The sequence below is a fragment of the Spirosoma sp. 48-14 genome, assembly GCF_001898575.1.
Classification (GTDB): Bacteria; Bacteroidota; Bacteroidia; order Cytophagales; family Spirosomataceae; genus Spirosoma.
In genome coordinates this window covers 1-57,671 of record NZ_MKUD01000043.1, presented here as the reverse complement: position 1 = coordinate 57,671, position 57,671 = coordinate 1, and the positions used below count along the sequence as shown (strand labels likewise).

44 protein-coding genes are annotated in these 57,671 nt (G+C 49.4%); 14 read left to right on the top strand and 30 right to left on the bottom strand.

All coding sequences use genetic code 11. The features are described 5' to 3' along the window. Nucleotides 1-59: 59 nt before the first annotated feature. From BGO59_RS21640 to BGO59_RS21530, 23 genes are all read right to left on the bottom strand, one after another. Complete coding sequence (locus BGO59_RS21640) at nucleotides 60-1,067, bottom strand: NAD-dependent epimerase/dehydratase family protein (protein WP_293686643.1); 1,008 nt, start codon at nucleotides 1,065-1,067, stop codon at nucleotides 60-62. A gap of 63 nt (nucleotides 1,068-1,130) precedes the next feature. Continuing rightward, nucleotides 1,131-1,706 (bottom strand): Crp/Fnr family transcriptional regulator, encoded by a 576-nt coding sequence (locus BGO59_RS21635; protein WP_293686641.1) that lies wholly within the window; start codon nucleotides 1,704-1,706, stop codon nucleotides 1,131-1,133. A 63-nt stretch (nucleotides 1,707-1,769) separates the two neighbouring features. Beyond that, the gene (locus tag BGO59_RS21630; RefSeq protein WP_293686639.1) at nucleotides 1,770-1,952 is read right to left on the bottom strand and encodes a hypothetical protein; all 183 of its coding nucleotides are present in this window, start codon (nucleotides 1,950-1,952) and stop codon (nucleotides 1,770-1,772) included. A gap of 581 nt (nucleotides 1,953-2,533) precedes the next feature. Next, a complete protein-coding gene (locus tag BGO59_RS21625) occupies nucleotides 2,534-3,106 on the bottom strand; it encodes a Crp/Fnr family transcriptional regulator (RefSeq protein ID WP_293686637.1) in 573 nt (190 codons plus the stop codon). Nucleotides 3,107-3,125: 19 nt separating this feature from the next. Further along, entirely contained in the window at nucleotides 3,126-3,350 is a 225-nt protein-coding gene (locus BGO59_RS21620) for a DUF2798 domain-containing protein (protein WP_080054388.1), read from the bottom strand. Between the two features lie 184 nt (nucleotides 3,351-3,534). Beyond that, nucleotides 3,535-4,902, bottom strand: a complete 1,368-nt coding sequence (locus BGO59_RS21615) for a Gfo/Idh/MocA family oxidoreductase (RefSeq protein WP_293686633.1) — start codon at nucleotides 4,900-4,902, stop codon at nucleotides 3,535-3,537. A 34-nt stretch (nucleotides 4,903-4,936) separates the two neighbouring features. Then, entirely contained in the window at nucleotides 4,937-5,299 is a 363-nt protein-coding gene (locus tag BGO59_RS21610; RefSeq protein WP_293686631.1) for a high-potential iron-sulfur protein, read from the bottom strand. A 138-nt stretch (nucleotides 5,300-5,437) separates the two neighbouring features. Further along, on the bottom strand, nucleotides 5,438-7,450 hold the full coding sequence (locus BGO59_RS21605; protein ID WP_293686629.1) for a PVC-type heme-binding CxxCH protein: 2,013 nt from the start codon (nucleotides 7,448-7,450) through the stop codon (nucleotides 5,438-5,440). Nucleotides 7,451-7,472: 22 nt separating this feature from the next. Then, nucleotides 7,473-8,810 carry a neutral/alkaline non-lysosomal ceramidase N-terminal domain-containing protein gene (locus tag BGO59_RS21600; RefSeq protein WP_293686627.1) on the bottom strand — a complete coding sequence of 446 codons (1,338 nt, stop codon included), beginning with the start codon at nucleotides 8,808-8,810 and terminating at the stop codon, nucleotides 7,473-7,475. Nucleotides 8,811-8,906: 96 nt separating this feature from the next. Beyond that, the gene (locus BGO59_RS21595; RefSeq protein ID WP_293686625.1) at nucleotides 8,907-9,917 is read right to left on the bottom strand and encodes a Gfo/Idh/MocA family oxidoreductase; all 1,011 of its coding nucleotides are present in this window, start codon (nucleotides 9,915-9,917) and stop codon (nucleotides 8,907-8,909) included. 88 nt (nucleotides 9,918-10,005) lie between these two features. After that, nucleotides 10,006-11,427, bottom strand: coding sequence for a Gfo/Idh/MocA family oxidoreductase (locus BGO59_RS21590; RefSeq protein WP_293686623.1), 1,422 nt, complete (start codon nucleotides 11,425-11,427; stop codon nucleotides 10,006-10,008). An 87-nt stretch (nucleotides 11,428-11,514) separates the two neighbouring features. Next, nucleotides 11,515-12,597 (bottom strand): hypothetical protein, encoded by a 1,083-nt coding sequence (locus BGO59_RS21585; protein ID WP_293686621.1) that lies wholly within the window; start codon nucleotides 12,595-12,597, stop codon nucleotides 11,515-11,517. Between the two features lie 5 nt (nucleotides 12,598-12,602). Then, nucleotides 12,603-14,669: a beta-N-acetylhexosaminidase gene (locus BGO59_RS21580; protein WP_293686619.1), complete on the bottom strand. Its 2,067-nt coding sequence runs from the start codon at nucleotides 14,667-14,669 to the stop codon at nucleotides 12,603-12,605. Between the two features lie 176 nt (nucleotides 14,670-14,845). After that, nucleotides 14,846-15,589: an SDR family NAD(P)-dependent oxidoreductase gene (locus BGO59_RS21575; RefSeq protein ID WP_293686617.1), complete on the bottom strand. Its 744-nt coding sequence runs from the start codon at nucleotides 15,587-15,589 to the stop codon at nucleotides 14,846-14,848. Between the two features lie 114 nt (nucleotides 15,590-15,703). After that, nucleotides 15,704-16,660: a dihydrodipicolinate synthase family protein gene (locus BGO59_RS21570; protein WP_293686615.1), complete on the bottom strand. Its 957-nt coding sequence runs from the start codon at nucleotides 16,658-16,660 to the stop codon at nucleotides 15,704-15,706. Further along, on the bottom strand, nucleotides 16,657-17,598 hold the full coding sequence (locus BGO59_RS21565; RefSeq protein WP_293686614.1) for a DMT family transporter: 942 nt from the start codon (nucleotides 17,596-17,598) through the stop codon (nucleotides 16,657-16,659). The genes BGO59_RS21570 and BGO59_RS21565 overlap by 4 nt, the downstream gene beginning before the upstream one ends. Continuing rightward, the gene (locus BGO59_RS21560; RefSeq protein ID WP_293686612.1) at nucleotides 17,595-18,728 is read right to left on the bottom strand and encodes a mandelate racemase/muconate lactonizing enzyme family protein; all 1,134 of its coding nucleotides are present in this window, start codon (nucleotides 18,726-18,728) and stop codon (nucleotides 17,595-17,597) included. The genes BGO59_RS21565 and BGO59_RS21560 overlap by 4 nt, the downstream gene beginning before the upstream one ends. Further along, the gene (locus BGO59_RS21555; protein ID WP_293686610.1) at nucleotides 18,725-19,687 is read right to left on the bottom strand and encodes a 3-hydroxyacyl-CoA dehydrogenase family protein; all 963 of its coding nucleotides are present in this window, start codon (nucleotides 19,685-19,687) and stop codon (nucleotides 18,725-18,727) included. The genes BGO59_RS21560 and BGO59_RS21555 overlap by 4 nt, the downstream gene beginning before the upstream one ends. After that, nucleotides 19,684-20,091 (bottom strand): Rid family hydrolase, encoded by a 408-nt coding sequence (locus BGO59_RS21550; protein ID WP_293686608.1) that lies wholly within the window; start codon nucleotides 20,089-20,091, stop codon nucleotides 19,684-19,686. Before BGO59_RS21550 ends, BGO59_RS21555 begins: the two co-directional genes overlap by 4 nt. Next, nucleotides 20,088-20,882: a creatininase family protein gene (locus BGO59_RS21545; protein ID WP_293686606.1), complete on the bottom strand. Its 795-nt coding sequence runs from the start codon at nucleotides 20,880-20,882 to the stop codon at nucleotides 20,088-20,090. Before BGO59_RS21545 ends, BGO59_RS21550 begins: the two co-directional genes overlap by 4 nt. 361 nt (nucleotides 20,883-21,243) lie before the next feature. Beyond that, nucleotides 21,244-22,830 (bottom strand): SusD/RagB family nutrient-binding outer membrane lipoprotein, encoded by a 1,587-nt coding sequence (locus BGO59_RS21540; protein WP_293686604.1) that lies wholly within the window; start codon nucleotides 22,828-22,830, stop codon nucleotides 21,244-21,246. An 11-nt stretch (nucleotides 22,831-22,841) separates the two neighbouring features. Then, nucleotides 22,842-26,039: a SusC/RagA family TonB-linked outer membrane protein gene (locus tag BGO59_RS21535; RefSeq protein ID WP_293686602.1), complete on the bottom strand. Its 3,198-nt coding sequence runs from the start codon at nucleotides 26,037-26,039 to the stop codon at nucleotides 22,842-22,844. A 582-nt stretch (nucleotides 26,040-26,621) separates the two neighbouring features. Further along, nucleotides 26,622-27,260, bottom strand: a complete 639-nt coding sequence (locus BGO59_RS21530; protein ID WP_293686600.1) for a GntR family transcriptional regulator — start codon at nucleotides 27,258-27,260, stop codon at nucleotides 26,622-26,624. A gap of 279 nt (nucleotides 27,261-27,539) precedes the next feature. Between BGO59_RS21530 and BGO59_RS21525 the strand changes: the two genes are divergently transcribed. From BGO59_RS21525 to BGO59_RS21510, 4 genes are all read left to right on the top strand, one after another. Then, the gene (locus BGO59_RS21525; protein WP_293686598.1) at nucleotides 27,540-27,695 is read left to right on the top strand and encodes a hypothetical protein; all 156 of its coding nucleotides are present in this window, start codon (nucleotides 27,540-27,542) and stop codon (nucleotides 27,693-27,695) included. Then, complete coding sequence (locus tag BGO59_RS21520) at nucleotides 27,686-27,952, top strand: cyclophilin-like fold protein (RefSeq protein WP_293686596.1); 267 nt, start codon at nucleotides 27,686-27,688, stop codon at nucleotides 27,950-27,952. Before BGO59_RS21525 ends, BGO59_RS21520 begins: the two co-directional genes overlap by 10 nt. A gap of 12 nt (nucleotides 27,953-27,964) precedes the next feature. Further along, a complete protein-coding gene (locus BGO59_RS21515; RefSeq protein ID WP_293686595.1) occupies nucleotides 27,965-28,360 on the top strand; it encodes a cupin domain-containing protein in 396 nt (131 codons plus the stop codon). Nucleotides 28,361-28,481: 121 nt separating this feature from the next. Beyond that, complete coding sequence (locus tag BGO59_RS21510; RefSeq protein ID WP_293686594.1) at nucleotides 28,482-29,231, top strand: SDR family NAD(P)-dependent oxidoreductase; 750 nt, start codon at nucleotides 28,482-28,484, stop codon at nucleotides 29,229-29,231. Nucleotides 29,232-29,528: 297 nt separating this feature from the next. On the opposite strand, the gene BGO59_RS21505 is transcribed toward BGO59_RS21510, so the two are convergent. Next, the gene (locus tag BGO59_RS21505; protein ID WP_293686593.1) at nucleotides 29,529-31,634 is read right to left on the bottom strand and encodes a tetratricopeptide repeat protein; all 2,106 of its coding nucleotides are present in this window, start codon (nucleotides 31,632-31,634) and stop codon (nucleotides 29,529-29,531) included. A gap of 204 nt (nucleotides 31,635-31,838) precedes the next feature. Between BGO59_RS21505 and BGO59_RS21500 the strand changes: the two genes are divergently transcribed. The 4 genes from BGO59_RS21500 to BGO59_RS21485 all read left to right on the top strand — a co-directional run bounded on the left by BGO59_RS21500 (nucleotide 31,839) and on the right by BGO59_RS21485 (nucleotide 37,531). After that, nucleotides 31,839-32,951 carry an alcohol dehydrogenase catalytic domain-containing protein gene (locus BGO59_RS21500; RefSeq protein WP_293686592.1) on the top strand — a complete coding sequence of 371 codons (1,113 nt, stop codon included), beginning with the start codon at nucleotides 31,839-31,841 and terminating at the stop codon, nucleotides 32,949-32,951. Further along, nucleotides 32,948-33,763 (top strand): alpha/beta hydrolase-fold protein, encoded by an 816-nt coding sequence (locus BGO59_RS21495; RefSeq protein ID WP_293686591.1) that lies wholly within the window; start codon nucleotides 32,948-32,950, stop codon nucleotides 33,761-33,763. Before BGO59_RS21500 ends, BGO59_RS21495 begins: the two co-directional genes overlap by 4 nt. Before the next feature lie 141 nt (nucleotides 33,764-33,904). Next, nucleotides 33,905-35,137 (top strand): DegT/DnrJ/EryC1/StrS aminotransferase family protein, encoded by a 1,233-nt coding sequence (locus BGO59_RS21490; protein ID WP_293686590.1) that lies wholly within the window; start codon nucleotides 33,905-33,907, stop codon nucleotides 35,135-35,137. 30 nt (nucleotides 35,138-35,167) lie between these two features. Next, complete coding sequence (locus tag BGO59_RS21485) at nucleotides 35,168-37,531, top strand: hypothetical protein (RefSeq protein ID WP_293686589.1); 2,364 nt, start codon at nucleotides 35,168-35,170, stop codon at nucleotides 37,529-37,531. A gap of 93 nt (nucleotides 37,532-37,624) precedes the next feature. Here BGO59_RS21485 and BGO59_RS21480 read toward each other — a convergent pair whose 3' ends face one another. The 3 genes from BGO59_RS21480 to BGO59_RS21470 form a co-directional block, all read right to left on the bottom strand. Beyond that, nucleotides 37,625-39,688 (bottom strand): caspase family protein, encoded by a 2,064-nt coding sequence (locus BGO59_RS21480; RefSeq protein ID WP_293686588.1) that lies wholly within the window; start codon nucleotides 39,686-39,688, stop codon nucleotides 37,625-37,627. Between the two features lie 108 nt (nucleotides 39,689-39,796). Beyond that, on the bottom strand, nucleotides 39,797-43,282 hold the full coding sequence (locus BGO59_RS21475; protein ID WP_293686587.1) for a tetratricopeptide repeat protein: 3,486 nt from the start codon (nucleotides 43,280-43,282) through the stop codon (nucleotides 39,797-39,799). Between the two features lie 90 nt (nucleotides 43,283-43,372). After that, complete coding sequence (locus BGO59_RS21470) at nucleotides 43,373-46,993, bottom strand: tetratricopeptide repeat protein (protein ID WP_293686586.1); 3,621 nt, start codon at nucleotides 46,991-46,993, stop codon at nucleotides 43,373-43,375. Between the two features lie 36 nt (nucleotides 46,994-47,029). Here BGO59_RS21470 and BGO59_RS21465 point away from each other — a divergent pair, with 36 nt between their 5' ends. Further along, nucleotides 47,030-49,846, top strand: coding sequence for a CHAT domain-containing protein (locus tag BGO59_RS21465; RefSeq protein WP_293686585.1), 2,817 nt, complete (start codon nucleotides 47,030-47,032; stop codon nucleotides 49,844-49,846). Here BGO59_RS21465 and BGO59_RS21460 read toward each other — a convergent pair. Further along, nucleotides 49,843-50,538 (bottom strand): hypothetical protein, encoded by a 696-nt coding sequence (locus tag BGO59_RS21460; protein ID WP_293686584.1) that lies wholly within the window; start codon nucleotides 50,536-50,538, stop codon nucleotides 49,843-49,845. The genes BGO59_RS21465 and BGO59_RS21460 overlap by 4 nt on opposite strands. 6 nt (nucleotides 50,539-50,544) lie before the next feature. Further along, nucleotides 50,545-51,147, bottom strand: coding sequence for a sigma-70 family RNA polymerase sigma factor (locus BGO59_RS21455; RefSeq protein ID WP_293686583.1), 603 nt, complete (start codon nucleotides 51,145-51,147; stop codon nucleotides 50,545-50,547). A gap of 133 nt (nucleotides 51,148-51,280) precedes the next feature. Here BGO59_RS21455 and BGO59_RS21450 point away from each other — a divergent pair, with 133 nt between their 5' ends. The 3 genes from BGO59_RS21450 (at nucleotide 51,281) to BGO59_RS21440 (ending at nucleotide 53,131) form a co-directional block, all read left to right on the top strand. Continuing rightward, nucleotides 51,281-51,475 carry a hypothetical protein gene (locus tag BGO59_RS21450; protein WP_080055509.1) on the top strand — a complete coding sequence of 65 codons (195 nt, stop codon included), beginning with the start codon at nucleotides 51,281-51,283 and terminating at the stop codon, nucleotides 51,473-51,475. Between the two features lie 79 nt (nucleotides 51,476-51,554). Beyond that, nucleotides 51,555-52,490: a hypothetical protein gene (locus BGO59_RS21445; RefSeq protein WP_293686582.1), complete on the top strand. Its 936-nt coding sequence runs from the start codon at nucleotides 51,555-51,557 to the stop codon at nucleotides 52,488-52,490. Further along, the gene (locus tag BGO59_RS21440; RefSeq protein WP_293686581.1) at nucleotides 52,487-53,131 is read left to right on the top strand and encodes a hypothetical protein; all 645 of its coding nucleotides are present in this window, start codon (nucleotides 52,487-52,489) and stop codon (nucleotides 53,129-53,131) included. The genes BGO59_RS21445 and BGO59_RS21440 overlap by 4 nt, the downstream gene beginning before the upstream one ends. Here the strand turns inward: BGO59_RS21440 and BGO59_RS21435 are convergent. Continuing rightward, nucleotides 53,124-54,698, bottom strand: coding sequence for a hypothetical protein (locus tag BGO59_RS21435; protein ID WP_293686580.1), 1,575 nt, complete (start codon nucleotides 54,696-54,698; stop codon nucleotides 53,124-53,126). The genes BGO59_RS21440 and BGO59_RS21435 overlap by 8 nt on opposite strands. Before the next feature lie 232 nt (nucleotides 54,699-54,930). Here BGO59_RS21435 and BGO59_RS21430 point away from each other — a divergent pair, with 232 nt between their 5' ends. Together BGO59_RS21430 and BGO59_RS21425 are read left to right on the top strand one after the other, a co-directional pair. After that, nucleotides 54,931-55,686 carry a hypothetical protein gene (locus BGO59_RS21430; RefSeq protein WP_080055505.1) on the top strand — a complete coding sequence of 252 codons (756 nt, stop codon included), beginning with the start codon at nucleotides 54,931-54,933 and terminating at the stop codon, nucleotides 55,684-55,686. A 5-nt stretch (nucleotides 55,687-55,691) separates the two neighbouring features. Continuing rightward, nucleotides 55,692-57,671: WD40 repeat domain-containing protein (locus tag BGO59_RS21425; protein ID WP_293686579.1), on the top strand; the 1,980-nt coding region annotated here is incomplete at its 3' end.

Sequence of the window (57,671 nt, the reverse complement as noted above, 5' to 3'; positions counted from 1 at the left end):
CAGCCTAGTTTGTAGTTGCTTCAAAAATGACTTATCGATGTTAGCCGTCCCCCGTTTCATTAGCTGAACCGATTACTATTTTTACGTAAATACAGCATAGCCTCTTTCACGGCTTGTGCCGGATTTTTTGGGTTGAACCCTAATTCTGTCCGTGCTTTTTTCGTATCAAAGTCTTGTTGCAGTCCTGAAAACATGGCGATGTCTTTGGTGGTTAGCAGGGGCGCTTTTCCGGTTAACTTGCTGCCCATTTCCATAAACCAGGCAACGGCAAAAAGTATGAGCTTGGGCACTGCCATAGGTAATTTAATCGCTAATTCGGGGTAAAGCTCCTGGGCAATTCTGGTCGTGTCTTTGATGGGCATACATGTTTCGTTGGCTAAAATATAGCGTTCGCCATTTCGGCCTTTCGTGGCCGCCAGATAACACCCTTCGGCGACGTCTTTTACGTCGATCCAATTCAGGGTGATTCCGGTTTCAACGGGAATCTGCTTTTTCAAAATCAGGTTAATGACGCTGTATGAGACATTTAACGGAGCAAAGGCTTCGCTGCCGATCATAGCCGATGGCAACACGGCAACCAGTTCAATGTTATGCTTTTGGGCTAATTCAAAGGCTAATTTCTCTCCGTCGTTTTTAGCGTTGAAATACATATCCCGGCGGTCGGTATTGTAGCCGTTGCTTTCTTTTATGGGAAGTTTGGTGAATTCCGTCGCTGCGATGGAACTTACATAGACAATTCGTCTTACGCCTGCTTCAACTGCGGCCTCTATAGTGTTTTTTATACCTTCGAGATTTACGTCATAGATTTCTTTTTTCGGGTCTTTGGCCCAAAGTTTAAACGCGGCTCCAACCGCATAAAATACGTCAACGCCCTGCAATGCATTTATCAGTGATTGCTTATCGGTGATGTCGGCCTGTACTACGTCGCAATTCAATCCGGCAAAGGGCTCTTTGTTTTTGATGGTACGAACCGAAGCCCGAACCCCTTTGTCAATCAGTAATCTCACTACGTTGTTGCCCAAATGCCCGTTAGCGCCTGTAACCAGGGCCAGATTTTTTTGTGTCATAGTTTTGCCAGTTAGTTACGACACAAAATTCAGGCTTGCTTAGGCAACCCTGCTTCACAAATGTTACCGAATCATCTCCTTTCGAATTCGGCTCAAACTTTTCGGATTCATCCCCAAAAACGAAGCGATGTATTGTAACGGAACACTGTGCACTATATGCGGGTAATTATCGATGAGTTTTTGGTATCGTTGTTCTGCCGGGAGCGTGGCTAATTCGTTTGAGCGATTTTCGTTATAAGCGAGCGACTGCTGAAAAATCAAAATGCTGAAATCCTTAAACGCGGTGCTTTGCTGTGTCAATACATCCAGGTTATTCCTGGTAATCCGAAGTAATTCGCACTCCGTAACGCACGCTACGTTTTCGTTGGATTTTACCTGATTGATGAAGTTGACATACGATGTGATAAAGCCGGGTGGGCAGTTGATGTGGGTTGTCACCTCATCGCCTTTGTCATTATAATGAAATAGTCGCACAAACCCAGACACAACAAAGTATACGTATTTCGGAATTTTCCCTTCTTCTTCAAGAATACACTTTTTCGGAAAAAGCACCGGCTCAAAATACTGCTCGCACAACGCTTGTTCTTTTTGGGAAAATGGTACGTTATGAGCAATGAGCTTTACTAGCTGTTCGTGCATATTCAAACCGATGTTATGTGTAGTGCATTTAATCAACCATGTTTTCAATTCGTCGAAACCTACTCATTTCCAGAATGGTTTCGTGCGAAGATTCCGTATTGATACAGCATACTCATTTTTGAGTTGCGTATGAATAGCCATACAAATGGCAGGATGCCCCAAGTTATAACTAATTGTGTTGTCAATGTTTACCGGAACCATCTGCTTTATGTTTTCCAGAACCGTTTCGGGAGGTACAGAATCCATAACATGACAGTCCAGTGGAAAACTATGGTCGATATCGGCAAACAGGTCATCGTTATGTTCTGCGTAGATAAAACTTCTGACGTTTTTGCGGATGGCAAGCCCTCTGTTTAGTTCATACAGGTGCGATAAAGATGTTATATCCCCAATCAGCAAATAGTTGTCAGCCGTGTTATCGACCAGATGCTTACCCCTGGGTTGATTAAAATAAACCGTTTTTCCTCGCTGAATCGCTTGAATCCAGTGGGCTCCCTTCCCATTTGAAAACGTACAGATCGCTAAGTCGGCAATTTAGTAAACCGGTTCATAATTCCAGAAGGAAGATTTGCGGTTTTCACAGGATCATGATATGGATTGCCTAAATAAAAATCGGCGGTAATGCCTGGTACGTAGTACATTCAGGCAAAATCACGGCTTTGGACCTTAATATGAAAGGTATGTTCAGCTATTTATCTTTCTTCAGAATAACACCGCTGTAGATGTAATCCAGGTTATTACGGTATCTCATACAATCAATGTTTTATGGGCTGCAAATCTGACAAAGCCGCTACCGAAAAACATTGATGCAGCTCAACGTGTTGATTTCATTTCACTTTAGCTTTCAGCCTGCTAAGGGTTTCCTGCGAGATATTCAGATACGAGGCCACTAGTTTATTGGAAAGACGTCGGACAATAACCGGATTTTCGGCTAGTAACAGCCGGTATTTTTTGGCAGCATCCTGGATCAGAAAAGACCTCAGTCGTTTGGTATTAGTCACATACGCGTTTTCCAGATAATAGCGGTAAAATTTCTCCCACTGCGGAATCGTATCCAACAGGTGATAAAAATCGTGGTGGCTGATGGAGAGCAGTTGGGTGGGTTCGGCGGCCTGTATAAATTCTTCGGAAGCGTCGCCCGTAATAAAGCTGACCAGTGCCGTGGCAAACTGGTTTTCAAAGGCAAAATAGCGAGTGGCTTCCTGACCTTTCTCGTCGATGAAGAATACCCGTAAACAACCCTTGCCAACGAAGTAGGTTCGCTGGCTGGTTTGTCCGTGGGTTACCACGATTTCGTTTTTGGTTAGAGTCAGTGGTCTGAAATAGGAAAGAATCGTATTCAGTTCCTCCTCACTGACCTTAATCTGACGGTTGATATACCGACTCAGTTGTTCGTGCATTCATTCAGCGTTAATTGATCTATGGTCTGGTGGCTACCCGCTCCGCCAGTCTGCGTGCGTTGGGAATGATGATGAAGGCAGCCGCATAGGCTACGGGCAGCATCACACTCCAGGCTTTAAGGAACTTCAGGAACCAGTCGGGCCCAAAGCCATAGTTCCGCATCAGGCCGACAAACGCCATGATCAGCGTCATCGGGATTACCACAAACAGGGTGTTAATGTACTTAAAATGTTTCTTTTTCATGTCGGGACTGTTTTGCATTCTTGACGCTGCAAAAGTGCATGGTCCAGACACCGAAAGCCTTGATGTAGATCAAGATTTCGTTCTAATTTATCGTATCTAAGCTGTTGTGAGACGTGGTGAAAAATAGTCGGGCCACCAGGTGGATAAAAAGTAATCACAGCTGTTACACAATCTATCGGCCACGCTACAGGGTTGGTTCCCAGCCCGTCTCGTAGTCCCGCTTCCAGAATTTCAGGGCGTTTTTATTAGTCAGAATATGACCGTTCGTTGGGTCAATAGCCAGCGCATCGCCGGAGCGTAAAGCAATGTTACCTAGCTGACAAAGGAGCGTGCTCTGATGACCACTTAAAATGCCTGACGTCAGGGGAGTACCTGTCCTGATCGCTTCGATGAAATTCTGGATGTGCGTTGCGTCTAATGCCTGCGACGGGTTCATTTTATTACGGGGGTCGATGGGTAGATCGTTCTTAATATCCTTGACTAGCTTATTGTCGAGGTCGAAGATTTTGTAGGCATTGCCACCTCCGTATTCCAGCGAGCCTTTTTCGCCGTAAAACGTAACGCCCACATCGCTGCCTTCTACCGTTCGCCCGTTGCAGCTTCGGCCTTCCCAGCTCATGGCTGTGTTGTTCGGGAAGGTCAGATTGATGACCTGCGTGTCGGGGGTTTGCCAGTCATCTTGATAGCGATACCGACCACCCAGCGACGTAACTTTATTGGGGTACTCGACATCCAGTCCCCAGCGCATCAGATCGAGCATGTGCGTACCGTTGTTGAGGGCTTCGCCGGTACCCCAATGCCAGAACCAGTGCCAGTTATAGTGAATAACGTTGTCTTTATAAGTACGTCGGGGAGCGGGTCCCTGCCATAAATCATAATTCAGCCAGCCAGGTACGGGCGCAGGTTTGCCTATACCGATGGTGGCCCGGTTGTTGGTGTACCAGCCTTTGGCAAAATAAGGTCGACCAATGGCCCCATTCTTTAACTCCTCCATAGCCTGTCTCACATTTGGCCAGGAGCGCCGTTGGTTACCCATCTGGACAATATTCTTGTACTTAGCCGCCACGGCTACCAGCAATTCGCCTTCATATGGGTTATGGCTACAGGGCTTTTCAAGATACACATGTTTGCCCGCTTTGGAGGCCAGAATAGCCGCTGGCGCATGCCAGTGGTCGGGTGCCGCAATGACAAGCGCGTCCATGTCTTTGTCGTCGAGGGCTTTCCGGAAGTCGGGCTGATTTTTTGGTTTCGTTTTCTGAATGCCTTCTACGGTCTTGATGCACGTTTCGGCTGCCCTTGAATCGACATCGCAGATGGTAACTACTTCGCAATTGGGTTGGAGGGCGTAGTTGCCAGCCAACGCCAATCCGCGACTGTTGACACCCATGACCCCCACGCGCACTTTTTCATTAGCGCCCAAAATTCGACCATAGCTTTTGGGGGTAAACTGCGGCAAAACGCCCCCAACCGACAACGCGGCTGTTCCGATAACCGTTTTTTTGACAAAGCTTCGTCGGGATTCCAGAGATAGGTCACTGATTTTGTTTTTCATGACTGGCGGATTTTAGGAGGAAGAAAGGATGTTTCTACTTGCCTTGAGGAGCCCAGTAGGTACAATAGCCGGTTGTATAAACGGGGCCCTTGAAGAGCATACACGAGCCACAGCTTTGTCCTTCTTTGGGGGGAAGCCACAAATTGCAGTTGCCGCATTTCGATTCTGGCCGGGGTGACTGAGCGACGTAGCCCAGCTTTTTTCGGGTTTGTAAATCGGTTTCGCTGACACCCGAAAAGTCCTCACAGGGATTGACTGATGCCTTTTTCTCTTCCTGACCGGACGTTGTTTTAGACTGACATCTACTCAGTACCAGCGCCAGCCCTAAAGCTGTTGATACCGAAAAAATGGATTTGCCAATAAATTGTCGTCGGGAGTAGCGTTGTTGTTTAGTCATTATATTCATTCGTTAGAATAATTACTGTTTAGGCTATACTCCGGCGTATCCTCCGTCTGTGTTCACACAGAACGCATTGACCGAGGCCGATTTACAGTCGTTCTGTGCGAACACAGACAGAAAATATCGATAGATGAATTACGGCAAATTCGTTTTTTTGCCTTCGGCCAAACCGTTCGTTACACTGGCTTTCCAATGGGGTTGCTTATCGAATAAGGTGGCTAACTCAGGGGCTTCGTTACCACGCTTTCGGGAGCCAATTACAAAGGCCAGGCCGTGCAGAAATGCGTTGGCTTCGGGTGTTTGGACCTTAAAGAAGAGGCCGTTTTGCACCAACTGTCTGGCCAATGCTACCGACGACCCCGCTTCTGAACTGAGAATGGCCATTCGGAACCAGGGGTCTTTGCCGTATTGCTCCAGCAGGCTTGCCAGCGCTGGGGTAACGTGTTGAGCCGGGAATTGACCCAGACTCAGGGCGGCCTGGAACGCTACCAGAACCGATGAATCGCGAGCTTTTTCGATAATCTGGGGTAAGGTAGCCGGGAACCGTTCCGCCAGCATTACGCCATAGGTTCGGATCTCGGGTTGGTGATCCTGCATCGCCTGCTTTACCGTTGCTATATCCAGTGCATTCAGGCCTTCCAGGGTAAAAAATGCGTGTAAGCGAGCCCGTGGATCGGTGTGGTTGGTGAGCATCTCCCGAAGGGCCGGAATAATCGATTTGTCCTGTTTTTCGAGCAGCAGGCGTTGCGCCTGCAAACGCCACCATTGGTTGGTATGCGCTAGTAAACCGACGAGTTGGGCACTGGTTTTATTCCTCAGTTTAGGCTGAACAATAGCTGCTTTGCTCCCTTTATCCGCAACTCGATAGATGCGCCCCAGCTGGCTGCCGTTCATAAAATCCATGTCTGCCTTGAGGTCTTCCGGGATGGCCGTGGGTGTTTCGATGTGCTGCCGATACATGTCGACCACATACAGCGCTCCGTCGGGGCCGACCGTGAAGTTGACTGGCCGGAACCAGGGATCGGTTGAAGCAAGAAATTCATGTGCTTTCTCCTGAGTAGCCCGTTGAGCGATGAATTGGGGGCCCGTGGCCGAGTGTTTCAGCCCATCCCGGTGGATGAGATTACCCGCAACTTCACCCGTAAAGATCGACCCATAATAGTCTTTCGGTAAGGCGTCGCCACCATAATAGGTACCTCCCGAGGCCCCCGTAAAGTGGTCATCGGCGTATTCGTGCCGATCGGTGAGGTGAGCCTCCTCAAACTGCTGGTTTCGCCGTTTCGTTCGTTCCTGCCGCCAGTAGGGGGCCGGGGTTTCCTGGAACATAATTGGGTCGTGGTCCGAAATATTGACCGTAGGTTCGAGGGCTGGAAGATGCTTATGTCGGTACAGGTAGCGGGCCGGAATGGGCGCCTGCTGAATGTGCAGGCTATTTTCCGTAAAGAACCGATTGCCCCAGTCGTCGATAGCCAGTCCAAATTGCCCCGAACTCGACTCGATTTCAAACTGCCCGCGATCCAGGCGAAACCGAAAATCTCCTCCTTTGACCGAAACGGGCGGTGCTTTAGGATTTCGGGTGAAGCGAATTTCGCCCTCCCGGCCCGTGTTGGATGCATAAATCCAGTTGTCGACACTGTACCGGAGGTTGGTAATCTGGGCTTCGGAGTTGTCGGCGAAGAAACCGGTGAACAGGATTTCCTTCACATCGGCCCGATGATCGCCTGTGGTGTCTTTAAGGAACAGGATGTTGGGGGCAGCCGTCACCAGCAAGCCCCCTTGCCAGGGCAAAATGCTGGTAGCTTCGGAGAGGTGATCGGCAAAGACCGTTGCGGAGTCGGGCTTCCCGTCGCTGTCCGTATCGATCAGCATTCGGATGGCTCCCCGTAGCGATCCATCGTCGGGTTTGACGGGGTAATCGGGCATTTCGACTACGAACATGTTGCCTTCTTCGTCAAACGCCATATCGACCGGGTCCAGCACGAGGGGCTCAGCGGCAAACACCGAAACCGCTAATCGATCATCGCTCAGGTGGAAGCTTTTGAGTGCCTCTTCAGGCCTAAGCGCTTCTTTGTAATGCGAACAGGAAACCAATAGACCTATAGCCAAACCAACGGCTGCAATACGAAATCGGTTGTTTATTAGATGCATAGTATAGTTGGTAGTCCGTGAATCAGTTCCGTTTAGGTAGTCCAATCTGATCGGCCAGACGGTTTATTTCCTGATAAATCAGGGTCGGAACCTCGGGTGCCCAGGTGGCTGGCAGGCCATAAACCATCTGCGATGAAGCGCCTTCATACCCCCCTTCCTGCAAAATGGTGGGAGAAGGTATGTAGCCCATGACATCGTTGGCATAGCCCATCACGAAAATGTCCTGCCCGAAGCGTTTTTTACAGTCAATGGCGTATTGGATAACGAGTTCGCCACCGAAACTCAGGATGGATTGATCACCTAACCGCCAGATTTGCAATGGGTAAGTGTAGTGGCTTAGGAAGGGTTTGCCGTGCTTTGTTTCGGCCAGCATACGCGTTGCCCAGCGCTTGAGGTAACCTTCGTTTTCCTGAATGGTCTTTGTCAATTCGGCTTCGGATGGGGGAGCCGAAAGTGGTAGGTCAATTTCCGAATAGGCTGTGCGAGCCTGAGCGGCAAGGCTGCGCATGGGCTCGTCGAGTACGCGATCAACGGCTGCGGCTAACTCCTGCCCATACTGACGAGCCAGGGGTACTGTACGGCGGGGTAATGGATTTTGATCGCCAGCCGCGCCCTGAAAGAACATCGCCGTTACGCCAGGATACGTTTTCTCCAGTTCCAGTTGGGCAAAGCCAGCGTAATCGCCCGACCATTGGTATACATCCAGTACCGTAGGGTGGCAGGCATAGCCGAACACAATGGTTTTTAGCTTTCCATTGGAATCGACAATCTTAATAACCGGAACAGCGTAATCGTTTGGGCCTTTCAGCTCCGTCTGTTCCAGAAGCGCACCTTCTTTGTTGTTGCGTCGATTCACCTGAAACCGGGTCACTCCATTTTGGGCGAATAACTCGACAGGTTCCAGTTTCTGTAGCGCCTGGCCAACCAACGTAATGATCTGCACTTCCAGCCAGCGGGAATAGCGATCAATTTTTCCCTGCTCCCTGGCCTCGAAGGGGTAAATATCCTGCAGGGCCTTGTCCACTACCGGCCCCGAATGAGTATGTGAACTACTGAGAATGATCTGCGCTTTGGTCAGACCAAACTGCCTGTTCAGCCGTTCGCGAATATGGTCCGACATGGATTTGGGAAAACCAAGTATATCGGTCGTCACCAGTACGACCCGATGCCCTGTTTCGTCTTCCAGCGCAAGTGCTTTGGCCCATAGATCATGAAGTTTTCCATCAGCCGCATGGGTGCGGGAGGCATAACCTGCCTGCCAGATGGCCTCTCTCGGGGTAATAACTCCTTTGGCTGTTCCAGCTTTCCAACCCTTCGCCAAAGCCGGGTTATGCATCCATATCACCAGCCACAGTAACATCGTCAATCTCAATCGATTTCTTGTTGCTGACTCAGGCGTTTGTTGGTGCGGTGTATGTAGGGGCCGAATGAGCGCCATGCGGTTGTCTGGTTGAGATTATTTCTTCGCTATAGCCATAATATGTTCGAGAGTGACGGCAGACCCACCGCGACGTTTACTTTCATCGGCCGCTTCCATAAACGCGAAAATCTCGATGGTTTCCGCGGGCGTGACGGGTACTTCGCCAGTCTCGTAATACTTGATAATATCGTGTAGGAGCGGTTCGTAGCCACCGTAAGGACCCAGTATCAGGTTGCCCGTCTGGGTGAAGACCGTTCCGCCGTAGTCATGCTTTCCCGTGCGGGTTCCGCGAACAGTGCCTATACGTCCATCGGCCCAGGTGCCTACAATGATGTCGGTGCCATCGGTATGTACGCGGACCACCTGTTGGCAACCCGTACCCATCACCGTGTACAACGTTTCTACCCCATGAATGCCGTACCAGAAAAAGTCGGGATGCGTTTTTTCGAGTACCGCCGGGCTAAACGTATCAGCCCCCACAACCTGGCTTTTCGTCACGTTTTCAATGCCTTTGATGTGCCGGAGGGACGAAGCCGAAAAAAGGGGGATATTGTATTTTTTAGAAGCCTCAAAAATGGCAATAGCCTCCGGGAGCGAAGCCGCAATTGGTTTGTCGATGAAGACGCGTTTGCCTGCTTTTAGTACCTGTAACGCCTGTTCGAGGTGCAGTCGGCCATCGTTGGTTTCCAGCAATACCACATCGACCTTTTTAAGTAAGTCACTGATGGAGCTAACGATTTCGACGTTCAACTTTTTGACTTCTTCGGTATAAGCCGGCACGCGCGATGTGCTGCTTTCGATGTCTTTACTCCCCTGCGGATAAGCCGCCACGACTTTATAACCCAGGTAACTCGGATTGGCGTCTGGGGCATTGAGCGCTTTTACAAACGCTGTACTATGTGAGGTGTCCAACCCAATCATGCCCACGCGTTTGCCCGTTGCTACAGCCTGTTGGGCCTGAAGCAGCGTGGGGGCCAGTAGCAAAGCTGCACAGCCCTGCGATGTCTGTTTTAAAAAGAATCTTCGACCGGATGCTGATGAATTCATGATGTTAGGAAAGAGTTTTTTGACAGGATTAACATGATTTACAGGATTTTTTTGGATTACAATCTTGTAAATCCTGTCAAAAAAGCCATTATACTTTTGCCTGCGTAGTACCGCCTTTGCTCATTGCAATGTCGACGGGTTTGTTTTTCTGCCACGACCCGCCCGTAAAGTCCGGTACATCGATCGAGTTGGACCGGTGCGCTACCGACCAGGCACTCAGCGGCCCCACCGAACTCCATAATGCAGCATCATACACGTCCTGGTCGAGGGGGAGGCCATTTCGCAGACAGTCGATGGTACGCCAGTCCATCAGGAAATCCATACCGCCGTGACCGCCTACATTTTTGGCGATTTCGCCCATTTTTTTTACAATCGGGGGCATGTATTTTTCTTCCAGCGTTTTGATCTCTTTTTCCGTCATCCACTCATGGCCTGTGGAGTACCGGGCGGGTTCGGGGTATTTCAGCGCAACGCCTTTCGTGCCGCTAACCAGTTGAATGCGGGAGTACGGTCTTGGTGATGATACATCGTACTGTACCAGAATTGTCTTCCCTTTTTTGGTTCGGATGGTGGTCGTGCTCATGTTACCGTTGTATGGCTTGCCTGTGTACGTTTTGTAGAAATCGTCCTTAGCCGCCAGTTCCTTCGCCAGGTTTCCCAAAACAAAATCATTGCCCGACATAGAAACCAGGTAATCCATCTGATCACCCCGGTTGATATTCAGTACCTGACAAACCGGCCCTAGTCCGTGGGTGGGGTACAGGTTGCCGTTTCGTTTGTACATCTCCTCTAATTCCCACATCTGATAAAAGTGCTCTTTCGAGAAGATTAACTCCTGTAGGTTATGGATATAAGCGGCTTCGCAGTGGACGATTTCGCCAAAGAAGCCGTGCCGCGCCAGATTCAGATTGAGCAATTCCGTGAAATCGTAGCAACAGTTTTCGACCATCATACAGTGCTTTTTGGTACGCTCTGACGTTTCGACCAGTTGCCAGCACTCTTCGAGGGTTTTAGCGGCCGGAACTTCTACACACACATGCTTGCCGTGATTCATGGAAAACACGGCTATTGGTGTATGTAACGCCCAGGGTGTCAGGATGTAAATAAGATCAAGGTCTGTGCGCTCACAGAGTTTTTTCCAGGCGTCGGCATTCCCGAAATAAAGGTCTGGTTTGTGGCCGTGGGCTTCCAGTTTCTTTTTTGCCAGATTAACTCGCTCTTCCCGAAGGTCGCACAAGGCTTTTATCTCAACACCCTCGATTTGATTCAGTCGTTCAACGGCTCCCATACCCCGGTTGCCAATTCCCACAAAGCCAACGCGCACAACATCCAGTTTGGGAGCGGCATAACCACTCATATTAAAAACCTGAGGAGGAGTTCGGCTGGCCTGTTCACCAATCGTTTCCAGTTCGTCGGGTGTTGTGGCGTAAGCGGCAAATGGACTGGCGGCAACCAGACCCAACCCACTGAGTCCGGCTGTTTTTAAGAAATTTCTTCGATTCGTTTCCATAAAAGTTATTGCAGAATGGACAATGAATAATGTAGAATGGATAATTGCGGATAAATAGACAGGTAGTTATTCATTTTACATTATCCATTATTCATTAAAGAGTGCATCGCCCAAAAAGGCAGGTTTATAGCCTTTATCCGTAGCCCATTTTACCGCTGTCAGAATACGATCCCGAAAGTCGGGTTGGTAGGCTTCGTAGAACGGATAGAAGTATTGCTCGTGAACGAGTAAATCGACAAAGGGCGGCAGGCCCGATGGTAGGTTCGCGTAGTTATCCAGAAAAGGGCCAATGTTGGTCAGGTCTGTTTTGTCGATAACGATGCTGGCCCGAACCAAGGTGATGTCTTCCTGATTATCGTGCCAGACAAACCGCTTTTTCAGGTGCCGACGCTGTTCTACATCGAGATAGTAGGAAGCGGGTGGCAGCTCGTCATCAACATTGAAGTAACCCAGTTGGCCGATGTACCCCGCATCGCGCAGGGCTCGTGAGCCTTCCACCGTCGATTCGCCCCAGTGGAGTGTTGTGACAGGGCCCATAACGGCCTCGCCCGCAAATCGCTGAATCTGTTCGTTCACGATGGCGCAATCGTGGGCAACCTGGTCGTAGCCCGCCTGCTGATAAGGTCGATCTGGAAACTCGCCCCAGGCATGGAAACTCAGGCCGAGCCAGTCGGCATTGGCCTGCCATTCGGCTTTGAAGCGGTCGGGAAACTGCGACAGGTTGAACCCGTCGGTCTGATAAAAAAGGTTAAGGTGAATTTTGGTGCCGTAGGTTGTGTGAACCTGCTTCAAAAAGCCCAGATACGGATTGTCGAACAAGGATTGGTAGTTGCCCTGCTGTTGATAAATATCCCGTAGAAACCAGATGTTATCGTCAATCGACAGCCGATAATGACCCGCAAAATTCGGGAGCCAGTACACGCGTATGGATTTGCTTTCGTCCGTAGTGACGTTATGTACCGTAATCGTATTGTCGAATTGATTCAAGCGAACCTTTCCCGAAAAAACGCCCTGGTCATAGTTGGCTCCAATCCCATTGAGGGTTAAATAATGAGACGCAGGTGCCGATACCTGTACGTCGATTTCCAGACCGTTGGGGGTAGTCACACCATCGCGGGCGTGCAGCATATCACCGTCTATCGGACTTAAAAACTGGAGGGAATTGTTCATGTCGGTTAAAAATCTGGGGTAAACATCAACTCAAAGGATTTCAGGGGCTCGGTCTTTTTCTGAATCTTATAGTCCAGCAATTTTAGATGCAATTTTCGCCAGAGGCCAAAATCGACGTCGAATCGCCCGAGCATGGTGTTTAGTCGATACGGCATGTTTTCGGCGTTCCAGGCCTGTGCGTAGGCTTGTTTGAGCTCCCCCGTTTCGTCCATGGCATCGACTAGCAGGCTGTGGCAGGGATACGTCAGATCATAGAATACGTAATCATCCTTCGGTTGGGCCATCATCCCATTGTTCCAGCGATCGGTAATGGCTTTGGCCCATAAAAACCGACTGGCCGAATAGTTGATCAACCGAGCCGATACCAGCAGCGACTGAATGAAACTAGTGTCGGCTGGATTGGCCTGCTGAAGCGCACGGATCAGCCGTGCCTGGGCTTCCTCGGTGTGTAAGCGCACCTGTTCAAAATCAGCTTTGTGTTCGGTGGTGTTGGCCAGATAATAGGCCGAAAATGGATTCGACCAACTTTCCACGAGTGTACCGCGGGGTAGGCTTTGGGTGTTCTTGCCGAGACACTTTTCAAGATATTGACCGGCCGTTGCGATATGGTCGAAAGCGGCCTGCATATCCTGCGTATGGGCGGGGTAAACGACCGAGCTGTACTGGCCGGTAAAGGTAGTTTTGTCGGGTACGGTGCCCTGCCAGGCCGCAATGCAGCCATAGGCCATAAACAACCAGGACGCCCGGACAAAGGGCTCGACTGAATCGGTCCAGACAGACGTGATAAAGCCCAGCGTATTGTGCTGGAGGCCCGCTTTCAGGCAGAGGTTGATGTTTTCGTAGGTATAATCGGCCGAGGGGTAGATGTGTCCCCAACCCGATACGGCGGGCTGAATGAAAAAAGGCTTCTTCGCCTTCAGAACCGGATTCAGGTAGTTGTTGATGGCTGTTGTGTCGGGCGAGTATTCCCAGATGACCGGGATCACATCGGTCGGGAATTTGGCCAGAATGTTCGGGTAGAACGCGTTCATATCCGTCCAGGCCAGCAACGTTTTGCCGTATTGTTTGAACTCGTTGCTCACAAAACTGAGCTGCTGAATATAGAGCGCTTCGGGGTCAAGCTTCGTGGGAGATGCGTTGGCCAGACGCTTGGTTTCCCAGGTTTCGTCGAAGCCGACATGGATAAAGGGACTACTGAAAAGCGCCGTGTATTGCTTGATCCAGTCTTTCAGAAGCGTCTGGACGGCAGGGTTTCGCGGGTCGAGTTCGTGCCCATACTGCCCAATGGCCAGGGATGCGTATTTCTCGTTACGAATCAGCTCGTGCAGGTGCCCGTAGAAATTGACAAAGGGAATCACATCCATGTGTCGTTCGCGGGCGTAGGCAATAACCGATCTGATCTGTGCCTGCGAATAGCTTGCCTTGTAGTTCAGGGTTGGGAAGCCGTTCAGTTGAATGCTGACCTCATTATAGAAGTAATACTGATTGGTTTTCCAGCGGGCGAGAAAATCGATCTGTTTCTTGATTTCATCTACGGTCAGCAAGCCACCGTGCGCAAAATCCATCATGACACCCCGATAGGCCAGTTTGGGCTGGTCATTAATGGTGACGAACGGAAGCGTCGCCTTGGCTCCCTGACCCTGAATCAATTGACGGATCGTTTGTATGGCGTAATACAGGCCCGTTGAGGTTTGGGCCGTGATGTCAAGCCCTTTGGCCGAGATCGTAATGGCGTATTGTTCCCGATGATTGCCATTGGTGGCTTCCTGAGTTTCGGGTAATTCCTGGCCGGACGTTTTAACTGAATAACGAATGGTAGCTGTATTGGCTGATGAACTGGGCGTAATGGTCTTCCCCGTGCGTTCGCTCAGGATTTTCTTGAGTTCGTTGAGTGCAAACAGAACATCGGCAGGAACCTTTGGCGCTACATGAATCGTCAGATTCTGCAGCGGTAACGCTCCCTGACCATACTGGATAGATTGTGGTTGGGGAAGAAGGATAGGACGCTGCTGCGCCAGTGCTGTTAAACTCCAGCAATAAACAAGAATACAGGTAATCCAGAAGCGTTTCATAGTATGCTGGCGCGTGCATTTGCACGTGTCTATAATTTCGTCAGTATCCACTGACGCATTCGCAATTCTACACATGCGTCAGCGAATGCTGACGAGATTATGAGCACGAGCAAATACCCGCGCCAGATAGTGGATAGTATGAGTGCGGGTAAGCACCCGCCCCATACTACACCAACCTAATAAGTGGCTCGTCCCCCCGATAAATCGAAGGTGAAGCCCGTAGTAAAACTATTTTTGGGCGACACGATATAAGCCGCCAGATTAGCTGCTTCGTCGAGGGTGCCGCAGCGTTTCATCGGGATTTTATCGGTCATGTACTTAACCTGCACCTCCGGCATGGCATCTACCAGGGGAGTTTGAATCACGGCGGGTGCCAGCGCATTGACTGTAATACCTTTTTCGGCATACTCCTTACCCTGTACTTTGGCCATGCAGATTACGGCTGCTTTCGAGGCCGAATAGGCCAGCATGCCTGCATTTCCCTCTTTCCCGGCAATGGAGGCAATGTGCAGAATCCGCCCATAACTCCGGTCCAGCATGAAGGGTAGTGTAGCCTTGCAGGTATAAAAACTGCTCATGAAGTTTACCTCAAATACCTTGTGTAGATTTTCACTGCTCACCTCGTGGCTCTGCACGTTTGTGATCCCCGTAATACCCACGCAGTTAATGAGGGCGTCAATTTTGCCAAAGTGTGCATGTACCTGCGAAACGGCTTCGTTTACCCGACCTTCGTCGGTGATGTCGATGCCGATGCGCAAGGCATCCGGACCGTATTTTTCAAACGCCTGCTGTAAAGCGGATTCATTAAAATCGAGCAAGCCAACCTGAGCGCCTTCGGCCAGTAACTTGTGTACGATGGACAACCCAATTCCGGAGGCTGCTCCGGTAACCAGCGCAACCTGTCCGCTAAATTCTCCCATGATACTGTGGTTTTGAGTAAATGAACAATGAGGTGTTGACTATCAGGTCATTTATCCTGAATTATTTATTATTCATCTTACATTATCCATTATTCATTTTACATTATTCATTAGTTAAGCAACAAGGCTACTGGCCACTGACCGGATGGCATATTTTTCGTTGTTCACTATGTCGAGAACGCGCTGGTTCAGCTCCCGTATGTAGCTGATCGACGAGGGGTCGGGAATATAGGCGGCTTTTCGGGCGATGCTGTTGCTCAGTACACCACGGGCAATCAGCAGCTCTTTCTCGGCGTAGTGGAACAACTCCATGTTTTGGAGTGAGAAGAATATCTGCGGCATTACCCGTTCGAATAACTCGAACGCTTTGGCATCTTCGCCGGTAGAACGCAGGGTGAAAATCTTTTGCAGTATGTCGGCAACGGCCAGTCCCGGCATAACACCCCGTATACCGATGGGTACCAGTTCGAGCATGTACAGCCCCCCCCAGCCTTCAAACAGGCCAATTTTGTCGTTTGTGGCCTGAATGATGCTTTCGAACTTCGGTGCGCACAGGGGTTCTTCCAGTTTCAGGTATTTGAAATTCGGGTTCTCGTCCATCAACTCCTTGATGAATTCCACACTGATTGATGAGCCGCCGGGATTAAAGTCCTGAATCAGAACGGGTGTGTTTGGGATCGACTGTAAAAATTCGGACAGATATACTTTTAGCGAGGTTTCGGGTAGGCTGAAAATTCGGGGAACCGCCAGCGAGATTACGTCGGCACCGGCCTGCACATTAGCCTGCGCCAGTCGGATGGCTACTTTTAGCGAAGGATGATTCGACTGAGCGACGATTTTCAACCGACCCGCAGCCCGTTCAACGGCTACCCGTACAACCTGTAATTTCTCGTCGTCGGTCAATTTGTAAAATTCGCTGGCGTAGGCGGGCAGGCAAACAGCCTTGATCCCACCGTCGATGGCAAAGTCAATTAAACTGCGGAGCGCGTCTTCGTCGATCTCTTCATTTTCGGTAAATGGTGTTGGAATAATGGGTACTACGCCAAACAGTTCGTTGTCTGTGTTTGTCATAACTTTGCCGGTTCTTGATTAATGTTAGCTACTTTTTTTTGTTGTACTTTACTATCGACAATGGATAGGATAAGGGTTGAGGCCAGCACGAGAATGCCACCAATGATGGCCTGTCGGTTCAGGGTTTCACCGAGCCAGATGGCAGCAATGGGTAACCCCATGAACGTGATGAGGTAATTCGATAAAGCGACCTGCGTAGCATCCAGATTCTTCAACGCTTTGAAAAACAGGAGCATCGACAGGAAATTGTGAAAGAGCGTCAGCGAGATCATGCCGATCCAGGTGTTCGTAGTGAAGCTCGGAACCTTCCCAAACATCTCCGGCTCGTAATACAGCACCAGGGGCGTTAACAGAATCGACATCACCAGGTAGGTATAAAAAACCATCTCCATCTCGGTGTATTGGCCCGATACTTTTTTGCAGCCCACATTGTAGTAGGCATTGCCCAGAATCGCCAGGAAGATCAGGCCGTTGCCCAGGGCATAGCGGGAGCTTAAGTCCATCCGTTTAATGTCGTCGGTTGAGCAGAGAATCACCCCAATGATGGCGATGGCAAAGCTGATCCAGCGGGCCGTATTCATTTTTTCTTTCAGGATCAGAAAGGCGAAAACGGCCGTAATCACGGGCAAGGTCATGACCAGAATGGCGGCATTACTGGCTAACGAATACTGCGTTCCCCAAGTCATCAGTACCTGCGAGGGGAAGGCGCCGAGAGCGGCCAACTGCACGAAAATCAGGATGTCCTTTAGCTTCTTGCCGCCCTTTCGAAAATCCCGGATGACAAACGGAGCCAGGAAAATCGTGGCCAGCAGCATCGGTGCCCAGACGGTAAAATACGGCCCGACCTGATCCTGCGTCAGTTTGATGCTGGTGAAATGGAAGGCCCAGATCAGGTTGCAGAAAAACAGAATCGCCCACGACTGAATCGACTTGTTCATAAGCTCGCTTGTAAAAACTGATTCGTTTTGTAGGTGTCCAGCGCGTCATAGTCCAGCTCAATGCCCAAGCCTGGTCCCGTCGGTACGATAGCCGCTCCGTTCTCGAAGCGGATGGGTTCGGTAATCAGGTCGTCGGTGCGGACCAGCTCGCCAAACAGATCGGACGGAATGGTACAGTTGATGCTGGCTGCGGCAATATGCAGCCCCATCGTTTCCGAGATGCCCAAGTCCACCTCCGAACCCCGCCAGCAGGATTTACCTTCCAGATGCGCGATTTCAGCCAGCAGCACCGAGTTGTAGGCCGACCCATTAATGTTGTACCCATCCACGGCATCGGCCCGAACAAAGGCAATCATGTCGCGAATGTCCTGCGTGTAGGGCAGGGAAATATGTCGGTACATGGGCATACCCAGCGTTTCGCGGAGGTACTTGAACCCGGTAACATCGGCGTGCAAAATCGGGTCTTCGAGGCCCAGCATAATGGTTCTGTCAACGCCTTCCATCAACCGGAGGGTTGTCTCCACATCGGTCCAGCGCTGGTTTGGGTCAAGCAGGATTTTGATGCCATCACCGCATTTGTCCCGAATGGCTTCCGTCCAGAGCCGAACCGGATCTTCGTCTGAGCATTTGAATTTGAACGCCTTATGCCCTTTTCGCATCGCTTCATACGCTTTCTGGGCAGCATCTTCCGGCGTCCGGCGACCTGTCCAGCCAAAACAATCAATCCGGTCGCGGTACGTACCACCCAGGAGTTGGGACACCCGCACATTGAGCAACTTACCAACAACGTCCAGCACCGCCGACTCAAACGCTTCGTAAATGCGCTGATCAACAATGGGTAAGCGACGCCAGTTAAGTTTTAGCACATCCTGCCCAACCAGATCCTGCATGGCCTGATGGAGTAACTCCCCAGACGCACTCCGGTAGGTTTCGCCAATACCCGTCAGGCCGTTGGCCAGCGTGAGTTCAATGATCCATTTGGGTTGGTTGGCAAACTCGGTCCAACGCTCACCGGTCAGGAATTTTTTGGCAAAGGCCGAATCGCTGTCGATGACTTCATCGGAGTTCAGGCTGCCCGGTTTGGCCGGAACAATCACTTCGGTAGCCTTTATGGTTTGAATACGTGTCATTTAGTATCGTCGGTAGCGGTAGGCGTGTAGGTTTGCGCGAGTTTCCGGATGTCGTAGCTGAAGTCGATGAACTTCTCCTCCCATTCTTTGGCCGATTCGGGCGTGTAGGGGTAAAATCCCTGGGCATTCTGCACGCCTTTCGCCCCCGAGGCAACCAGCTCTTCCATCAGTTTCGGTGTTTCGGTGCTGTTGCTGAGGTCAGGGAACAGGTCTTTCATAACGGTCAGGTAAGCGGGAATGCCCGTCAAGTCCATGAATCGAAACGGCCCCGCGAAGGTGATCCAGTAGCCCAGATCATTCCGAAGCGAGCGGTCCACATCCTCAATCGTCGCGTAGCCATTTTCAACCAGATTGAACGACTCCCGAAGCATGGCGTACATGATCCGATTGGTAATGAATCCCCGAATGTCTTTCTTGAGCAAGGACGGTTCCTTGCCCCAGCTTTCGGCTAGTTTAACGATCTCGTAGGCATAGGCTAAGTCGGAATCTTTCCCGCAAATGACCTCCATAAATCGGGTAATGTGCGCTGGTTCGGCCCAGTGAAGACCCAACAGCCGCTCAGGATGGTTGAGGCCGCTTTGTAATACCGATACTGGAATGGCCGAGGTGTTACTCCCAATGATAGCCGTAGGAGCGAGGACCGTTTCCAACTGTTGATACAGCCGTTTTTTCTCGTCGATGTTCTCGGTAATCGACTCAATTACAACGGGGTGATTGCTCAACAATGACACATCGTCGGTAATGGTCAGGCGCTCGATAACGGTTTGAGGTGTATCCGTCAACAGCCCTTCCTGGCTTAACTGCTGTAGATAGCCAAGAATACGATTCCGGGCTTCATCAGCGGTTTCGATTTCTTTAATCAACGAGGTAACCGTATGACCAGCCGCCAGTATGCAGGTAGCAATGCTGCTTCCCATCAGGCCAAGTCCTACCGTTCCGATACGTAGTTGAGAACTCATACATCACGGGGTTGAAGGGTGGGAGATGTAATCCGGGCAATGGCGTCAATTTCAATCTTGATCCCATCCGACAATACCGACTGGACGGTGGTGCGGGCCGGGCGTATGCCGGTGAAGAATGACCCGTAGGCCGCGTCGTACCGATCAAACTCATTGATGTCTTCCAGGTGAACGGTGCATTTGACAATGTCGTCGATGGTTCCCCCGGCGGCTTCCACAATCTTTTGTACGTGTGATAGCGTCAGGAGGGTTTCTTCTTCGATGGTGCCGTGTTTCACCTCGCCCGTCACCAGATCCAATGGCCCCTGACCGCTAACGAATAGCAGATCGCCCACCAGAACGCCAGCTGAATAAGCGCCTGTGTTGATCGCTTTGTTGGGATGTTTGATTTCCAGTTTCTTCATGGTTTTGTTGCCAGGTTTTCAGATAAAGGCCAGTTTTTGAAGGCGTCCAGAAACTGAATCAGCGCCCTGACGGCCGCATCGAATAGATGGTTTCCTTTTTTTGGGGTTCCCAGTTGTGGTTCTCCGCTGCTACCGTTGCTGGAAATGAATTCGGTTTGTTTGAAGACCGTTACGCCCCGATACGGCTCATCGTCTTCCCAGCCGATGTACCCATTTCGCTCTGGTCGTTGCGCCCGCACTACCTGATCCATCCAGACTTTTTCAGGGAAAAGATGAAGCATCAGGCTCGTTTCATATTCGCAGGCATGGCTCAGCGCGGGGCTTTCCATGGGTGTCTCTCCAGCGAACACGCTACCGGCTAATTCCCAATAAGTCGCCAGAGCAATGGTTGGCTGATGACTCGCATCGAATCGTTTGCTTAATACCGCCAGTGCCTGTTTCACTGGGGTAATGTTACCGCCATGTCCGTTGAGCAGGACAATCCGCTGATGCCCACTGAGCACCAGCGATTGTACCAGATCAATAATTACCTGCGTGTATAGTTCCGGTGCCAGACTCATCGTACCGCCAAAAGACAAATGGTGGTGACTGGAGCCAAACGGCAGGGTTGGGCAGAGCAGTACCGTATCGGGCAGGGCCTTCTCGGCTTCCTGAGCAACCCTGGTTACGATATCCGTATCGGTTGACACCGCCAGATGCGGACCGTGCTGCTCAATTGCTCCGAGGGGAAGCAGAAGTACCTTGTTGATATAGCGGTTAATCTGTGGGTAGCTAAGATCAGAAAACTTCATGGGTTAAGGAAATACCATTACTAGGCTTTATGATTTATTTGTTGACGAAATTATATAATATTTGTTTACAAAATACAGATTGGTAGATTAAAATATAGTAGGGTATGTATAACGCTAATGATAAGATTTTGACCGTGTAGCGGTTGGACCCGAAACTTCTCGTGCTTACGTGTCGTAGACACGAGAAGTTTCGGTCTGTGTCCTCACAGAACGCCTTAAAGTAGGCTGATTGGTAGCGTTCTGTGAGGACACAGACCGAGGATGCGGCTTAGGGGTTGTACTGACGGGCTTCAGCTCGTGATGCGTTGACTAGAAGCACAGGCTGAAGCCCGTCAGTACAACCTAATCGCTCCTTTATCTACTAGTTTTTATCCCACCACAGCGGGGTAGCGGCATTATCGGGCCCGCTCAGCATATTGACGGCTTTGGTAACTTCTGGTGCGTTCGTCTGTTTTTCCGAGTCCAGGAAAGGCATCCGCCGGATAAAAGTACCGCTTGGTAAATCCGTATTTTCAGAGTGAACGACTGGATACAGCTTCGGCAGACCGCTTCGGCGTACGTCGGCCCAGGCTTCCATACCATCCGGATACAGCGCCAGCCATTTCTGTTGCGCAATCTGTTTACGCTGCATGTCGGTCGACGTACTCCATTTTACGGGGTAGTCGTTGACGGCTGGCGAATTCATGCCATCCTGTGGTGCAATAGGAACGGCGGTGTTGATGACATAAGCCGCTATGGCTGCCTGATCCGTAATGCCCCATTGCGCCATCGATGTGGCAATTCCTTTTTTATACAACTCTTCGGCCGTACCGCCCATACTCCAGCCGTTCAGGGCACCTTCAGCCCGCAGGAAGTACGCTTCGGCAGCGTGCATCAAATCCTGCGAAACGTTATAGGTCGTTTTCCAGTCGTTATTGACCCAGTTAACCCAGCGTGTGCCCATATTCGAGTTGTAGGGTCGGGAGTTGATCGGAATAATTTTTTCGGAGGTGAATAGCCCATTTCGCACCCCTTCATAGGTACCTGTAGAAACCGCTGGCTGGAAGTAAATAGGCAACCGGGGGTCGTTATATCCCTTTAAAATGGATTCCATCGTAGCGCTCATCCGAATATCGTCCCAACCCGCCGTTACGGCCAGCCCATTGTATTCATTGTAGGTCGTTGTCGATTTGGGCATATAGGCGTCATCGGCGATATCGGTCAGCACACCCGCCGTAACAGCGGCTTCGGCCTGCTGTTTGGCCAGGGTTGGATTTACTTTCGAGATTCGCAGGGCAAGGCGCAGGCGCAGGGTGTTGGCCAGTTTCATCCAGGCTGTGGCTGGATTGGCATTTTTGCCATACACCAGGTCATAGGAGCCAAAAGGCTTTTCGGTGGCATGTGCTTTTAAGACCGTAGTGGCGGCATCTAATTTTTTGAAAAAATCATAGTAGATCGAGTCCTGGGGTGTGTAAGAGACATACCGTTTACCCGAAGCGGCATCGAAATACGGAATGGGTCCGAAATAATCCGTTACACGGTGAAACATCCAAACCCACCAGACGTTTGCCACCGCATTCTCCGCCGATTGAGGAGATGTTCCGGCCATGATCGTTTTGAGCTGCGGGGCCGCCGACGTATAGACGGGGTTCCAGCAGGCGGGCATCCAATCCTGCCGAACAACGTATCGGTCGGTTGGGAAGGACTGGGCAGCCTGCGCAAAAAACTGCGAGTATACCGACGCGATGGTGCCTTCGCCTACTTCAAAATTGTCGGGGCTTAACGTAGGCGTCATCAGTGCGTAGGCAAATAGAAACGGGTACTCCGTACTACCAACGCTGCTGATTTTGGTTGGATCGGTATTTAGTGTTTCAAACTGATTGGTGCAATTGGCTAAGCCAATGCCTACCAGCGCAAGCACAACAAGCTTTGTGGTTGCCGAATAAAGGGAATTTAGCCGTTTTAACATGATCAAAGCATTTAGAAAGAGAGTTTGAGGTTCACACCAATGTTGCGGGTCGATGGCAGATTATAGTATTCTACCCCCTGGAAGTTACTGTTGCCGAAACTTACTTCCGGATCGAAATCCATTTTTCGTTTGCCAATGCCCGGAACATCGAGAATGGCGCTACCCCGGTAGAGGAAGAACAGGTTACGGGCTACAAACGACAGGCGGGCGTGTTTGAAAAAGCCGGGTAACCGGGTGAAATTGTAGCCCAGCGTTAATTCGCGTACCCGAACATTGGTGGCATCGTAGGTGAAGAACTCACCCCAGGAGTAATCGCCCTGCGCTATGGTTTGCCAGAATTTCTCCGCATTTACCGAAACGGTATTGGTTTCCCCTGTGGGGGTTACGCCCGGAACCAGCCAGGAGTTGGCATCCCGAAACGCTACTGTACTGGCCGAGGTGCCCGCATACGCCATCTGCGCCGACGTACCCGAGGTAACGATGCCGCCGAACTTACCGTCGATCAGCAGGTTCAGATTCCAGTTTTTGTAGGTAAAACTGTTGCTAAAGCCTGCGGTGAATTTTGGGTTAAAGTTGCCGAGTTTTTCAATAGCGTCGGTTTTTACGGGAACGCCATTGGCATCGACTACGTACTGACCATTCAGCGTTTTCCATTTGTAGCCATATAAATCGCCATACGAGCCACCTTCTTTAACAACGGGCGTAGCCATACGCACGTTAGCCGATGAGCCAAGGTAGAACAGGCTTACCCCTTCGTACAATTCAAGTACTTTGTTGGTATTTCGGGCATAATTCAGACCCATATTCCAGGTGAAATCCTTTTTGACGATTGGCTTGCCCGTCAGCATGACCTCAAACCCTGAATTCTGAATATTGCCCGCATTCACATTCAGCGTCGAATAGCCGGACGAAGCGGGGGAGGCCACCTGGAGCAACTGGTTTTTGGAATTGGTCTTATAATAGGTCAGGTCAATACCCAGCCGATTGTTGTAGAAACCCCATTCTGTACCTATTTCCAGCGACTGAGTAAGCTCGGGTTTAAGATCCGAAATGGCCTTGGTGCTGCTGCTGGCAATATAGCCACCAAAACCCCCACGGATATAGCTATACGTTTGGCCCAGCAGGTAGGGATTGGCGTCGTTACCCACCTTCGTTACCGAGGCCCGCACTTTGCCAAGACTAATCCAGTTTGGCAACTTGATCATTTCAGAAACGATAGCTGATACACCTACCGACGGGTAGAAATAAGAGTAAGGCGATGGCAGGGTACTCGACCAGTCGTTTCGGGCGGTCAGGTCTAGAAACAAGTAGTCCCGATAGGCAAACTGGGCCGTTCCGTAAACTGACTGAAGTTCCCGTTTACTGGTGGTAGCTTCTACTTTTAGCGTAGTGGCATAGCTCAGGTCATACTTGTTGGGGAAGCCCAGCCCATCGGCAATATTGACCCGATGACGCAGGCTGCGGGTCAGCACCGAACTACCCAGGTTATAGTTTACTTTCAAATCACTCGTCAGGCGGTTCGTGCCGGTCAACAATACATCGATGTTGCGTTCGGCGATGAAATCATTGCCTTCGGAGTAATAACCACCCGGCTGACGGGCATAGTTAACCGTGTTGTTGGCGTATTTCTGGGTGATGAAATCGTTGTAACTATCGGAGCTAACCCGTCCCTGAATATTCAGCCAGTCGGTAAGTTTATAGCGCATGACCAGCAGGCCCGTTACCCGACTCCGGTTCTCGTCGTGGTGCGTGTTGTTGATGGTCCAGTATGGATTCATGTACACGGGGTCGGTGGTGGTCCAGTAGGTAGGTGTTTCAACCCCACTGACGTTCACCGTTTTATACGACTTTAAGGTTTCGGGGTCTACACTTCTAGGAATTCTGAAAATATTGGCAACCACCAGGCCATCTCCCCCTACACCTGGCTTATCGTAAATGTTCTGAACCATGTAGGTAACCTTGGCATCGACGGATAGCCGGTTCGTCAAATCCACGCTCATCCGGCCATTGAAGGTGTTTCTAGACAGGCGGTTATTGGGGACTATACCGTTGATGTAGTTGTTCGAATACGACAGATAGGTTTGTACTTTATCGGAGCCGCCACTTATGCCCACCGAGTTGTTGGTCGATACGGCAGTCTGGAAAAAGTCTTTGATATTGTCGGGATAGTCCTGAAGATTGACCGTTTTTCCCTGCCAGTTGGTCACACTCTGTCCGCTGACGGCAGGCCCCCAGCTTCCGCCCGCCAGCGTCGAGTAGGTCCCTCCCGAACCCTGCGCATAGGTGTTCTGAACGTTGGGCGTGGTTAAGGCGCGGTCGATGGTCACACCCGAATTGATGTTGACGTCGATCTTGCCACTTTTCCCTTTTTTCGTTGTGATAATAATTACCCCGTTGGCGGCCCGGCTACCGTAGAGGGCAGCTCCGGCGGCTCCTTTCAATACGTTAAGCGACTCAATATCATCGGGGTTGATGCTCGAAGCCCCGTCGCTACCGCTCTGACCTCCGGCATCGTTCCGTACCTGACCAGCAGGGGTAGAGTTGTCGATAGGCACCCCATCCACAACGATTAGGGCATTATTGGAGCCCTGAATGGAGCGGTTCCCCCGAAGGACGATCCGGGTAGCACCACCAGGGCCATTTGCCGATGGGGTAATGGTTAAACCAGCAATTTTCCCCGAAAGCGTGTTGGTGAAGTTAGCATCCCGAACCTCGTTAATTTGATCTCCACCAATCTTCTGGATCGCATAGGTAATGGTTTTGGCTGCTCGTTCGATACCGAGTGCCGTTACGACCACTTCGCGCAGGACCATGCTGCTTTCCGACAGAACGATGTCGCCCAGAGCCGAGCGATTGCCCAATTCAATTTCCTGGGGTGTCATGCCGATATAGGAAATGACGAGCGCATTGACGGCGTTGGAAACGGAAAGCGTGAATTTCCCATCAGCATCGGTTGTAACGCCCGTATTACTGCCTTTGGCTACGATGGTTGCACCCGGAACGGGGCTTTTCTGGTTATCTAGCACACGCCCCGTAAGCTGCTTTACCGGTTGGGCGAAGGCACGATTCGCGGTAGACAGGTTCATTAGACAGAATGCTCCTTCGATTACAAGGAAAAAGAGGGTTAGACAGAAAACCCGCCGGATGTGCTTGCCTGTACTGCTGTTGCGATCAGGAAAACTAACGGATGGTTTGGCTAGTGTTTTCATAAGGTAGTTTTTTGTCAAAAAGTCGCATGATAAAGATTATAGGTAATGAGTTAAGTGTACGCTGAGAATCGGGCAGTAACAGGGACGCATCGGGCAATAAGTTCCTTACCAACTCCAAGGGTGTGGCCTGGAGCTTATAGGTGTGTAGCTACCTAGGAGGCTTTCGTCAACGAGCCGGATTGCACGACTATGAACAATACGACTAGCGGTCTTTTATTCGGCCTGCTATCAGTTACGCAATATGTTTCGGCTTATTTTTGATTACAAATAAAAGCAAATTTTGTAAACAAAATAAAAAGAGAAACTAAAAAAATATTTTTCAAGCCAAAGAACTGGCCGAGTAGGGAAATGAGTTGGGTTTCAGGTTCGTTTTCTTCGTAAGAACAGGTAGGCAACAGGAGAACGTGTGGCTGGCGGATAAATCAGCGGAAATAATAGGGCTAATCTTGTTGGGTTTTAGCCATTGTATCCGATTGTGGGATACAGCCAGATAGGCTTACTCAAGCGTACGTTTGAAAAAACCGACAATATTAGCAATAAGAGAAGAAGGGATAGTGAATCCTGATTGGGCAGATGGGCTATTTATTCAATCTCCAGCGAAGCCGTTTCTCCCCGGAGTAAATGCCTGATAAGGGCATCCTGAGCAAGTGATAGATCTCTGTCTTTCAAGCCTTTTAGTATCTGTCGGTGCTCCTGGTCGGTAAGCTCATAATCGTTCATGTGGATCTGAGTCTTTCCAATTTTTTGGTGGAATAAGGGAATGTTGCTGATTTGGTAAATGTCCATCAGCTTAGAATTACCGGCACAGTCGATGAGGGTTTCATGAAATTTAACATCAGCCTCCAGTGCTCCGCTCAAATACCCACGAGCAACCATTGAGGTGAAATCATTGCAGATTTCCTCTAGTTTTGCAAGTTGCTGATCATCAATCTTTTGGATCGCTAACCGCAGGGCGCTCAACTCCAATATTTCGCGTATTTCACGTATTTCACGAATATCATCGGCCGTTATGGATTTCACGAAATAGCCGCCTTTCTCGCCAAAGACAACCAGTTGCTCACCCTGAAGGCGCGTCAATGCTTCGCGAACCGCCATCCGGTTCACGTCCAGCTTTTTAGCCCAGAGATCTTCTTTTAAGCGTGTACCTGCTACTAACTGGTTAGATAATATTTTGCGCCTGATTTCGATATAAACTTTATTGGCGAGTGAATCAACTTTCATATTTTGTAAACAAAAATAGACCTACAAGGATGGCAAATGTAAGATTTTTGTCATTAAGTAAGAAGTCTACAATACATCATCTTCCATACAATCTACCTAAGTAAAAAGAGTTCGGTGAGGTGGTCCGATTTAGCGGTACACTGAATTTGTCTGATTTGTGTCGTACTCCTGTTCGAACTGTTCAGGGCTTTTGTAGCCCAGCGACGACCGGGTCGCCTTTTCCTGAGTGCGCTCATGCTCGTTTTTATACGTAGTATGGCCTGCAAAACCGATAATCTAATGACTTTCGAAAACCCACGGCTACCCGATACCACGTACACCGATACCCCTTCAGTTACCGATAGTACATCCAATCGGCTCTCAATTCGGATTGGTTCCCGCACATTCAAAGCCACGTTGCTCACTAATCCGACGGTAAAGCCCGATTGCCCCTGACAATTGAGATGAGTGAGTTGAACGGCAACGAGAAGCTATACCGATTTGCGGACAATCTCCCGACCAACTCATCCAATCCGGGCACGATCCAAACGGGCGACTTGATGATTTATGGTGGCAATACGCTGGTGCTCTTTTATAAATCGTTTCCGACAGTCTATACGTATACGAAGCTGGGACAAATCGATGATCCCACAGGATTGGCAGAGGCTCTGGGCACCGGACGTATCACCGTCACTTTTAGCTTATCGAACTAAGATATAGTAAGAATGGAAATCACTAGAAACGGAGCCCAGCCCTCCACAATAGGCCCGGATGCCTGGTTTACAGGGGCAGTGCGCATAGACCCTCTATTCTCAACGAAATCCTCGACAAAAGCGGCTGGTGCCCTGGTCACGTTCGAACCCGGTGCCCGAACCGCCTGGCATACGCATCCAGCGGGCCAAACCCTGATTGTTATGTCGGGTATGGGTTGGGTGCAGCGCGAGGGAGGGCCCATCGAGGAGATTCACCTCGGCGATGTAATCTGGTTCGAACCCAATGAAAAGCACTGGCATGGCGCTTCTCCCTATAAAGCAATGAGCCACATTGCGATCCAGGAAAGCATAAACGGCAATGTGGTAACCTGGATGGAACAGGTAACCGATCAGGAATACACAAAATAGGAAAGTGGAAACCGCACTATTCAGCACGTTGTATCAATTAATTGTTTTGTAATGCGCTATTAGCCGTTGTCACAACGGAGCCTGATAGTGAAAAATCAATCAAAATTTAAGCAGCACAGGTATGGATGAACAGGTAGTACTGGTAACAGGTGCCGGTAGTGGTATGGGCGAAGCAGTAGCTTTGCTGGCCGCAGCAAGAGGGGCTAAAGTGGTGGTAGCCGATATCAATGAAAAAGCCGCCCAGTCAGTGGTCGAGACGATAACCGCACAAGGTGGTCAGGCCATTTCTGTAAAATGCAATGTTACAAACGCCAAAGAAGTAAAAACAATGATTGACCAGACCGTAACTGTGTACGGTCGACTGGATGCTGCGTTCAATAATGCGGGTATCATGGTGCCGATGACAGACACAGCCGATCTGGACGAGGAGGTATTTGATCGGGTTGTCGATATAAACCTGAAGGGTGTATGGCTTTGCATGAAATACGAATTGCAGCAAATGCGTAAGCAGGGTAACGGAGCCATTGTCAACAACTCGTCGATTGGCGGCCTGGTTGGTAGCGCTGGCCGTTCTGCCTATCATGCTGCCAAGCATGGCGTACTGGGCCTAACAAAATGTGCTGCCGTTGAGTATGCGCCAAAAGGAATCCGTATCAATGCTGTATGTCCCGGCACGATTGAGACACCCATGGTCGATAGTATGTTTAACACCGGCGATTTATCGGAGCGGGCAACCACAGAAGGTGCACCTATCAAACGACTTGGAAAGGCAACAGAAGTGGCCGAAGCGGTTTTATGGTTATTTAGTCCTGCTTCCAGTTACGTTATTGGCCAGCCAATTTCGGTAGATGGAGGTCTTAGCATCATATAACCCTTGTTAGCACACACTCAGACGAGCAATAGTAAAAATAGCCATTACTTGTGTTTTGTATACTTAACACTCAGCACAAGCAATGGCGAATCGCAATTTTCCTACGTTCAGCTTCCGATCACAATGCCCTAGATGTCAGTCGAAAAAATTAGTTCGCCTGCATCGGGAAGGTTGGCTCCGACGGATTCCTTTCGCCAGACTGTACTCCTGTTTACGTTGCCGAAAACACTTTTTTACCATCGTCTTTGCCTCTTCCCAATCACAAGCCGAATAATTTATTCAGAAATGAGTAATTCTTCAGGAAGGCACCTCGATCTGAATGCAGGCTCCATTACCAGGCGAACTCTCCAGTTTATACACGCCTTTCAAGGTTTCCACACGAGCGGTGATGTTCCGCATCCCAATGCCATTGGCCTGTGATGTAGGCGAAAAGCCTACGCCATTATCCCGTATGGTTAAACGGATCTTTTTGGGCTGTCGGTCCAGATCAATACGAACCTGATTAGCCTGCGAATGCTTTATGCTGTTGTTGACCAGTTCGAGGGCGATGTAGTATAACTCCGATTCGATTTTTGCCGTTGGCCGTTTCTCTACCCCGCTGATGTTGAGCAGAAATTGCATGCTCGGATTGAAATTGAGTTTATCTGTCAACTTCTGTAAGGCAGAAGCCAGGCCATGCGTCTGTAATTCGGTAGGTAGCAGGTTATGCGAAATCAACCGAACATCCGAGTACACATCGTCGAGCATCTGCACCATGCCCTCGTGCATGACGCGATCCTCCTCGCTATACTCCGCCACGTCCCAGGCTTCCATCCGCCAGCGTAACGCTGCCAGTTTGGTATTGAGGTTGTCGTGCAATTCGGAGGCTACCCGCTTTCGCTCGATGTATTGTCCTTTAAACAAGGCGTCTTCGATTTCCTGATTCTTTATGACCAACTCCTCGTTTTTGGATTTCAATTTCCGGTTCGACCAAAAGATAAAGCCAGCCAGAAGCGTAGTCAGTACTGAAATTGTGATCAGAAAATTACGGGCCTGGGTCAGTTTATCGTTCGTCAGTGTTTGCAGGTTTAGTTGAGCCTGTTGCCGCTGCTTATCAAATGCATAATTCATGGCCGAAGCGGTGGCTTTCTGAACCGATTCTTGGTTGAGCAGTGAGTCCGAATCCGCTTTGTATGTTTTGTAATGGAGCAGTGCCTTATCCAACTGCCCAATTCCTTCGTAAGCCTGGGCCAGAATCGAATGATATTCAGATGTTTCGGCCAGTAAAGGTGGATCAGATTCAGCGGCCCATGTCAACCCTCCGGTAGCATACGTAATGGCTCGCTGGTACTGATGCTGGTTCAGATAAATCTTCGCATAATTGATCTGAACCAGATGATCCAGAAAATCGTCGGATTCGGTCACATCCTGAAACAACTTATCGCCCAGTTGGGTATAGGTTAAGGCTTTATCGAATTGCTTCTGTTTGATATATACCCTCCCGATTCGAAGGTAGGTTTTGGGTAGCCAGTAGGCGGCCTTCGTCGCTTTGTGGATGGCTACAGCTTTTGCCAAAACACCTAGAGCAGCATCGTAATGGCCCTGTTTCTCGAGTATTTCGGCCCGTTGATTCAGTAAGAAAGCCTCTAGTACTTTATCATTTCGCTTTTTAGCAACCCGTTCGGCTTCATCGAATGTTGTCGACGCTTCCTCATACAACCTCAACGCAGCATAGGCTACACCAAGGTTCGGCAATGTTGAGCGAAGAGCTGCCAGGTCATTGGCTTCTTCTTGAAGCTGACGGGCTTTCAGAAAAAACGCAATGGCCTTGCTGAAATTCCCCGTCCGAGCGAAGAACTGCGCTTTTTCACCATACACCGTACCCTGCCACGACTTCTCTCCCAGTTCGGTAAAGATTCCCTGCGCTTTATCGAAAAGAGGCATAATTTCCCGCTGGCGGGTCAGGTTGGTTTCCAGCAACTGCGCTTTGCGCATGTAAGCTACCGCTTCCATATGGCGGTCTTTCAGCGTAGCGGCTATGCGCAAAACAGTATCTACCTGCGTAAATCCTCCGTCGAAATCGACCATGCGATCGGCTTCAATGCGTACCAACTGCAATCGGGCTTTACCCTCTCCAGGCAGAAACGCAACTTGTTTGGCGAGCTTTGCTGATTGGCTACAGTAATACACCGCCAGTGAATCATTTCCACTAAGCCAGTAGGTATATCCTAGTTCGTACAATAACCGAATCCGCACCGTATCAGTCCGGGCAGTTCGGAGCTGGTTTAGCAACGAATCAGTCGATTGCGCCTGAAGGGTCAGTGTAAATCCCAGAAAAAACAGCAGTAAACGGTTCGTCACAACGGTCGGAATAGTCAGATTAACGGAAAGGTTTGTGGATATTTTTGCCGTGAGCTTAGGCACAGGCGTGGCAACAAGTTACTCATAAAGGCTCAATAAATAGCGAGCGTTTGGGCCAGGCATCTCCCGAATCAATCCGGTCTTCTGACAAAATGAAATTTCTAACTGGAACGAGAATTGAAAGCAGTATCAACCCGGTTATCCTTTCTTTATACACGGGCAAAGGCCGATTTTTACCTCCTTTACCAGCTAGTCCCCCTTTCACCTATGACTGAATGCAAAGCCGCCATTGCTGATGGAAACGGTAGCTACTCCATCGAAACGATTTCAATTGCCGACCCTCAGGGCGACGAAGTGCTCATACAAATCAAAGCGGCTGGTATCTGCCACACCGACTGGGATTCTCAATCCTGGGCCAAACCACTGGTCATGGGCCACGAAGGGGCTGGCATCGTGGTCAAAACGGGCAGTCAGGTACGCAATCTGCAACCCGGCGATCCGGTCATGCTGAACTGGGCCATACCTTGTTACGAATGTTTTCAGTGCCAGGAGGGGAATCAGCATATCTGCGAACGAAATTCAGCCGTAACGGCAGGCAACAAAGTGAGTGGTGGCCACGCTACGCTTGCGTCGACGCAGGCCAAAGGCACGCCCATTGAACGCGCCTTTGGCCTGGGCACTATGGCCGAATACGCGCTGGTTCGCGAAGCGGCCTGTGTAAAGATTCTGGTCGAGATCCCCTTTTCGTCGGCAGCCATTGTAGGCTGTGGCGTTATGACAGGCTATGGCTCGGTAGTCAATGCAGCCCAGGTAAAACCCGGTCGGTCGGTTGTTGTGCTGGGCACCGGAGGTGTTGGGCTCAATGTGATTCAGGGAGCCCGTATTGCCGGAGCCAACCCGATCATTGCCGTCGATGTGAATCCATTACGGCTCGAAATGGCCCGCGTCTATGGCGCTACCGATACTGTTTTGGCCGATAAAGCCGACGAAGGGTTGTTGCAGGCAGCCTCGCAGGTCAAATCCATGACCAATGGGCGCGGGGCCGATTATGCCTTTGAATGCACGGCCATTCCGGCCTTAGGGGCCGCTCCACTGGCTATGGTTCGTAATGCAGGGGTAGCCGTTCAGGTCAGCGGTATCGAGCAGGAAATCAAGATCGATATGAACCTGTTTGAGTGGGACAAGCTCTATATCAATCCATTATACGGCAAATGCCGCCCCCAGATCGATTTTCCCATTTTGCAGCATTTATACGCCAAAGGCGATTTACTGCTCGATCAGATGGTAACCCGAACGTATCCCTTGACGGATTTGAACCAGGCATTTGCCGATATGCACGCAGGCAAAAATGCGAAAGGTGTTATTGTATTTGACGCATGAGCCGTTTTTTCACCACCGAGCTGGCCGAACAGGCCGGATTGCAATTAATTACTGTCAAAAGCAACGCCCTGAAACGACGCGCCGACCTGACCGTTTTTCAGCCGAAGGGGACCGAAGCCAGTATAAACCTTCCGGTAGTCATACTGCTGCATGGCGTATATGGCAGTCATTGGGCCTGGACGGCCAAAGGCGCTGTTCATCGAACCGCTCAGGCACTTATCGATCAGGGAGCGATCAAACCTATGTTGCTGGTGATGCCATCGGATGGTCTTTTCGGCGACGGGTCAGGCTATGTGCCGCATCGGCAGGAAGATTACGAAGCCTGGATTATCGATGATGTAATTGGCGTTATCCGGGAGCAGTTTACGTGTGTAGGGCCAACATCCCAACTGTTCATTACAGGTTTATCGATGGGTGGTTTCGGGGCACTCCGGTTGGGCGCTAAATACCCGCATCTGTTCAGTGCTTTCAGTGGGCTGTCGTCTATTACGCATTTCACGCAACTGAGTCAGTTTGTCCAGGATTTTTCGGCTTTACAAAAGGCCGCTATCGAGCAGGATGGCGTTCTGGACTGGATGCTGACGCATAAAACGAGCCTCCCTCCTTTCCGGTTCGACTGCGGCACCGAAGACAATCTGTTAGCAGCTAACCGGGCGTTACACCAGCGGCTCCTTGCTCACCAGATACCGCATACCTACGACGAATTTACAGGTGGCCACTCCTGGGACTATTGGCAGAAACACATCGGCCAAACCCTACGCTTTTTTAATCAGCACAGTCGTGTATTGAGTGATTGGCGATTGAGTGGTTGAGTGAATTGCTGACGCAAACTGATTTTCACCCAATCACTCAATCACCCAATCACTCAATCGCTCAATCAAATATTCTCCACTCGAATAGTCAGAAAGAGGCTTTATAGCGTATTATGACCGAAGTCGTCTGCCCGATACGCCATGAGTCAATCAGAAATAGCCCCCAAACTGGCCATCCATAACGGTGAAAAGAGTATCACCACAACCTTTCCCTGGCCCATATATGATGAGCAGGACGTTCAGGCTGTGGCCGATATAGTGCGGTCTGGCCAATGGGGAAATCCTGACTGCGCTGGGGCTGTAGCCGAGTTTGAGCAGCAATTTGCCGCCTATTGCGGTACAAAATACGCTATCAGTTGTGTAAACGGGTCCGTATCACTTCGACTGGCACTGATGGCCTGCGGGGTTCGTCCGGGCGATGAGGTGATTGTTCCGCCCTACACATTCATTGCGACAGCCTCCGTAGTCCTGGAGGCCAACTGTGTACCCGTTTTTGTGGATATTCACCCCGATACCTATAACCTCGATCCAACCGCCATTGAGGCCGCCATCACAGAACGAACCAAAGCCATCATACCCGTTCATTTTGCGGGCCTTCCCTGCGATATGGATGCCATTCTGGATATTGCCCGTCGGCATAATCTGCGGGTCATTGAAGATGCCGCCCACGGCCACGGAGCGGAATACAAGGGTCGGAAACTAGGCTCCATTGGCGACGCGGGCAGTTTTAGTTTTCAATCGTCCAAAAACCTGACTTCGGGCGAAGGGGGCATGGTGATCACCAACGATGATACCCTGTATGAAACCATGAACTCCCTGCGAAACGTGGGGCGGCTTCCGTCGGGGCAATGGTACGATCATTTTAATCCGGGCTGTAATTACCGAATTACCCAGCTACAGGCGGTTTTGCTGAGCGAACAGTTGAAGCGACTGGAGGAACAAACGCATCTTCGTAATGAAAACGGTCTCTATCTCGACAGTCTGTTAGCCGATATAGCAGGTATTACGCCACTGAGCCGAGGCCCGGTCGACATCCTTCATGCCTATCATCTTTATATTTTCCGGTACGACAAATCCAGATTTAACCAGACCTCCAAACAGGAATTCGTAAAGATGCTGGTGGCAGAAGGCCTACCCTGTTCATCGGGTTACCCACATCCACTATACAAACAGCCTGTCTTCCAGAATAAGAACTGGATGTGTTATGCCATTCCCGATTCGGTCGACTATTCACAGACCTACTGCCCGGTTGCCGAACGAGCCTGTACCGACGAAGCGGTCTGGATTTTTCAACAGGCTATGCTGGGTACCCGAACCGACATGGAATCGTTTGCTGAGGCTATTCGAAAGGTTCAGCGTGCCGTTAATCAATAAGTTTTTTCCTATTCCTACCCTTACTCACTTATGAACCCGACTGTTAGTTATAGTTGGCTACGCTCCGTTCTTTTGCTGGTCCTCACAGGCTTCGGTCCACTCTACGCTCAATCCACTTCGTTGCAGCGAGCGGTGGTACTGGTATCGCCATCTATATCGTTGCCAATGCGTGAGACGGCCCCGCAGATGCTTCGGGAAGAAATCGCCAAACGGACCGGGATTACCCTCCCGACTCGCTCTGGCTGGCCTGCCAACACGGTACGTATCGCCTTCGTTCTTACTGGCGATAAAGACCTGTATGGCCAGTCTGTTCCAACCAATACCGATACCAATCGGCCAGAGGCACAGCCGGAAGGATTTCGTATTGTCAGTGAAACCGGCACAACCGGGACTACCCTATGGGTTATCGGAGCCGATAGCCGGGGAATTCTGTTTGGAACAGGATGGCTGTTACGTAACCTGCAAATGCGTTCTAAACAGCTTGACTTGACCCTCCCCATCAACATCGCTACGGCACCGGCTTATCCAATTCGGGGGCATCAACTGGGGTATCGCACAACCGCCAATTCGTACGATGCGTGGACCGTTGCTCAATTTGACCAGTACATTCGGGAACTGGCTATTTTCGGCACAAATGCGGTTGAGGGTATCCCGTTTCACGAAGACGAAAATCCTAGTCCCCATTTTAAAATCCCTGCCGCCGAAATGCGGATACGGCTGAGTGAAATCTGCCAGAAGTACGATCTGGATTACTGGGTCTGGACACCCGCTACCTTCTCCCTAACCGACATAGCCAAACGGAGTGCCGAGCTAGACCTACATGAAACCTTCTACCGAAGCTGCCCTCGGCTCGACCATATTTTTGTACCGGGTGGCGACCCCGGCGACAATCATCCTAAAGAGGTAATGCCGTTCCTGAAAGACCTGCACACGCGGCTCATCAAATACCATCCGAAGGCCAAAATCTGGCTGTCGCTGCAAGGTTTCAGCGTCGAACAGGTCGATTATTTTTATGGCTATCTGGCTCAGTACAAGCCCGATTGGCTCGCAGGAGTCGTGTATGGCCCCAGCAGCCCTTCGCTATCGGAAACCCGCTATCGGCTTCCTCAACAGTACCAGATTCGGCAATACCCCGACATCACGCATAATGTTCGTTGTGAATTCCCCGTCGCCCGTTGGGATCAGGCTTATGCACTGACTCTGGGTCGCGAGGCCACTAACCCCCGGCCGTATTTCTATGCCAGCGTACAGGCAGCCATGGCCCCCTTTACCAACGGATTCGTTTCTTATTCCGACGGTTGCCACGACGATGTAAACAAAGTCATCTGGAGTATGCGCGGCTGGCAGCCCGACCGCTCAGTTTATGAGATTCTGGAAGAATACGGACGTTTCTTTTTTAAACCTGAACTGGCGGCACCCGTTGCGGATGGTATTGCGGCTCTTGAACACAACTGGCAGGGGCCGTTAGCCGAAAATGGTGGAGTCGAAGCCACGTTTACATTCTGGAAGCAACTAGAAACAGCTCACCCTCAACTGGCTACAAACTGGCGCTGGCAGCTTTTTCTCCTCCGTGCTTATTACGACACCTACACCCGCCGACGACTGCTCTATGAACAAGCGCTCGAACAAAAAGCCAACACGCAACTGGCTCTGGCTGATAAACTAGGAACCGAAGTGGTCATTAATCAGGCACTTGCGCTGGTGAACCAGGCTGATACGAAGCCGATTTCGCCCGAATTACGCCAGAAAATTGAAACGTTATGCGCTGACCTGTTTACATCGATCGGCCTTCAAACCAGCGTTCCGAAGTATAAAGCCAAAGGGTACGAGCGAGGCTGTCTACTCGACTTTGTCGATTACCCTCTGAATAACCGCTGGTGGCTGGCGGACGAATTCCCCAAAGTAAAGGCTATGAAAACACCGGATGAACAACTGGCTCGTCTGACGTTCATCGCCCATTGGGAATCACCCGGCAAAGGCAGTTTTTACGATGATGTATCCAGTATCAGCAAAGGCCCTCGCATTAAAACGATTTCTGACGATGCTACGGATATTGCCTGGTGGCAAAATGGGTCCAGTCGGGCCAGGCTTTCCTCGCAAACATTTCAACGCTGCCCTGCCCTCGACTATATGAATCTTGATCCAGGGTCGCGTTATATTATTCGGGTGGTTGGATTTGGCGAAGCCCTGCTACGGGTCGATGGCCAGCGTCTGGAACCGACCGTCTATAACCGGGAGGCCGACACCGTGAAAGAATGGATTGTGCCTTTGTGGGCTACGCAGGATGGTCGGATTAGCGTCACGTTCGACCAACCTGAAGAATCACACTTGAACTGGCGGCAAAACTCCCGAATTTCCGACATCTGGCTCCTCAAAGAAAGTCCGAAAGAGTGATATAGCAGAATGTTCATTTCTGCGTATTTGCTTCTCCCTGCCATCTCTCTGATTTTGACGCACCGAAGAAGCAAATACGCATGATCTATTTGTTTATGGCGTTGCTGGAATTATCAGGAATGGATAGCTAAACGAGCCGATGGTGGTTTCGGGAAAACTGTCTTCACTTGTTCCTCCCCGAGCTAATAGCTGAGCCATTCCAAAAGCCTTTGCCCATACATGCGTTACCCCTTTATCCCTTAAACTGCCACCCTGTTCACGAATTTTTATGAGGTTACGCAGGTCAAATTTTTCGAGGGAGGCCAGTAGTTTAAACGTTTCATTTCCATAAGGTGGAGAAATTTTTACCCGACTGGGAATAATCAGGCTTTTTCCTGGCTCAATCCGATAGTCGTCGGGTTTATCGTCCGATTTAGGCCTTGGAAACATAACAGACACAATGCCATCGGGCTGTATGTCAATAATCGAAAAGTAAACAGGTAAGTCGCCCGTATTGGAAACACGCACCGAAACCCAACCTGGAGGTAAAGCCAGGATACCGTTTTGAAGAAAGGGCTCCCGGCTGGTGGTGTCGTAAGCATTCTGGCTTTGGGGTTTGTTCGGCAGTAACTCCATTCGGAGGTTGATACCCAGATAAGATGGGTTAAAATTCTGTAGAAACTTCGCCTGCACATAATCCTGAACTCGGGTACTAACCTTTTCCGCATCTGCCGGCTTATTCAGCCAGATAGAATTGCCAAACACCGCTCCATCAGAAGTACGCCGAATCACGACCCGGGGCAGACCAGCCGAGTCGCGCTGACAGACCAGTAGCTCAGGGACTTTCTGGTCAAATTTCACCAATGGCAATTTCGTCAGTACGCTTTGTACCTGTTGCCGTAAGGCAGGTTGTTTGAGACTGTCGAGACTTATCAGCACACTGAGATCCCCAAAGGTTCGTTCCCGGATGAAAACCCAGTATTCGCTTTCGAGTCCTTTAGGTAGGGGCTTCGACAGGTTAATTGTGGTCTTAAATAGTGTACTCGCTGCTACGGTTCCTGAAATAGCCTTTGTTGTATTAGCTGGATCTGTGGTTCCAGACGGACAGACGCTGACCGTTGTTCCCGGATAAATCATCTCCAGCTGCCCCGCCGGTATTATTAACTGTTGCCGGGTTTCGGCCAGTTCACTAATCGTATAATAGGGTAATTGAGGTACCGCCTGTCCTCCAAACAACTGCCGATCTACCATGCCTTCAATTTCCGGATGCTGGCTTTTCCCCATCCGCTGCAATTCTGTTACGATGCGGTTAAACAAAAAGCGGTACGTCTCCCCCGAACGAATACCAGTCATTGATCGCGAAAACGCATACGAAAGCGATCCAGCCGGAAGGTTTGCAGGTGTGACACATTCCTGATTTGCCTCATCGGCTCTGGCTGCAGAAATGACCACATAGGGAGCCATGCCTGTCTGGCTGGCGGTTAAAGAAGCGATATCCGCTAAAAACGGACGCGGCCGATTCGAAACATGTTTGGCTGTTCGTTTTTGGTAACCAGACAAATGCATGGGTTTATCTGTTCCTCTAGTTAACGACATACCTGCATTGCCCCGGGTTATGGTACCCGAATGGCAGGCATCCGCAAGCAGCAGTACATCTCCGTCAGCGCCTAGTTTCGTGCGAAGCCGATTAATAAACGAACCCAGTTCATCATCACGAAGGTGTTGGTCACCGTTATACGTTTTGAAGTTGCCAGTCGCTTCGACAGGCGCGCCATAGCACACAATGGCTTCGTCGTAGGCATCCAGTTCGTCCTTGTTGTCATCATCTATTTGCTGCCCATGGCTCGAAAAATGGATCACCACAATATCGCCTTTTTTACACCGGCTGATCAACGTATCCAGGGCAGCCTGTATTCCTCTTTTGGTAGCTGCCGCATCACGCAGAACAATGATATCGGTAAAGTTTTGTCTTCGCAGCGACTCCCGGATAAGCGGCACATCGTTAGCTGAACTAATATCTTGCCATTCGGTGCCCCCCCGGTTTTTGTTGGTTTTATTTGGGTAATCTCCAATAGCAACAATAAGCGCACGTTTGGTTTGTGCATAGCCAGGCGTAATGGGCAGCAGCAACATTGCCAAAAAGCCCCAGATAATACTCAAAATAAGTTGACGCAGCATAGACATAGAACGAGAGGAACTGAGGTTAGACGAGTCTTTAGCTGGTTATCCCGAAAACCAGCTAAAGAGTAACAGGGTGGCCGATAAAAATTGGGTTGAAGTATGCTTTTATTTCTTGTCGGAGCAGTAGGTACGAATCAAGCTCATAAATCCAGAGTCCTGTTTGATTGAGGCAAAATCGGGATTGGTCAGAATGGCACTGGCATTGGTACTGAAGCCTTGTTTGAAGGCTTTCTCCAATTGAGGCAGAGCCTCTTTTACGTTTCCCTGTCGTGCAAACCAGCGGGCATAGAAATAGGGGGCTTCCCAAGAGGTAGGTGGGGTTATTTTTTCGAGCCGTTGCCCCCATTGCCATGCTTCGGCATACCGCCCCTGTCGTAGGATAGCAACGGCCAGTGTTTGCGTGCCTCGCACGTTGACTGAGTCTAGGCGCAATAATGCTTTTGCTTCGGCTTCACCAGCAACTGCATCGCCGGATCTAACCAAAGCAACTGTTAACTGCGTATGGTATTCGATATTTTCAGGCTTCAGCCGAACGGCTTCTTTAAGGTTATGAACGGCTTTGTCGGGTTGATTCATATTGAGATAGAGAGACCCAATACGAAAATGATACGGACTGATCCAAACACTATCGGGATTAATCAGCACAAATTTTTCATACCAATCAATTGCTTGCTGAGGTTCATGACGGGTATCCGAAATATTTCCTAATAAAGAATAGATGATAGCCAATCGCGCATTAACATTAGAATCGCGCCGGGCAGCTATGGGATACTTTACTACGTCTAAATGCACAGCCCGACTGGCCATCGTAAAGGCTTCATCCAGTTGTTTTAAGCCGAATCGGTCAGCATAGAATAAGTTTGCAGCCGTAAATGCGTAAAAAACGTTTGTAGTATCTAAGTCAGAAGCCCGTCGGTAAGCTTCAGCAGCAGGTTTATATTGCTTGGTCAGACCAGATATCTCATCAATCATTTTTAGTGTTTTTGTATTTTTAGGATTTAGCCGAAATGCCTCAGAAAAAGCAGGAAGTGCCTCAACATATTTTTTTTGCCTATAATACAAATACCCAGCCATCGTCCAGACTTCTTCATTAGCAGGAGTAAGTTTTTGAAGCCGTTGGCTGAGGGATAGAATTTCCTCCAGGTTTTTCTGTTGAAATGCTAAACTTCGCATTAGCCCAGCCAAAGTTCTTGGAATATTAGGCTTCAGCGTGTCGGCCATCCGGTAGTACCGTTCTGCTAATGAATATTTTTTTTGGATTTCATAGAGCATACCATAAAATGGATAAATTTCTGATTTATTATATTTTAGGGAATCAGCATGAGCCAAACTAATCCAAGCCTGTGTAGTGTCACCCAATGCGAAACTTATTATCCCTAAAATAAAGTGTGGCTCAGCAAGTGACGTATTGACCAAAATAGCCCGTTGGGCCAGCGGCAAGGCAGCTCGGTAGTTTTGGCGCTCAACCTCAACCATACACCGAATTAACAATCCATAGTAGTTGCCTGGACTCAAACGCAGACTTTCTTCAGCACTTTCGTTCGCTTGGTGCAAATCGGCAGCTTGCTTCGTTGCCCGATACCGTGCGTTGTATTCAAACCCCCGCATAGCATGAGCCATTCCAAAAGCTGGGTATAAATGAATGAACTTTTCAATTGCTGTTATGCTTTCACTAAATTTTTTCTGATCAGAAAAAACCCTATAAAGTACAAGATACACTTCAGCATCTGTCGAATCAGTCTTGAGCAAGTTTCGTAATAGATTAATAGCTTTGTCATGTTGACCCGTGCATCGGAGTAGTTCTGCCAGACCCAACATTGTTTCTCGCTTGGCTTGTCCACTACTTTGTCGTTGATATTCGGCCAACGCTTTTTTTCTATAAATCTCTACCTGTTTTTCGTTACCTACGAGGTGAGAAATTTGGGACAAATAGGCTTGTATTTCTAAATCATCGGGGGCGATTTGCTGAGCGTGTTCATAGTAAGTCTGGGCTTTTTGGAGTTGGTTCCGACTTTGATATTCAGCGCCAAGCACATTCCATATTGAACTACTATTGGGAACTAATTCAAGGCATTTTTCGAGGTAAATCAGTGACGAATCCAACTGGCCCAGTATCAGACTGGCCGCACCCATTTCCCAGTACGTATAAGGCATATTTGGCTCAAGTCTGATGGACTCGCGGAAGCGGGCCATAGCCATCTGGCTCAAGGTATCGTTGAATTCGTAACGCTCCCGTTTGGTCGTTAGCAGCCTTTTCCCTTGCAGAAACAGTCGTCGGGCAGTGAGGTTTTGAATCAGGTTGTGCCCCTTCCCAAGCAGCAATATAGATGTATCCATTTCTGCGATGGTTGAGTCGAGTTGAGCGGTCGATATCGATGTTTTAAATTCATCCTTAACCTTCTGCAACAGTGGACGGAGTAACCCCTCTGTTCGAACTTGCAGAGCCGCCACGAGGTTTCGCTTCATCAGGCCCAGAAGTTTGGCGTTGTTGCGAGTAATAGGCATTTGCCGGAAGTAATGTATGGCCGACTGACCAGCAGGGTGTAGCAGGTTTCGGGATGCAAGAGCCTGCTCGAAAAGTTTAAATACGCGCCGGGTAGTAGAATCCTGGCCCCGGAGCAGATCCTCTTCAAAGCCTTTGGTTTGCGTAGCTGTCAACAGGGAGTAGTCGCGGGTTTTGCGTTGCTGATACGTGCGAAGCGAATCTGTATTGACCGTTCCGATGGGCATGTCGCCCTCTCCACCCAACAGTTCCGGATGCTGAATATGAGGTTTGGCCGTTTTCGGAACCGTTGTTTTTAGGTACACTTCCAATTCCGACTTAGTGACCACATGATCTTTGTCGCTATCGGCCATGCCCATCAATCCATCGACCAGACAGTAGGAAAATAATCCCCGGCCATTGCCGAATTCTACACCTTCAATGGCCAGTTCACCCGGCTCACAGGACAAAATTTTGACCTGTCCAGTCCATTCTTTGCCAAGCCCCAGCATCGTTCGACTTTGCCCTATCTGCCCTCCCATCAACGCAAACGCCCCCGACCGGCAGGCATCTGCTACAAACACGACTTCGGCTCCGGCCTGCGTAAGTGAATCGAGCCAGCGTTTCATATCGCGTAGGTAACATTTATCAAACGTTGCATTGTAGTCCTGGCGAGAAGCTCCGTAGAGCATCAACATAGCGTTTTCGGTGCTATCATTCTTGGTTTCGATGTCGCCATGACCAGCAAAATAGACATAGACCCGATCTCCGGGAGTTACCTTTTTTTTGACTGTCGTTAGGGCATCGGTCAGGTTGATAAGTGTGGCCTCTTTGTTGATGAGTGTCTCAATCTGGGATTTCGGTACGCCCCTGGAGCGAACGAGATAATCCGCAAAAACGAGCGCGTCCCGATCCGCAAATCGAAGGGCTGGGAGGAACTGATAGGTTGAAATCCCTACTACGACGCCATAAGTAGTCCCTGAACCCAACGTCGTTGGAACAGTCTCGGCCTTACCTCCCCGATTGTCGACAGGTGTCTGGGCAAAAGCAGAAGAGATAAAGAGTGAAACAATGACGGTTTGAACGAGTAGATAGAAGCGAGTTAGCATGAGACAGGTTACAGATTTACTAGATTATTCCGTTGGTACTCACCAAAGTAACAGAGGGCATAAACTAATTTTCGAGTTTTAGTCGAGGAGTTACTCCACCAGCACAAAAGCCGCCCACTTGAAAGGCTCCTTTGGATACTTCAGTCGCATCTGACTTTGGGCATAGGCATAGGCATCCGGCACCGATCCTTTGACTAATAACCGCTTATAAAGCAAGGTCATGTATTCGGCTGTTTCTTTGTCGGATACCCGCCACAGGCTCATTAGCAGATAACGCGCACCGGCCATTTTTACGGCCCGTTGTAGTCCATACACACCCTCGCTACCCTTCACCTGACCCAGTCCCGTTTCGCAGGCACTCAGCACCACCAGTTCTGTGCCACTCAGATTCAGATTGGACAACTCATAGGCTGTCAGAATACCATCGTCAACGCCCTCAATGGGCGCACCGCCTTTCCAGACGTAGTTAGCCCCAGCCATCACCAGACCCGACCGAAGCAGTGGATTTTCCGATACTTGGAATCGATTACGTTCGTCGCTGGCAGCGGCCAGCTTATCGGCAGCCTCTCGGGTTTTCCTAGCCTTTTCTGATAACTCTCTCGCATCTATCGTAATGTTATCTCCTGGAGGGATCATTATGACATTTTCTTGTCTAGGAATTTCTGGGAAGAAGAAACCGTGGGTGGCAATGTGCAGGACCGATGGAGCTCTACCCGACAAGGCTTTTATACTAGCTTCGGTAGCGTCGTAGCGATTCAGAAAAGTTGTTTGAGATCGTGGGAGCAATCGACGTAGAGCATCTACTTCAATTTGAGTACCGGGCAGATAATCCCAAGGCTTAACTTTTTCGTTATCGACTAATTGATTTGACGGCTTTTGACTGAGCTGGCTTGGCAGCTTAAGCCTATTAGCATCATAAATAATACCACCATAAAGGCTCGTTCTAAAAGTATTTTTAGCAAAAGGGCGTTCAATCTGGTTATTGCGTAGTGCTAGTAACCGGGTGCTAACAACCTGCCGAATTTGGAAGCGATCGATCATTCGTTGGCTAGTATCTGCCGGGTAAGGTAGAGCCGCCAACGCAATTTGATGCAATCGTCCAGCCGGAGATAAAAATACTGTTTTAACCCCTTCCAATAATGGGTCGAGTGGTTGCCAGACTAATTGGGAAAGAGCCAGCCCTCGCGCGAGTTGACTTTTACCATCCCCCCCTTCAGCCTCACCGCCCCGGTACAACTCATTGATCTGATTAGCCGAAGACGTACTAGCAATAAGTATATCTTCAAACTCCTGTTCTTTCCCCAGAAATATGAATTGGGGATGTTTATAACTTGCTCGTAACACCAATGCTGCATACAATATGCCTGTTTTTGGATAATACTTATCGTGGTAATAGTCGAAGGCTATGAATTCAATAGCCGCTTCATCGGATTTAAGGTTTTTTTTGATTTGAGGCCATTCGATACGCAGTGTGTTGAAAGATTCACTATATTCAGGTAAACCCATCACAAGCTGCTGTTCTAGTGCATCTGACAAGCGTTGTAATGAGTCTGTACCTCGCTGTTGGCTAAGGGGCAAAGTAAGCTGGCGGTTTAGAAATTGCTTTGTATCCCGTAGCTGGGTAATAAGTGTGATGTTTTTGTTATCCTTAACTTTAATCAATAAATGATTAAGTTGCTGAGCAGCCATTAATCCTACTCCTTTGCTAAGCAATGCATCATTGTAGCTCTGCCCCATGAGCGAGGTATCTTTAGACGTTCTAGTGAGAGAATAAGTAAAATCTTTGTGATCAAACGCCCGTTGAAACTCAATTAAAGCTGTTTCATTGAGAATCGTAATATTTTTCAAAAGTCGACTTTTGTATCGCTGCCGTAGCTCAATTAGTAAGGAGGCAGCTTTTTTATATTGGTGAGTAATCTCATATAAATCAGCCAAGCCGTACTGTATATCACTATACTCTGGGTGATCTTTACCTAATGTCTTTTCACTGTTTTTTAGACAGTCTAAATACAACTCGAGTGAAGCTTGATATTCCCTGGTTTCCTTATACAAATTAGCAAGACTCAGTTGTATATTGATATAATCAGGATGCATTTTTCCCAGCAGTTTTTCTCTAATAATTAGAGCTTCTTTCAATAGCGGGAGAGCTTTTGAGAACTGGCCATTCGATATATAACTTTGGGCTTTCGAGAATAGGGAGACTGAATAGGCGGTATGATTCTTACCAAATATACCTTCTCGAATATTTTGACTTTCTTTTAATAATGAATCGGCTTGAACATATTGCCCTCTTCGCCTATAATGATTAGCTAAATGACCTAATGTAGTGGCAAAATACTCATGACCTTGACCCAAATCCTTAATGATTACTAAGACGTCTTTATATAATTTAAAAGCTTCGTCGCTTTTGCCCATTTGATCATATAGACCAGCTAAATTATTCAATGTTGTTGCGTATTGAAGATGCTGCTTCCCTAATATGGCTTCTTGAAGTTTTAGGCAATCTAAAAATATTGGGAGCGCTTTTTCATATTGCCCCATTTTGTTATACAGTACTGCCAGGTTATTCAATGTATTGGCGTAATCAGGATCTCGCTTAAGCCCAACTTTCTCCTGAATGGTTTTACACTCAATATACAACGGCAGTGCTTTGTCGTATTCACCTAGTTGTTCATATATGTGGGCTTGATTATTAAATAAGAGAGCATAGGTGGGATGTATATTCCCTAAAACTCGCTCCCCAATTGATAACGCTTCTTTGCCAGTAGATAAGGCTTTATCATATATATTAAGCTTTAGATAAATGACAGACAGATTAGCTAGAAGGCTGATATAATCCTGGTTTTCTTTTCCAAGGGCTTTCTCATAAATACCCAAAGCATCCAGACATATTTCTAATGCTTTATTATAATTCCCCCTTAGCCTTTCTATTACTGCTAAATCGTTAGTCATATTAGCAAACTTCACATCATTCTGACTAATAGTTTTACTGTAAAGAGAACGTCTTTTCTCCGCGAACAAGACAGCTTTATCGTACTGCCCTCTTTTTAAATATTCTCTCGATAAGAGCGCCATTATCCCTAAATAACGCTCTTGATATTTGCTATAATCTGGATGAGTCTGTTGTAGAGGTAAGCCCTGATCTATTAAAAATGCGGCCACGGGATCTTGCTTCTGGTCCAATGCCAGTATAAGTGAGTTGCCATTGCCTACACGCAAATCAGCACCACGCCCGGTCAAATAAGTCAATACACTTAGATGCCCATTAGCAGCGGCCCACTCCACTGGGGTCCAGCCGTCGTTCTTCCTGGTTTCGGGGTTATACTCTGGCTCATTGACAGGCAGTTTCAGCGTTTCCAGCAAGTAGCGCAGTAAGGCAAGCTTATTAAGTCCGGCAGCAAGACCAGTGAGGTTACCATAATAGGTACTAGTATCGGCACGAATCACACCCCGGCATTCGGTTTTAGCTCCGCGTTGTATCAATAATTTTACGACAGTGGTGTCGGCTTTATAACAGGCCCACATCAGGGGGGTAGCTCCTGAGGAGTCAGTAGCATTGGGGTTGGCTCCAGCTTTGAGAGCCGCCTGCACGCCAGCAGGATTGTTCTGGCGAATGGCCGTTAGCAAACGTGAGTCAATCTGAGCCTGGGCTAGCAAGGGCATCAACAGGAAAAGCAGCCAAAGTTGGCGTGAAAGGTAACGTGTTAGCATATAGCCGAGAAATTTCTTTCATATTCGCTAACTTAGATGAAAAGTAACACCAACGCCATTATTTTTTTGATACGCTCACAACCCCATCAGTATATCCAGACCTGGCTCCTGTTTTGGGCCATCCTATCGGGCGCCTTCAGCTCACGAGCACAGTCGGCAGAGGAGCTTCAGAAGCAGGGCAACAAAATCTATCTGGATAAGCCCGCTAATGCCCTTCAACTTTTTGAAAAGGCGTATCGTATGGCTCTTCAGCGCGGCCAAATTAATTTAGCAGCCAATATTCTTGCCGACAAAGCAACTGTTTATTACGTAAGAGACGACTACCACCAGGCTACCACTATATGCCGATCGGGGCTTCAGTTAAGCCCGCTGGCTGATAGCACTCGTTTCAAGCTTTGGGCCAGCCTGGGTGAAATGTATCACCGACGTGACCGCCCCGACTCCCTGACCTGGTTCTGGCAACGGGCCGAAACACTCCTGACGACCCAACCACGCATTGAACAGGAAACCCTTGCCTATGTAGCCGCTTTCTGGGGAAATCGTGGCACCGCGTTTATGGAGCAGGGCGATTATCGACAGGCAGAACGATGCTACCAGAAACGATTGCTGCTGCTGGGTCGCTTGCAAGACCCGGTTAACCTAGCCATTGCCGAAAATCAGTTTGCCCTCTTCTATCGACAGATTGGAACACTCGCCCGGGCCGACTCGCTGTATCTGGCTTCCATCCGGCATTATACTCGTCCCGACCTGATACGAGGAGGACTATTGCTGGGTCTGATCGAATGTCGACTACACCAACTACGAACCGATTCGGTGTTACGGCTTGAACGGGAAGCCAGACAATATATACCCAAAAAAGGAACTGATGGCATTGAACTGGCAGCTTACCTCGATCAATCCCTGGGTAAGTATTGGGAGCAAAAAAAACAACTGGCGCTGGCAAAACACTTCGTTACGCAATCATTGGCAAAAGGTCAACGCCTTAGCCCATCGAACCGACTGCTTTGGCGAGGACTCCTGGCGATGAGTCGTATTGCCCAGCAACAGAACGACATGACTGGCGCCCTGGCTTTCGCCCAGAAAGCCATCCAGCAGGCCAGTATTCGATTTCGAAGTTCCGATCTACGTCAGAATCCAACTCCTACTGATTTTCTGAATGGACCAGACTTATTTGAGTCGTTATGCTGGAAAGCTCATTTGCTACAATTAACACCTGACCAAGGGAGTAATTTAGCGCTTGCCAATCAAACCTATGAACGGGCTTTTGCCTTAAGCGATCTGTTACAACGAGCTTACAGTACTGAACTAACGAAGTTACTTGTACAGGAAAAACTCCGACCAGCTTATCGCGAAGCTGTCGCAGTTGCCTTCGCCTGCTATCGGCAACAACCTAATAAAACGACACTGGCAACCTTACTCCACCGACAGGAACAAGGCAACGCATCCGTATTACGTGAACTGGTCGGCGACCAACAAATGTCTTACCTTCAACTACCTAAACACCTGGCGGAGCAGCTACAACAGGCAAAAAAACGGTTGTCCACGGCCAAAATAAACTGGGCTGAACACAATCCAAAAACGGCTCAGGAGTCCAGCAATACCGAACTGATCAACGCTGAGTTAGCCTGGAATCGAACGTACCAGCAACTACTCCCCTACGATCGTTACAAACAGCTTGAACCGGATAAAATAAAGTTCCTACAAAATCACCTTGACTCGCAAACCGCCCTGCTTCAGTATACCCTCACCCCCGACTCACTACTCCTGACAGTTGTGAAGGCGAACGGGGTTCGTGTACTGATGTTACCGATTACGAGCCCAGAACTGCATCGAGCATGTAGCCTGCTCCGAAATGAAGTATATCGCAATCCAGATCCATTTCAATATACAGGTCAGAAGCTAGCTCAATCGTTGTTCAACCGCTTAATCGGCCCTGCCTGGGGTGAATTGCAAGGGAGTAGGCGATTGATTATTGTGCGTGATGGGCCTCTACATTATATACCCTTCGAAGTGCTGGAAACAGGTCGGTACGCCAACGATTACTTGCTCCGACACATGGCGATTACCTATGCCTACTCGATGCACAGTGTGATTGATACGTACGAAGCACAGCCGACTAACAAACCATCGGTGTTGAACATGGCCCCTTTTGCTGCCCCAAGAACACTCCAGGCGGGCGATCAGCAGGACGTTTATGATCCGTTACCCAAATCAGACATTGAAGCCGATCTATTATCTGGAACGCACTCGACGGCGGGTAACGCCAGTAAACATACATTTATAGCCCTATTGCCAACGCATCAATTACTGCACTTGGCAACGCATGCAGAAGCCAATGACAATGACCCAGGCAATTCGTTCATCGCTTTTTTTCCTGATGGGGCGTCGCATCGGCTTTATGCGCATGAGTTAAATTTATTCGACCTACGACACATTCGGCTCGCCGTACTCAGTGCCTGTCGGACTGGTAATGGCCAATTCCATGAGGGCGAAGGTCTACTGAGCCTAAGTCGGGCGTTTATTTCTGCGGGTTGCCCACAGGTCATCACCTCTCTTTGGAATGCGCATGATGGTACAACAGCTACCTTAACACGATTATTTTACCATGAACTTGCACAAGGAAAGCCAACCGACATTGCCCTTCAACAGGCTAAACTTCAGTTTTTAGCTGCACAAACAGAAGGAGGGGCCTATAGTCCACCTCATTTCTGGGCTCATTTGTTGCTTATGGGCAATCCTCAACCTGTTTACCCAAAGCCGTTGAACTGGTCCTGGGTTTGGGGAATCGGCCTGGCAGGTATATTAATAACCCTGTTTACGTATATACATATCCGTCAGAAACGATATCGCTAGTCGATTAACTTCTGCCAGCGAATTTGCCACCATACTTTCAATCGGTCGGTTAAGTGAATAGGATATACAGGTGCCCCCGCCTGATCGAGTAGCAGAAGTGTAGCTTCGGCATTATCGGGTTGGTTATTGAGTAGGTAGGCGTTTATCAGGTGCCATTGTACAGCCTGGCGAAAATAGGGCCGTAAGCTGTCAACCCGCGCCAGATTCTCAAGGTTCGTGATCGCCATGTCGGGCTGGCCATTCGCTAAAAATGCCTGAGCATCAAAAAAATCCCGATAAAACGTTCGCTGCTGTGGGGTCATTACTGTCTCTTGCCCAGTATCGTCTAAATCGCGATAGCGTTGAGTCAGCATCACATCGTCACGGTAGGTTTGGAGATCAACCCGGTCGAAAGTCAGGTAAGTTATCCCCAATCCAATCACAACCAATCCCGCTGCTACTACTCGCCCCAGGCGCAATCGGCGGAATAGCCGTCCCTGAGCCAGCTCCTGCCGAATGGCTTTACGAACTGTATAGTCCAAACTTAGGTCTCTTAGCGCCCGGTCTGCTGTTTGTAGTCGTAAAGCCGTCTGGCGGAATTGAGCATCCGTAGCCAGTTCCTGTTCAAAAACAAGTCGTTCATCGGTCGATAATTTATTCTGGTAATAGGCTTCAATCCATTCCCATTGCTGTAGTTGATCGGTTGGTCGCATAACAGGTTATTGTTTTTTCGTTCTTAGTATTTCCTCAAGCCGCAACATGCAGCGGAACTTTCGCATTTTGGCAGCATCCATAGAGATACCGATCCGCCTGGCAATCTCATCCAGCGTATACCCTTCCCAATAAAACAGGCGAAGCAACTGCTGACACGCCTGACCTAGTTGGGCAAACGTTTCTTCTAGACTTGAAAGCCGATAATGTTCAGGAGGCACCTCATCGGCAATTGATTCGCTAAGATCCGTTAATGCTATCGTAGAGCGTTTATGCAGGGTTTTTAACCATTTGTTCCGCACTACGGCGGTCAGATAGGCATCTAATGGCGTATCATGCCGAACCTCATAACGTCCCGATTTCATCTGCTGCCACACGGCCAGTACCGTATCCTGAACAAGGTCATCAACATCAGAACGGGCTCCACTATTACCCATCACAATGCGTAGAGCTATGGTTTTTACCCGACGAGTCAGCAGGCGGGTAGCGGCTTCAAGTCGGCGTGGTTCCTCGGAGCAGAGGTCTTCGTACAAGGTTAGGTCTTGGCTAGTCATGCAGGAGCGGATCAGGCTTTCACACTCATATTCCGCAATAGCCGGGGAAAGTAACATTTTTTTCGAGCAGGCTGTGATTTTTTTCTCTGCCAGGGCATACACTTCTGAAACCCTGCTTCGAAAGCTTTGATGCGGACGTCCCGGAGCCGGTTTTCATCAACCATAAATACCCCGCAAACGGGTGAACGATATGCAAAAACAACCCAAAGCTACGGCTATGGTCAGGTTGGGCATGTTCGGCTTGGTGATGATGCTGGCGATGAGTAGCTGTGAATCAGTTACGGTTGAGCCCGTACCGCTGAAAACACAGCCCACTGTCCGCACAACTGTTGCCGATGATGATCCACCCCAAAAGCCAACCCGCCCTCCTGGGGTAGATGAGTAGCAGCAAACCAGTCGCCACGTTACGGGAGTGTAGCGTGGCGAATTTTTCCGTTACTTTGTGCTCCACTCGATCCTCCACCATGGCTACAAATACTCCCGAGGAAAACAATCTTTATATATCGCAGGTACTCCCCGTTGTTGCCAGCCTACTGACTTCAGCTAGAAAATCAGACCCACTTCCTCAACAGGCTATTGATGAAATTACGCAACGGACGCTGGCCGCAGCTCTACACATCCGGCGAGTTGCCACCAAACAACGACTCAGACAAACGGCCTTTATTGAGCGACTAACTCGGGAACAACAGCATATCTGGTTGGCAGTAAACGGAACTCCCTCCCAGCAGGCCAAAGCCATGAGCACCATCTTGGCTGAAAACCAGGATACTGTTCGCCATTTTTTGAAGAATTTCACCTTCCGAACCACAGACATAGCTGAAGATGTGTTGAACGAGAGCTTCAGTACTTTCTTTGAGATGATCAATAACAGAAAGCCCGTTCTGGCTCTAATGTCAACGTTGGTGAAAGGAATTGCCCGAAAAAAGGCATTGAAGCAGTTAGAGAAAAACCAAAGAAATCCGTGGCAGTGGCTCGAAACAATCTATATATCAGCCGGAGATGATGAGATCGGGACCTTCGACTATCCAATGGCTGCCAACGACGAACCCGAAACGGTTGTTGTAACCCTACCATTGACTCCGGAGACCCCTAGCCCTGGTGTTCCCAAACGCATTGAATTCGATAAGGCTAAACGTGCTATAGGCGACTGTCTTGCACAGCTACAGCAGCCCCGACAGTTGCTGATACGGTTAGTAAACACCTTTTGGACAGGATATGAAGAAGGACCACTGAGCGAAGAACAAATTCTGAGTAGCTACGAAAAACTGAGTATGGCGCAAATTGCCGGGTGGACTGGCTACAAGGATGCCCATACTGCTAGTGTACGGCTTACGGAGACGAATAAAATGCTACGCAAATGCCTGGACAAAAAACTTAACACCACCCCTCTTCCCCGATGATTACGGACGACAACAAATGGATTTTTATTGAGGCATATCTGGCCGGAAAACTTGACGAGCCTGCCCTGGAGCTCGTACGTCAAAAATTGGCCGATGATCCTACGTTTCGGAACGACGTGCTGGTTCAAAAGGCCCTCAACAGCCAGCTTGAAGAGCAACACCAGGCCGAAGACAATGAGCTAATTGCCAAATTCATGGCAAGCCAATCGGGTCTGACGGATACCAGCAAAAAAGAACCCGGTCGAGTCATACCCTTCTGGCAACAAACCTGGGTTCGGGCGGCAGCTATTATCCTGCTGGTGGTCGGCCTGGCCTGGTTGGCTCTTTATGACCCACAACCGCAAACGATGGCCCTGACGATAACCTATACCCAGCGTGGCTTGGGGATGGCAGGAGATAGTTCGGTCAAACAAACGACATTTCCGGTCAAATTCAGTAGCCAGGGCCCAGCTGGGGGTGAGTATCAGAGCAGTGACGACAGCCTGCACATTTACCTGCCCGATCTGCCAAAAGATGCCCAACAATGGTCTTTAACCGACCGAATGCAAGGGGGTTATCTACTCAAAACACCCCAGGGTCAAACCTATCAACTTGACAAAGAAACATTCGGAGTTCGTAAACCATTAGTACCTGCTAAATAGGCTCGGCGGCTGTCCAACTAATTAATTGATTATCTAGGTATTCAAGAAACAACCATTGTTTAGCTTTTCGATACCCATAGAAAACAGTCCCCCGTGTTCCGGCAATGATTGTGGCTGGAGAGCCGTACTGGCTGGGTAACTTACGGCTATCCAAGCCTTGCAGGGATAGTTGCCTGCTTTTCACTACCCGATACCGTACATTTTTCGTTTCGTTCGTGGTTGGTTCGCTGGTGATGCGCAATTGGTAGCTCGTCAGTGAGCCACTATGTACGACCTTTACATCACCTGGTAGTACCAGTACAGGAGGATACTTGGCTAACAACGCCTTGTCGGGCCAGGCAGGAAGGGATACCGAAGCTCCCTCTTTGAGTTGGTATCGGGCCATCATCTGATTAAACCACTGCTGCCAGCCTGGTTTCTGGCCTTCCTCGAAGTACGTTTCATTATCGACAGCCCGAAATGCCTTGTTTGCTACCGCCAGTTTGAAGGCCTTTCGGGCCTCGTTGATCCGGCCCAGATCGGCCTGAATGATTCCCATCATAAGCTGAGCATTAGCCGATAATGGGGAGAAATAGCGAAGCAAGGTTTGACGTGCCTGTTCTGAATTATCGAGTAAGTATTCCGTAATAGCTAGATTCAGGGCAGACGCCTGATGCGTGGGTTGTTTGAGCAAGGCGTTGGTAAATAGCTTTTGGGCCTCAATCAGCAATTGTTGATAGGAAGTACCATCCCGACGTCCTGATGCTAACAATCGATTATCGCTATCGAACTCAACCGGAAATTTGTACCGCAATCTTTGGTTATCACGGGCTAACTCCATACGTCCCAAAGCTTGATTGAGTTTTATGGCCCCCAGGTTGTTGACAGTAGTGGCGCTTGGATAGCGGCTAACCAACGCATCGAAATCGCGGCTGGCTCCGTCGAAGTCATGCAGGAGATACCGAATTTCACCGATTTCGAAAAGTTGGGCTAGTTCCTGCACACGAATAGTCGTATCGGTCACCATCTGGAGTCGCTGGTTTTTGGTCGGATAGCCTGGCAACTGATCAGGTTTCTTAAATTTATCATAGAAGGCTTTATAAATTATTGGAGCTATACCAAAGGCATCGTAGCCTGCCAGATAAGCCGTAAATACACCCGAGCGATCAGCGATAGCTTCTAGATTTTCTGAAGCATCAGCAGCAGAGCCATTTTTGCCAATAATAGGCGAAAAGAACCCTTGTTTACTTCGATGGCGGTACTGAAAATGAGCCAGTTCATGCCCGAGTAAACAGGCTAAAGCGGCCTCGGCACTATCTCCAAAGGTTGCACAGAGATCCAGCACATCCTCCCCGATTTCGATCTGAGCCGGATCGGCCTGGTACACCAACTGCCCAGTCGGCTTACCGATCGTGTAGGGCAACACACGTAAAGTTGGCGCATCAACGGGATTTCCAATTGTCCGAAGCAGACGAGCATACACTCGCCGTAATGCAGTCGTTCTATCAGCTGGTTTTGGCGATGAAAATTCGAGAGAGAGTAAGCTATATGCCACCACTACATAGAGCAATAAGGAGTGTCTCATCATAAATTATCGTTTTTTTTTGATAAGCCTGTTACATTTCTTGATCCCACGGGAATAACCAAATGTAACAACCTCAGGCCAAAAGGGCTTTCCGGTTTCATCCATACCGTTCAGTTTCTACCTGGCTCCATACAACTGGAGCCAGGTTTTTCAAGAGCTTTTCTGATTTTCCAGCTTTTTATATAGCTTAACTTTAGCCATGATTCGATCTCTATTTTTACATTTACTGAGCACAATGCTGCTTGTATGTTCGCTAGCCAGTTGCCAATATATTAATCCGACGGATTCGCTAAAAAGTCACATTGACCGAACCATTGATCAATTTGAGAACGATATTGCCTTTGTTAGTTCGCTGGTCCCCTTTACTGCCTTAGATAACCAGCTCACATTGCCCAGTACAGAACATCCCGAACAAATTGCCACGTTGACCAATCAATTGAAACAGCTTGACGACCATATTCTGGCGATTGAAGCCTATGATGGCACTACTCAGTCGATAAAGCAGGAAATGTTATATATCTGCCGCCAAACCCAACAGCTAACAGCCGACGTGAGTCAGGCGATAGCCGACGCTGACGAAATCCGGGAGGATGAAGCCGACTATAGCCTGCTGGACATTATCGACATCCCTCTGAAAAAAATGGCCCTGAACGATAAAGAGACGCAACTTAACCAGCGTACCCGCGTATTGACCGACAAACTTCGGCAATGTAAGTTCAATATCAGCGCTTATACACAGTCCTTAGCCCGGCGGTTCCGGCATCAGGTTCGGCAAGTTGACAGCCCGCTTCTCTTTTTAGTGACGAAATCCGATGAGCAGGCGCTGGCCGAATACGCTATGGCTCGCTTACAGGAATCGATCCAAAACCGTTACCAGCAGCACCATCGTAACGACCCAGATGCCGCCAGCTATGCCGAAGTGTTTTCCAGCAAGCTACTGACCAATTATACCGATACCAGCCTGATGGCCAACCTTCAAACCGCACACTAGCCGTTATGAGTCGTTTACTGATTGCCATAGTTTTTTTGTTTCTACTTCAATTCCCCTTCGTCCACGCACAGAAACCCGAATTAATCGTACCAATTGGGCATGCGAGTCCTGTTGAATCAGTGGCTTTCTCACCCGATGGCCGCTATGCCCTCTCGGGATCTATGGACAACACGCTTCGGTTGTGGGAGGTGAGTAGTGGGCGGGAGCTTCGCCAATTCATTGGGCATACGAGTGCGGTTTTCTCCGTGGCTTTCTCACCCGATGGCCGTTATGCCTTGTCAGGGTCGGGGGACAAAATGCTTCGATTATGGGAGATCAGTAGTGGGAAAGAACTACACCGGCTTGAGGGGCACATGAGTGCTGTTCTATCGGTAGCTTTCTCGCCGGATGGTCGCTATGTTCTATCGGGTGGAGATAACACGGTTCGGTTGTGGGAGGTGAGCAGTGGGCGGGAGATTCGCCAGTTCATTGGGCATACAAGTGGTGTTCGTTCCGTGGCTTTCTCGCCCGACGGCCGCTATGCCCTCTCGGGGTCAAATGATAACACGCTTCGGCTGTGGGAGGTGAACAGTGGGCGAGAGCTAAGCCAGTTTCTAGGGCATACGAGTGCGGTTTACTCTGTAGCTTTCTCGCCCGATGGCCGCTATGCCCTGTCAGGATCCGGGGACAATACGGTTCGGTTGTGGGAAGTGGCTAATGGACAGGAGCTTCGCCAGTTTAAAGGACATACGAGTTTTGTTTCTTCAGTGGCTTTCTCGCCCGATGGTCATTATGCCTTATCGGGGTCTTGGGACAACACGGTTCGGTTGTGGGAGGTGACTAATGGACAGGAGCTTCGCCAGTTTAAAGGACATACGGGCTTTGTTTCTTCGGTGGCTTTCTCACTCAACGGTCACTATGCTCTGTCGGGGGCCGAGGACACTCAAGACAATACGGTTCGGTTGTGGGAGGTGAGTAGTGGACGGGAAGTACGCCAGTTTAAAGGCCATACGAGCCATGGTGAATCGGTTGTATTCTCGCCCGATGGCCGCTATATTCTGTCGGGATTTGAGGACATGAAGGATAACACGGTTCGGCTGTGGGAGGTGAGCAGTGGTCAAGAACTACGCCAGTTTAAAGGACATACGTTCGGGGTTCGCTCCGTGGCTTTCTCACCCAATGGCCGCTATGCCCTATCGGGAGCTATGGACAAAACGGTTCGGCTATGGGAGGTGAGCAGTGGTCAAGAACTACACCAGCTTAAAGGACATACGAGCGGTGTTAGTTCAGTAGCATTTTCACCCGACAGTCGCTATGTTCTGTCAGGGTCATACGACGATGACAAAACGGTTCGGCTATGGGAGGTGAGCAGTGGTCAAGAACTACGCCAGTTTAAAGGACATACGTTCGGGGTTCGCTCCGTGGCTTTCTCACCCAATGGCCATTATGCCCTGTCGGGGTCTAGCGATAATACGGTTAGGTTGTGGGAAACGAGCAGTGGTCAAGAACTACGCCAGTTTAGAGGGCATACAAGTAATGTTAATTCCGTGGCTTTCTCACCCGATGGTCACTATGTTCTATCAGGGTCTGGGGACAACACCCTACGGTTATGGGATGTCAGTAGTGGACGAGAGCTTCGCCAGTTTAGAGGGCATTTGAGCGTTGTTAATTCCGTGGCTTTCTCACCCGATGGCCGTTACGCACTGTCAGGGGCTATGGATAACACGGTTCGGTTGTGGGAAGTAAGCAGTGGGCGGGAGATTCGCCAGTTCATTGGGCATACAAATTTTATTTCTTCGGTGTCTTTCTCGCCCGATGGCCGCTATGCCCTGTCGAGGTCTGGAGACACCACCACCAAACTCTGGAACACCGTCACTGGAGAGGAACTTGCTACACTTATCACCGTTGACTCTACTGATTGGGTCGTAACTACCCCTTCTGGCCTGTTCGATGCCTCACCGGGAGCCATGAAACTCATGCACTACGTGGTCAACCATCCATCCGAT

Coding starts and splice junctions, on each gene's coding strand:
- BGO59_RS21640 (WP_293686643.1), bottom strand. CDS start 1,067: ATGACACAAAAAAATCTGGCCCTGGTTACAGGCGCTAACGGGCATTTG.
- BGO59_RS21635 (WP_293686641.1), bottom strand. CDS start 1,706: ATGCACGAACAGCTAGTAAAGCTCATTGCTCATAACGTACCATTTTCC.
- BGO59_RS21630 (WP_293686639.1), bottom strand. CDS start 1,952: ATGGATTCTGTACCTCCCGAAACGGTTCTGGAAAACATAAAGCAGATG.
- BGO59_RS21625 (WP_293686637.1), bottom strand. CDS start 3,106: ATGCACGAACAACTGAGTCGGTATATCAACCGTCAGATTAAGGTCAGT.
- BGO59_RS21620 (WP_080054388.1), bottom strand. CDS start 3,350: ATGAAAAAGAAACATTTTAAGTACATTAACACCCTGTTTGTGGTAATC.
- BGO59_RS21615 (WP_293686633.1), bottom strand. CDS start 4,902: ATGAAAAACAAAATCAGTGACCTATCTCTGGAATCCCGACGAAGCTTT.
- BGO59_RS21610 (WP_293686631.1), bottom strand. CDS start 5,299: ATGACTAAACAACAACGCTACTCCCGACGACAATTTATTGGCAAATCC.
- BGO59_RS21605 (WP_293686629.1), bottom strand. CDS start 7,450: ATGCATCTAATAAACAACCGATTTCGTATTGCAGCCGTTGGTTTGGCT.
- BGO59_RS21600 (WP_293686627.1), bottom strand. CDS start 8,810: ATGTTACTGTGGCTGGTGATATGGATGCATAACCCGGCTTTGGCGAAG.
- BGO59_RS21595 (WP_293686625.1), bottom strand. CDS start 9,917: ATGAATTCATCAGCATCCGGTCGAAGATTCTTTTTAAAACAGACATCG.
- BGO59_RS21590 (WP_293686623.1), bottom strand. CDS start 11,427: ATGGAAACGAATCGAAGAAATTTCTTAAAAACAGCCGGACTCAGTGGG.
- BGO59_RS21585 (WP_293686621.1), bottom strand. CDS start 12,597: ATGAACAATTCCCTCCAGTTTTTAAGTCCGATAGACGGTGATATGCTG.
- BGO59_RS21580 (WP_293686619.1), bottom strand. CDS start 14,669: ATGAAACGCTTCTGGATTACCTGTATTCTTGTTTATTGCTGGAGTTTA.
- BGO59_RS21575 (WP_293686617.1), bottom strand. CDS start 15,589: ATGGGAGAATTTAGCGGACAGGTTGCGCTGGTTACCGGAGCAGCCTCC.
- BGO59_RS21570 (WP_293686615.1), bottom strand. CDS start 16,660: ATGACAAACACAGACAACGAACTGTTTGGCGTAGTACCCATTATTCCA.
- BGO59_RS21565 (WP_293686614.1), bottom strand. CDS start 17,598: ATGAACAAGTCGATTCAGTCGTGGGCGATTCTGTTTTTCTGCAACCTG.
- BGO59_RS21560 (WP_293686612.1), bottom strand. CDS start 18,728: ATGACACGTATTCAAACCATAAAGGCTACCGAAGTGATTGTTCCGGCC.
- BGO59_RS21555 (WP_293686610.1), bottom strand. CDS start 19,687: ATGAGTTCTCAACTACGTATCGGAACGGTAGGACTTGGCCTGATGGGA.
- BGO59_RS21550 (WP_293686608.1), bottom strand. CDS start 20,091: ATGAAGAAACTGGAAATCAAACATCCCAACAAAGCGATCAACACAGGC.
- BGO59_RS21545 (WP_293686606.1), bottom strand. CDS start 20,882: ATGAAGTTTTCTGATCTTAGCTACCCACAGATTAACCGCTATATCAAC.
- BGO59_RS21540 (WP_293686604.1), bottom strand. CDS start 22,830: ATGTTAAAACGGCTAAATTCCCTTTATTCGGCAACCACAAAGCTTGTT.
- BGO59_RS21535 (WP_293686602.1), bottom strand. CDS start 26,039: ATGAAAACACTAGCCAAACCATCCGTTAGTTTTCCTGATCGCAACAGC.
- BGO59_RS21530 (WP_293686600.1), bottom strand. CDS start 27,260: ATGAAAGTTGATTCACTCGCCAATAAAGTTTATATCGAAATCAGGCGC.
- BGO59_RS21525 (WP_293686598.1), top strand. CDS start 27,540: ATGACTTTCGAAAACCCACGGCTACCCGATACCACGTACACCGATACC.
- BGO59_RS21515 (WP_293686595.1), top strand. CDS start 27,965: ATGGAAATCACTAGAAACGGAGCCCAGCCCTCCACAATAGGCCCGGAT.
- BGO59_RS21510 (WP_293686594.1), top strand. CDS start 28,482: ATGGATGAACAGGTAGTACTGGTAACAGGTGCCGGTAGTGGTATGGGC.
- BGO59_RS21500 (WP_293686592.1), top strand. CDS start 31,839: ATGACTGAATGCAAAGCCGCCATTGCTGATGGAAACGGTAGCTACTCC.
- BGO59_RS21495 (WP_293686591.1), top strand. CDS start 32,948: ATGAGCCGTTTTTTCACCACCGAGCTGGCCGAACAGGCCGGATTGCAA.
- BGO59_RS21490 (WP_293686590.1), top strand. CDS start 33,905: ATGAGTCAATCAGAAATAGCCCCCAAACTGGCCATCCATAACGGTGAA.
- BGO59_RS21485 (WP_293686589.1), top strand. CDS start 35,168: ATGAACCCGACTGTTAGTTATAGTTGGCTACGCTCCGTTCTTTTGCTG.
- BGO59_RS21480 (WP_293686588.1), bottom strand. CDS start 39,688: ATGCTGCGTCAACTTATTTTGAGTATTATCTGGGGCTTTTTGGCAATG.
- BGO59_RS21475 (WP_293686587.1), bottom strand. CDS start 43,282: ATGCTAACTCGCTTCTATCTACTCGTTCAAACCGTCATTGTTTCACTC.
- BGO59_RS21470 (WP_293686586.1), bottom strand. CDS start 46,993: ATGCTAACACGTTACCTTTCACGCCAACTTTGGCTGCTTTTCCTGTTG.
- BGO59_RS21465 (WP_293686585.1), top strand. CDS start 47,030: ATGAAAAGTAACACCAACGCCATTATTTTTTTGATACGCTCACAACCC.
- BGO59_RS21460 (WP_293686584.1), bottom strand. CDS start 50,538: ATGCGACCAACCGATCAACTACAGCAATGGGAATGGATTGAAGCCTAT.
- BGO59_RS21455 (WP_293686583.1), bottom strand. CDS start 51,147: ATGTTACTTTCCCCGGCTATTGCGGAATATGAGTGTGAAAGCCTGATC.
- BGO59_RS21450 (WP_080055509.1), top strand. CDS start 51,281: ATGCAAAAACAACCCAAAGCTACGGCTATGGTCAGGTTGGGCATGTTC.
- BGO59_RS21445 (WP_293686582.1), top strand. CDS start 51,555: ATGGCTACAAATACTCCCGAGGAAAACAATCTTTATATATCGCAGGTA.
- BGO59_RS21440 (WP_293686581.1), top strand. CDS start 52,487: ATGATTACGGACGACAACAAATGGATTTTTATTGAGGCATATCTGGCC.
- BGO59_RS21435 (WP_293686580.1), bottom strand. CDS start 54,698: ATGATGAGACACTCCTTATTGCTCTATGTAGTGGTGGCATATAGCTTA.
- BGO59_RS21430 (WP_080055505.1), top strand. CDS start 54,931: ATGCTGCTTGTATGTTCGCTAGCCAGTTGCCAATATATTAATCCGACG.